The following is a 57,671-nucleotide window of genomic DNA, read 5'->3' on the forward strand; positions in this document are numbered from 1 at the left end:
GTGGAGGTTACTGCGTTTATTTAAAAAATACGATATACCGGTCACCATTTTTGCGGTTGCCATGGCCCTTGAGCGTCACCCCGATGTAGCTAAAGCCTTTGTTGAAGCCGGTCACGAAATTGCAAGCCATGGCCTGCGCTGGATTAACTATCAAAATATAGATAAGCAAACTGAACGCGAGCACATGCAAAAAGCCATTGAGATTATTCAAACGCTTACGGGTAAAAAGCCCAAAGGCTGGTATACCGGCCGAACTAGCCCAAATACCGCAGCCCTTGTGGCGGAAAATGGCACGTTTTTATATGACGCCGACGATTACAGCGACGATTTGCCCTTTTACAGTATTAAAGAAGGTAAACCACAGTTAATAATGCCCTACACGCTTGATGTAAACGACATGCGCTTTGCTGCCGTACAGGGTTTTAATGCCGGCGATCAGTTTTTTAATTACTTAAAAGATGCATTCGATACGCTATACGAGGAAGGCGACCCAGAAGGTGAAAACGCCCCAAAAATGATGTCAATTGGCTTGCATTGCCGCTTAATTGGCAGACCAGGAAGAGTAAAGGCATTGGCACGGTTTTTAGAATATGCCCACTCTCATGAGCAGGTATGGTTTGCCACGAGAGAGCAAATAGCCGAGCACTGGCTTAAAACCCACCCGTATAAAAAAGCATAGTTATACTCCATTCAAAATAAATTCTAATTGCTTATTATACCATCGTAAAACATAAAAAAGCCCAGCAATGCTGGGCTTAAATTACTTTAGGAGTAGTGAAATTTATTCAAAAGAAACGGTGATGATATTCGAACACACATTTTCTGTTACACATAATTGGTAATCGTACGATGGTAATGTAGCTCCACGCACGTAATCACGGTAGCGTCCGTTATCTGCAGTGGTATCAACTAACTCACCATTACGGTAAACGCTTAATGACTCTGCACCAACTTCTTCCCAGCTAAGTTCTACACGCATCGTACCTAGGCGTGTTTTGTTAGCGCGTTTTAAGTTCAGTTCAAGGGTCACGTCACTTACAACAACGGCTTGGGTAAATGTATCTGTATTACCTTCACTGTCAGTAACAGTTAGTTCTACATCGTAACTACCCGATTGCGCATATGCATGCACAGGGCTTGAATCTGTTGATGTAGCGCCATCGCCAAAGCTCCAGCTCCACTGTGTAATGTCGTTATTGGCATCATTGCTTGTATCTACAAACGAGGCTGTTAAACCTTGCGTATCAACAGTAAAGCCTGCACGTGGCGGTTGTGCACTTACTTCGCCTATAGCGCTAAGCGTAAGTGACCAGCCATTAATATTACCTGTGTCTGCACCCGCTGTATCCACAGCATTTAACGTCCAGTCGCCTGTTGCTACTTCACTGTTAAATACGCTTGATGTAAATGTTTTAACAATATCATCTTCGCTGCCACCTTCATTACTCTGTAAAGTTACCTCAGAGCCTTGTGGTGAAATTAGCGTAAGGACTATATCGCCAGACCAAGTATGCGTAATATTTACATCAACAGAAGTACCAAAAACAGTTAAATCATCTGAAATTGTAATTACCGAATTAGCACCTTGTGGATCATTATCAGGAATCGCCACATTTTCTTCGCTAGTATAGGTGTAGTCATTTAAACCAGCAGGTTGAAGCATTAAGCTTACTGTTTTTTCTTTAACAATATCATCTGATGTTGCTGTAACAGTAAACTCATAATTACCCCATGGCGTATTTCCATTGGTCTCAACACTAAGCTGTACTGTTTCGCCAGGGCTTGCAGTTAGCTCTGATAAATATGCACCAGTTAGGCTAGATTCTAGTTCAAGCGTTACTTCACCATCCCACTGAGCAATAGAACCAATTTCAAACGTATAAGTTGCAGACTCACCAACTGTTATTTGTTGTGACGCTGGCGTCACAGACATTTTAAAGCTTGGCGTTGGATCGGCATCTAATAACGCCTGATTTGCGTTTAGGCGCGTGCCCGCAAGCGTTTTACCTTGAAGTGCAGCATTAGCGTCACCGCTACTCATTAGTAACGCTTTAAGCTCTGATGTTGTTAAATCAGGGTTTACTGACAACACAAGAGCAGCAACACCGGCAACATGGGGTGTTGCCATTGAAGTACCTGAGTAATTTGCATAGCCATTACCCGGAACTGTTGACAAAATACCAGAGCCTGGTGCTCCCATGTCAACACTTGTCGCGCCCCATTGTGAAAAGTCTGATAAGTTATCATTGCTATCAGTACTGGCAATTGCTAATACACTCTCGTGTTCATAACTTGATGGATAGTGAGGGTTTGCATCATTATCAACTTCGTCATTACCAGCAGCAGCAACAAATAATATGTCAGCTTGCTCACTAACAGTCATAGCATCCGCTAACGCTTGGCTATAACCGCCACCGCCCCAGCTATTGTTTAAAACACGTAAGTTTACACCTGAGTTTTTAAGATTAACCATATAGTCGATACATTTTATTGCATCTGATGTTGAACCATTACCAGCGGCATCTAAAAACTTACAACCAACAATAGAAACTTCATGGTTTACACCCACAACACCTGTAGAATTATTACCGCTTGCACCAATAGTGCCTGATACGTGGGTACCGTGACCTTGGTCATCCATTGGGTCGCCAGCATCCGTAATTGCATTAATACCGTGAATGTCGTCTATGTAACCATTGCCGTCATTATCAATACCATCGCCTGCAATTTCACCAGTGTTAATCCACGCATTGTCAGCTAAATCAGGGTGACTGTAGTCAACACCAGTATCAATAACACCAACTACAACATCGCGACTACCAATTGAGATTTCCCATGCTTCTGGGGCATCAATATCAGCGTCTGCCGTACCACCGGTCTGACCTTCATTATTTAGGCCCCAAAGCTCATCAAAACGAGGGTCGTTAGGTGCGCTCGCAATACTTACTCGGTAATCTGGCTCAACATATTCAATAGCTTGATGAGACTTTAAACGCTCAATAGCTTCTTTAGTGCTCATGCCAGACACTTTAAATTTAGCAAGGCGACCTGAGAATAATGATGTGAAGTTATCATCAACTTCATCATTATTTAAATCTGTAATTTTTGCTTTAACCAAGCTTCGTGCTTGTTTACGCATTTGAGGTGTTGCATTTTTTTTATATTTAACAATAACAGAGTCACTGCTTGCAGCTGCTTGTGGAAGAGCTCCTGCATCAGGTAATTTAGCCGAAGCCAAACAAGGTAGTAAAGCAAGCGTAATAATAGATAATTTTGTTTTCATTGTTCTATCCATAGTTGGGTTAGCTTAGAAGCACTAAGCGGGTTTGTTCACTATTTCAAGTACAAGGGATCACGTGGCAAGTTATAAGCAAACTAGTAAATACGATATTTGACAAGTTAAAAAGTTAAAAAGAATTAAAAATCATAAATTTTGACCAGTTTGGCTATAAAAAAAACACTAAACACAGTCATTTTAATGAACTGCCCCATTACAACCTTACCCATTATAGGGTCAAACTTTTTTACTGCTTTTGCTTGCTATTACATTAAAACCCACCAGTTACACACATAAACCAATGATAATAAAAGGTTAATTATTTGGTAAAAAATGATGATTTAAGAAAATGAAATAGGGGAATACAGTTAATGGGTGATTATGAATTTGAGCTTAAACTTTGTTAGTTCAATATTTATGACAAATTAAAACTTAATTATTTATAGTCACATATTACGCTTCACCTACTTCTAAAGTTACGCAAGCGGATCACAAAAAATATATCGGCACGGCATGCTGAAACAACAAATACCTTATTAAAACCTATAACATTTAGGGTATTTGATTTTAATATTTCAAGGAGAAAATAATGAAGTTGAATAAATCACTTTTAAGTTGTGCTGTTGCAATAGCAATGGGTACCAGCTTTGCCTCATATGCAGATACCGACAACAAATCAGCATCAAACTCAGAACTTAGTACAAAAATATCTATACTTAGCACCGCTAATTCAATGACATTGGCGCAATCGCAAAATAATAACACCGCGATTTTAATGCAAGAGGGAGATAGTAATACTATTGAGGTTTCGACTACTGGAAACGAGAACACAACAGAAGTTACTCAATTACAATCAGGTAATTATGTTGGCGTAACAACAATTGGTAACAACAACGAGCAAGTATATGCCCAAGATGGCGTTGCCAACGGTGTAATTACCGAAGTTACTGGTAATAATAATTACCTAAATGTTTTGCAAAGTGGCCAAGGCTTTTTTGTAAACAACGAAGCTGTCAACATGATTGTTGGTGACGACAATATCGTTGATGTAGAGCAAGGCACTGGTGGTCATTGGTTTTACAACTTAGATATGAAAGGTAATGGCAACGAAATCAGTTCATTACAAACAGGTGAGTGGCATGAAGCTGAATTAACCTCTGTAATGGGCGATCAGAATAGTCTGAGTCTTGAGCAAAACGGTTACTGGAATACCTTCAAAGTGAGTTCTTTACAAGGCAACGATAACGAGCTTGATATTGAACAAGACGGCGATCGTAATACTGTTACCTTCACTGATATTTTAGGCGATGCAAATGAGCTTTCAATTGAACAAGAAGGCAATACTAACGCAGTAACATTTGTAGCTGTATTAGGCGATGAAAACGAAATTGATTTAGACCAAGAAGGTTCTTTAAATACTATCGAATCAAACTTATTCGAAGGTCAAAACAACGAAGTTACAGTAACTCAGGTTGATTTAAGCAACTCAACAACCGTTGATATTATTGGTGACGATAATGAATTAACGGCTACACAAGTTGGCTTATTAAATGATGCTTACATGGGCGTTTTAGGTACCGATAACGAATTTATGATTAACCAAGTAGGTGAATCAAATTCAGCACACGTTGTTAACTTTAATGGGTCTGAAAATGACGTTAACGTTATTCAATCTGGCCAAGAAAACACTGCTGTTGTTGAGTCTTCATACCCTGATATATCTCTAACATCAAACGACAACGATATCGATATTATGCAAAATGGTTCTCAAAACGAAGCCATGGTTACACTTGCTGGTATTCTAGATAGCAACATGAACCAAATTGACCTAGCTCAAACAGGTGAAATGAACGTAGTTGATATGATGGTTGAAGGTAATGGCCACAGCATTGATATTTCACAAACTGGCGAAGGTAACTGGGTAGTTGGAATGGATCAACCTGCATTTTTAGTAGGTGGTGAAAACGTTTCGTTTAGCGTAACTCAAATGGGTAACGATAACATTGTTGAAGGCGCCGTAATTGGTTTCAACAGCACTGTTTCAGTGACCCAAATTGGTGACGGTAACGTGACTTCTATTACTCAAATGTAATTATTGAGGTTGGGGAGAGCAACTCTCCCCATTTAGTTATGCATAATAATAAAAACCATTACCAAGTATTATTACTTACGTTTTCTCTGTTATTAATGCCCGCATCTTATGCCGCTGAAGAGTTGGAGATTGACGGCCTACTACTTGATAGGAGTATTAGCCGCTTTGGTCATCAGTTCTATTTTGAGTTTTCTAATTACTGGCGAGATCTCCCTTCAACTGCAGGTTTTAACATTGAAATTAAAGAAACGGTCATTCCAAAAGCAGGCACAAAGCTGTCGTTAATAATGAATAACCAACTTGTTTACGCAACTTATTTAGGTAGACGACTAGAGCCTTTAAATGAGCGTGTGGAGCAGGCTGTTTATACAGTGATAGATGCAATGGCTCGCGAAAACATGGCAGTGTCAACACCCGATATGGCTAAAGATGGATGGTAAAATGAAAAATATAGCCCTTATAATAATAACAACATTAAGCTTTTCAGCAGCAGCAACTGAAATAATTTACACCCCAATTAACCCAAGCTTTGGTGGTAACCCACTCAATGCAAATATGCTACTGAGTAAAGCCCAAGCTCAAAACAAGCATAAAGCACCGGTAGTAGAAAAAGGTTACGCTGAACAATTTCAAGAAACTCTAGAGCGCACCTATTTAAATCGTATGGTAAGAGAAATTACCGATATGGCATTTGGTGAGGACATAGAAGATAGCCTTTTCAATCAAGACTCCATATTTATGAGTGGCGATTATCAAATTGAAGTAATAACCAGCACAACCGATTCTATTACAGTAAGAATAACAAATATAATTGATGACACCGTGGTGATCATTGAAGTACCGAGGTTTGGATAATGTATAAACTACTAATAACAATAATATTAATAGGATTGAGCGGTTGTGCGAGCCTAGGGAATTTAATCCCACCATCGCAACAAAAAGCAGTTAGTTTAGAACCAACCGAATTATTCGCAGATCTGAAAAACTTACCTAAACCGGTCGGGAGTATTCCTGTATCAGTGTACTCATTTAGAGATCAAACAGGTCAATATAAGCCACAAACTAACGTTAGCTCATTTTCGACTGCCGTTACTCAAGGTGCTAACTCAATACTCATACAAGCATTACATGAATCTGATTGGTTTACGCCGGTAGAGCGTGAAGGTTTACAAAACATTTTAACTGAGCGAAAAATTATTCGTGCAGGCCAAGCCGATAATCCTAACCAAGCTGATTTACCTCCACTAACAACCGCTAAAATCATTTTAGAGGGCGGTATCATAAGCTACGACACTAATGTAAAAACAGGTGGTTTGGGTATGGAATACTTTGGTATAGGCGCATCAGAGCTTTACCGTGAAGATGCTATTTCAATATACTTACGCGCTGTTGATGTTCGTACTGGACAAGTACTACTGAGTGTAGCCACCAGCAAAAAAGTACTTAGCCAAGAAATGCGTGCAGGCTTTTTTAGATACGTAAGCTACAAACGACTAGCAGAAGCAGAAGCAGGCTTTAGCGATAATGAACCTATGAGTATTTGTGTTACCCAAGCAATAGAAAAAGCACTCACAGATCTCATAACAAAAGGTATTGATAAAGGCTTATGGGCTAAAAAATCGGCGTAAACTGATTTCCTGAATTAACTAAAGGCTACATATTGTAGCCTTTATAGGTTGTGTGGTTAGTGAGTTGAAAGTACTTCGCTAACCCAACTCTTATAAAAAATCTAGAGGATAAGGTTTTTACTTAAATAACTTAAATAACGTCTTGGTGGCTTTACTCTTATTTAGCCATTGGCAGCAAAACAGATATATAGCGCTGTGCCCAATTAGCAAGCTCCACCCTGTTGCGTGAGTTAGTTTTTTTAAACGCACTGTATAAATGTGTTTTTACAGTGTGGTCGCTAATGTTAAGTTTATCAGCGATTGTATTGTTACTCGCACCCTGTGCAATTAAATGAATAACAGACTTTTCTCGTTTTGTTAAATGATCGTAATCGTCTTGCTTTAATTCAATGTCGTCGTGTAAGCTATTAAACGACGATGCCACGGCTAAAATATCGTTAAAAGCTTTTGAAATCACTTTACGCGTAAACCAAAGCTCGCCAGTATTAACACGAAGTAACCCTTTAAAAATATCTTCTGGTGGATCAGATTTATAAAAAACACCATTAAAATGGTTAAGCAATAAGTTTTGCTCGCACACATCTTCTTTATCAACATTAAAAATGACAACGCTATAGTGTTTAGCTAAACAAATAAGGTCAGTCGGAATAAGGTCTTGCCATTTGCTTTTAGCACCATCGATTAAAAACAAATCATAATTTGTGCGCTGCTCAGCTTTAGGAATAACTTCGTCCATTTTAATATCACCAAACAAAGCTTGTAATGTTCTTAAAATAGCGGTGTAGTTGTGTGAATGAAAAGATGATTGAAACGTTGTTTTTACAAATACTGAATTTTTATGGGGCATAAATTTCGTCCTTGAAACATTTACACTACATTACCTAAATCAAATACAACTTACAATGAGATTTTGGTATTAAAATAAAGCTACCGCTTCTCACCCTAAAACAGATAAAAACCTTTTAAATCAATACATAACCTACATTACCTTTGTTTTTACAATTACTTTTGTAAGATAAATAACAGATCGGATTAGTAGTTTAGTAATTTATAAAATCGAGTCGTTACGCCATTAGTCCAACCAAAACCCTGCTGTACTTGATATTCACCACCACTGGCTAAAACCGCTGGTGTGCACACATTGTATTTTTCGAGTAAGCACTTATTTACTGCAAAATTTTGCTCAACCATATTTACCCAATTTTGCATTATATGTGTACTCAATTGAGTAATACCGTAGTTATTAAGCCCTTTTACCGCAAGCCATTGGAGTGGAGCCCAACCATTTGGACTATCCCACTGCTGAGGCGTTTGAGTAATAGTTGTAACAATACCACCCTTTTTTAAAAATTCATTGGCTAATATTGTAGCTACCTTGATTGCTTGCTCATTACTGGCTAAATTAACAAATAAAGCAGTAGTTGCCGCTGCACTAAGTATTGGAGATTGAGCCGTTGTACGGCAGTTATAATCAACAAAAAAACCGGTTGGTTCATTCCAAAGGTAAGCATTAATAAGCGCCTTGCGATTGCTGGCAAGTAATTGGTAATGCTCTGCTTGTTCACTATTGCCGAGCAATTGAAAGAATTTGCTTAATTGATTCTCTAAGTTATACATAAGGCAGTTTAAATCTATAGGAACAATATCAGTTGTTTGAATAGAGCTTAGTAAATTAGACTCACCAAGCCAACGAGAACTAAAGTCCCAACCCGACTCACATGCAGCGCGAATATTACGATAAAAATCAGATTTTTTCTCCTTCGCCAACCCTTCCGCTAGCGCTAAATCTTCACGCAATGACTCTGCTCTTGGCTCACTTACATCGTCCCAATAACGATTTAAAACACCACCACAAGGCATTCTTACTACCCGCTTTGAGCCCAATAAATCACTCGAAAGCAACTGCGCGTCTTGCATCCAAAATATATATTCTTTTTCAAGTGCTGCAACACACATAGCAAGCCATTGCGTATTGAGTGATTTGCTATGCGTATGTTCCCATAATAACTCGACCATGAGTGCTAAAACCGGTGGCTGCGAGCGTGATAAATAATAGCGACGGTTACCATTTGGAATACAACCATAATCGTTAATTAAATCGACAAAGTTAAGTAGCATATCTTCAACTACATCACCTTTATCTGCATCGATTAAGCCCAATGCTGTAAAATAACTATCCCAATAGTAAATCTCTTGAAAGCGCCCGCCAGGCACAATATAGCTGTGCTTTAGTGCTAGTAATGAATCTTGCTTCGGGGTATCCGCCTCTCTTCTAAGGCCACTCCATAACGAGTCTATATAATGTTTAACCGATGACGTATCAGCCTCAGTGCCCATTGCTAGCACTGGGGAAGTAATAAAGTGTGCGTTTACAAACTCACTAAGCTGCGTATTAGTTAAAGGCGCTAATTGTTCATAGCTTTTACATGCACTTTGCCAATTAACACGCGCAATTGCATCTGCGAATGTTTTACAGTCGCTAAATACATGCTGCATTTGAACATCTTTAAATAATTGGCTGTCAAAAAAACTCATAACTTTCCTTACTGTTAAGCTGTCGTTGCGTGTTGTGAGATAGCGTCGGTTCGTTTTTTGAAAAAAATCACGCTAATAAAAATCAAACTAATGGGAACCAAAGAAAGGTAAAACGCATGCTGGCCACTAAAGTGCTCAAATACATAACCAGTTATTATTGAGCCTGTTGTTCCACCAAGTGCTGAAAAAACTACAATTAAGCCAGTCATAGCGGCATGACGATGTTTTTCAAGAGCGCTGAGCATAACTGAGTTAAGTACCGGATAAATAGGCGCCATGAAAAAACCAATTAACGGTAAAATAAATGCAGCAAGTGGTGCATCAAATAAGCTAATTACTGTATTTTCAGTAACATTCTCAGTAAGCGGTAGGGTAATAAGTATGAGGCCGGCCATCGCAATTAAACAACTGCTCAATACAACAAACCAGTGAATGTGTTTAAGTACTTGCCCTGCTACTAAGCGCCCAAATGCAAGTGCCGCAGCAAAAATACTGGCCAGCTGAATACTAATAGCTATAGGAAGTTTTAAAACTTCATTATTGAATGTGGGTAGCCAAGTACCTACGCCCTGCTCAATTAATACGTATAAAAAAGCACTAATTATAAATATGAGTACCAACGGTTGATATGTTAGCTTAAGCATGGCGATAAAATCGAACCAACAGGAGCGTTTAGTTTTACTTATAATGGCGGGCTTTATAGGCGCAGCAATTACGCTCGCTATAACGATTAGGGCCAGAGCTGCTAGCAAGTAATAAACGTTGAGCCACGCGGTTGAATCGTTTGGATCTATAAAAGCAGTAAAAATCCAATAGCCACTTAACACACCAACCATGAAAATGCCCTCAATGGTGTTTAACAATGAAGAGTGGCTATTTGCATCATCTGTCACTTGGCCGATAATAGAGTAAACCGACACTTTAACCACAGCAAAGCCACAACCAATGGCGGCAAATAAAATTTTAAACGCATAAAAGTCACTAATTAAAGCCGTACTTACACAAGCAAGGGCAACAACAGTAAGTGCCCCAAGCATAGCCAGTTTATAGCCTAGGCGAGGAATAAACGAAGCCACTACAAATGACATTATCGCAATGGATAAATCTTTAAACCCCTCAAGCACTGAAGCTTCTGTTTTACTTACCCCAAGGGTATTTATTGCCTGCAAAATAACGGTGCCCACGCTATTTAACAAAATAGCGAAAATAAAGTAACTTGCTGCAATTGCCAGTGTGACTTTTGTTTTACTCATAATTGCCCTCGCTTTACAGCGTTATTTAAACGCTATAACGACCTTTATTGTATGCCCATAACGAGTGCATACACAGTGTGTGTTTATATCAGTGAGGTTTGAGTTTAGTTTAGAATAGCCCTCAATGCAATCGTTTGCATTTTAAATTTAACATTAACTCAACATGATTTATAAACTATCTTTTACTTGATTGGCGGGTAATCAGTTCAATATCAATTACTTGTGATTCAACTTTTTCACCAGCTAGTTGCTGCATCAACTTTTGAACTAATAGCGTGGCTGCGTACTGTGTGTTTTGTCGGATAGTTGATAATGAAGGGTGGCTAATGTCGGCCATAGCAATATCATCAAAACCTACTAGAGCGACATCATTAGGAATGCTTACATAACGCTCTTTTAAGGCTTTCATGGCACCTAAGGCAACCATATCACTACATGCAACTATAGCATCAAAATAAAGGCCTTTTTCACGCAGTAATTGGTTAATTGATTGATACGCTGAGCTACTTGTAATATCAATAGATACAACATGTTGCTCTAATTTATGGGATGCTAATGCGGCAGAGTACCCTCTATGACGCTCACTAATTTCACCATGTTCTGGGTCGCCTAAAAATACAATGTTTTTAGCTCCGTGCTCTATTAAATGCGTTGTTGCTTGCAAGCCTCCCAAGTAATTGTCACTTCCTACAATGGGGTAGTTGCTAGGTGTTTTAGGGTCTCCCCATACCACCAGCGGAATACCTGCGTTAGCTGCATTTTCTATATTGGTTTGGTTTTTACCTTGACCTACAACAATAATACCGTCTGCACGGCGGCTATTAATAAAATAATTAGCCCAATCGTCTTGCGCCATGATTGAATTAGATAGTAAAAGCTCTAACCCTTGCTGATTAAGTGCAAGATTAATTTCGCTCACTACTTTAAGTAAAAACGGATCGCTAATCGACTGCTCTGTTTGTTCGTCAAGGTTAATTATAACCGCAACTACATTGGTTTTTTGTGTCCGCAACCGACTTGCAGCCGTATTAAGACTAAAATTATGCTCTTTAGCTAAGCGCTGAAGTTTATCGCGGGTTTCTTGCTTAATTAGCGGATTATCATTAAGCGCACGCGAAACTGTAGAGGTAGACACGCCTGCTAGTTTCGCTAAATCAGTTAATTTAATTTTTTTGTTATTCATGATCTTCCTAAATAGTCGCTTACCACTGATCAATACAATTATCTAACTCGCTGACAATATAGCATTATTATTTTTTGCTGGCGCGAACAACGACCCAAAAAGTGTTTAACATATAAATAAGCTCAATAAATAAACTATATAAATTCATAAATAATTTACAAATAAATATTGCAAACGTTTGCATTTATCTCTAAGGTTTCAATATACACAGCCTATTTACAATGATTTTTAGTAAAAAGACTGCAGTAATACACTGTTTAATACACTAAAAACGGGATCACACACATGAAAATCAGTAAAGCAAAAAGTACACTAGCGTGTGCCATTACTTTAGCGCTTAGCACTCAATGCGCATTTGCTGCAGAGCAAGCACAAGAAAAACAAAAAGTTGAGCGTATTGTAGTATCAGGAACACCCACAGGTGTTGGAATAAGAAAAATAGATGCTAGCTATGCGGTAACTAATATCGATAGTGAACAAATTATTAAATTGTCTCCAAAAAGCACCGCTGACTTATTTAAAGCAATACCTGGAGTTTGGGTAGAAAGCTCAGGTGGTGAGTCAGGTGCGAATGTATTTGTTCGTGGTTTTCCTGGCGGTGGGGATGCCCCATTTTTAACGCTAAGTATTGAAGGTTCACCAATTTACCCAGCATCAACCTTATCGTTTTTAGAGAACTCATCAATGTTTCGTGTTGATGAAACCATTGAGACAGTAGAAGCCCTGCGTGGTGGACCTAATCCTGTTTTATCTAACGGACAACCAGGATTAACAACCAATTTTAGATTAAAACGTGGTGGCGAAGAAACAGAAGGCTTATTTAAATACACAACTTCTGATTACGACTTACAGCGAGTTGATGCTGTGATGAGTGGTGAAATTACTGACGATTTATACTTTATGGTTGGCGGTTACGTAAAAAGCTCACCGGGTATTCGTGATGCGGGCTTTACTTCTGAAAAGGGGAGCCAATTTACAATCAACATTACTAAAGATTTAGATAACGGTGAGCTTAACTTTTATACCCGCCAAACAGACGATCACGGTGCATGGTACTTACCAACACCCCTTAATGTTGATGGTATTGACGCAGAATATACGCAACTTGGTACGCTAAATCGTCAAGCAACAATATTTACAGGCCCCGATGCACAAGCACTTGATATTGACCTAGGTGATGGCAGAGGGTGGGACGGCCATGTTTCGGGCGGTAGTATTAAGCTAGAGCTAAAAGGTGGTTGGCATTTTTCAGATCGCTTTAACATTACCAAAGGCGATGCAAATACCTACGGTTTAGTACCTAGTGGCTCAGCAACAACGGTTGGAGCAGTTGCTGATAACGGCCAAACTGCATTTGGAGCAGTTACAAACACTGAATACGCAAGCGATACCCCAGTCCAACAACTTGGTCGATGGGTAGTACTTAAAGAAATCAGCTCATTTACTAATGATTTAGCTTTTTCGAAAAAATTTGGCGACCTATCAACAACCTTTGGATATTACACTGCAAGTACTTCAGCAAAAGATTGGTGGAGCTTAGGTAACACTGCATACCATGTACTTGAATCAGGTGGCGAAGCATTGGCTGGGATTGAATGTAATCAAAACACCGATGGTTGTGATTTTAACTACGACATAAGCTCAACAGGTGATGCGCGCACTAACGCGTTTTATGTCACCGGTGAATACAAATTTGCTGATGCGTTTACACTTGATGTTGGCGTACGTCAAGAAAACCACGAAGTAGAATACAGTGTAGATGAGGGCCTTGACGGTATTATTACTAAAACCGTTAGCTATGATGAAAGTAAAACATCGTGGACTACAGGGTTAAACTATTCAATTAATGATGATATGGGTGTGTTTGCCCGTGTTAACCGTGGTTATAAAATGCCTTACTTTGATGACTTTAGAGATAACTTTGATGCTTACGAAGGCGGCGAAAAGCTTATTAAAGAAATAACTCAAGGCGAGCTTGGCTATAAGTTAATTACTGAATCAACCGACTTTTATGCAACCGTATTTGTAAATGAAGTTAAAGGCGACACATTTGTAAGACGACCTGGCGTACCAGCAGAAATTTTAACAAACGAAGCATACGGTATAGAGCTTGATTACAACTTTAATCATGATTCTGGTTTTTCTGTTAATTTAAATACGACATTACAAGATGCTGAAATTACAGAGAGCCCAACAAACGATGGTAACCAGTCGCAGCGCCAACCAAAATGGCAAGTACGTATAACGCCAAGTTACGATTTTGAGCTACAAGGTATGTATGCAACTTTATACGGTACGCTTTCAGCGGTTGATGATCGCTTTGGCAATAACGAAAACACTGTAACACTCGACGGCTACGAAAAAGTTGATTTAGGTTTAATATTAGAACCAATGGAGGGCATCAAGCTTCAAGTAGCAATAGATAACTTAACGGATGAGCAAGGCATTACAGAAGGTGATCCACGTAATGCTGATGCACCAAATGGTCGTTACATTATGCCTCGTACAACGCGCTTTAGTGTAAGTTACGCGTTTTAAATAAAATACAATATAAAGGGAGCATTCGCTCCCTTTCACTTTAATTAACCTAAACAAATGAATTTAAAGGCTACTCAATATTCGCTTTTAATTTATTTAACGCATCAACCGAAAAACCTCGATCATAAAAATATAAAATTTCGCCGCTGCTATTTATAAGTACCACACGAGAGTTATTTGGGCTTTGATTACCTGTAAACTTTTGAACTGTCTCGCCATCTTTATAAATAGTGATTACCCCACCCCATAATTCTTTAGGGATGCCTTTGCGCATACCGCTGTCTATAAATGTGCTAAACATACGTGGTGCCATGCCGGCAATGGTTGGTAGTTCGTATGTAGGGAGCGTTACACCCGCCATATCTAAACCAATTAACCAACGGTCTATATCAAACTGACTATCTTGCTTGTACCCAATGAGCAGCAGTGTTTTATCTGCTTTAAAATCGCTGGGTATAGCCACCATGCTTTGCTCTAAACTTTCGCCGCTAATGCTTGGGAACTGTTTACCTGTTAATTGCTGGTTTGGATACTGTGTTGTACATGCACTAAGTAGTAAAAATGCAAAAGCACTTAATGTTAATTTGATCATAATAAACCTAATATTTATAAATTTCATAATGATACGTTTAGTATGGCAGCTGAGATCTAAAAATGCTGATTAGTTATATAATTTTTAAATTTAGACGCCGTCATGGGCTTACCATACTTCCAACCCTGTCCATAATGCACACCCGCCATTTTTAAAATAGCTTCTTGCTCAGTGGTTTCAATCCCTTCTGCCACACAGGTATAATTAAACTTATGCACAAGTTCCATAATATTTGGGATCATAGAGGCTTTTAAGCCCTCAGTTGCTATATCTTGAACAAACGTACGATCAATTTTAAGTTGATGAAAGCTCAAATTTTGTAAGTTTCTTAAATTCGAATAACCCGTACCAAAGTCATCTAATGATAAGTTAAATCCCGATTCAACTAAGGTTCTAAAATGAGCATGCGCAATGCTTGTATCAAGGTACTCGTCTTCAGTTATCTCTAAACAAATAATAAAGCGTGAGTTGGTAAGCTCTGTAATTTGCGGCAGTAACGACACATTACCCAGCTCTACATCACACGGAAATATATTAAGCGACACTTTAAAGCCTTCTGGCAATAACTCTATAGAGGTTAACTCTTTTATTGTGGTAGCAATCATTGCCTCAGTAAAAGTCCAAGTTAAATTATTTTTTCTAATAACCGGAATAAACTCATCTGGAAATAAAGCACCGTACTTATCTTCAAAACGTGCAAGTACCTCGCAACCAATCAGCTTGCCACTTTGCAAACAAATAATGGGCTGGTAAGTCCAATAAAATGATCCCTTTTTAAGCCCTTTACGAATACGTTGATTGGTAGAGCGGCGTGCAGCAATCCTCGCATCAACTATTAACGCACTCGATATGCCCGCTAAACAGGTTAAAATTAACGAAATTATTAATAATAAGTGATTATTAGAAAAAAACAGACTCCAAGGCAAGTGCACTACTACACAATATTGACTACTTGTAGAACTGCAAACTGAGTTAGTTTCGTAAGGAAAGAAAACGCTGTTTTTTACCTGCTGGTACAACCCCTCTTTACCTGCTAAATGATGCAAAGCATTTGGTGTTTTATAAATAACTTCCCAATCTGGCGCAGTAATTCCGATGTTGGTAAAGGGCGTGCTCTGCATAATTAAATTATAGTCCCCTTGTCTGACTATAATTACCTCCATAGGGCGCTCACTAAATAATAATAGATAAAGCTCTGGCTCAAAACGAACCCTCACCTGTTCACCATCTCGAATAAAGTCAGGCTGTTTGTCGTTAATTGGTTTACTTAATAAGCCTGCACCAGTAGTGCAAACTAGCTGGTTACCTTTAAAAAAGCCTATATCAATTACATATTTTGCATCAAATAAAGCGCGGCGCATCTCAAGAAGGGTTGTGTTGTCACACTGCTTAAACGCAAGCTTATTTAATGGGGTAAGAATTCGACGCCTCTCTGCAATTGCACCTTCTACATGACCGAGAATATATTCAGCGTCTGACTTTGTTTGTGCTGTTAACTGCTGCGCTGCAAAATTGAGCAAAATAAAACAGCCAATTACAAAAACTAACCCTCCGGTTAAAACGGCTATAATAGATTTTTGTTGGTACTTTTTCATAGCATCTCGAAGTTGTTAATTTATATCACTACTTTATTAGATGATTGCATAAGTCGCATTAAATTCAAACAGATCGATTCAAAAATTATTGAACGAATTTTGAATAAACTTAGTGATTTTAGCGCTTAGCGTTAAATGCTGATTACTTTCAAAGTGAATCCCATCACCGGCTGTTACATTAATAAATGTAGTAAAATCAATAAAAGTACATTTATGAGTAGCCGCAATGCTTTTGAATGCACTAGAGAGCTCTGTTGCTTTTATATCTGCACCTTCGTAAATACGCGAATACTGCTCGGTGATTCTTATTTTAGGTGGGCTAGCAATAATAATTTTAGGAGATTTTAAAGTACTACCTTGCTGATAATAAATATGTATTGAGTTAATTAAATCATTTAAGCCACCTGCTATTAAACTAGGTGTTAAATTAAAACGTTTTTTAAGATCGTTTGTACCAAGGGCAATAATAATAAAGGCGAGCTCATGCTTATCCAAATAAGGCTTTAGATAACTAACACCATTAAGCACGCCATCAAACGGTGGATTATGCACTAACGTGCGGTTAGGCTGCCCTGCCTCTATTACGTTAAAGCCACACCCTAAGTTTTTATTTAATAACGATGTCCAACGGGTATTTTCATAAAAGCGTTTTCCCGTTACAGGGTTTAAACCCCACGTATTAGAATCACCAAAGCAGAGAATATTTTTTGTCATGTTAATTATTAAAATGGATTGAGTGTATAACCCTGCTGTTGCAGCTGGGCATGTGCTGTCATCGCCGAAAGTGACATTTGCACACCTTCAATTAGTTGTTCTGGTGCTACTTTATAATGCGTAGCCGATTGCCCACATACATAAACCACGGTGTTATTGACCAACAATTGCTTTATTAAACTTTGATTTTTGTTATCTGCTTTAAAACGTTCTTTATATTCACTATTAGCCAATACATCAACGCTAGCACTACCATGTACCACTAACGCTAATTGAATGTTATCTGGCTTTACACCGTGTGCTACATGCATATTAATAAAACGTGCAAGTGAGTTTATTGAATTGTTCTGCTCACCTTTTTTAGCGCCATCACCAACATCAAAGGCTATTTTGAATACCGTAGAGTCATTTATCTGAACATGCTCCGGGACACTATAAAAGTAACCAAAGTCTTTAATAAGGTTTTCATCCGCTTGCGAAAATGGGCTTATAAGTAAAAGCAATAATAGGTATTTCATAAACAATCCTGTGTTTTAAATAAGTTAACCTATTTATAAAACTAACAGAAGCAAAGAAAAAAGGGCAGCTTATCATGCTGCCGATTGAGTGTTTTTATGATGGTGGTTAATAAACTGCATACCTAAATAGCTAAATGTTCGTTTAAACATTTCTACAAAAATATCAGGCGCTTCAAGCGATGATGCGTTTGATAACAACGAAAAATCTTTATTACGTAAAGCCCGTAACTTCGGCTTCAAGGTTTCGTCATCCATGTAATCTGTGATCCTATCTATAAAAGACTTCATTTGTACCGTAGTGTTATACCAATAAACAGGAGACGCGAGCACCCAATGGTCGTACTTTAAAACTGCTTCAAATAGCGCGTAAAAGTCATCATTTTTATAGTTTTTGTCATAACAATACGGCGCAATTTTATAATCATCCAGACAAATTACGCGCACATCATTTTGCTCGGCAAAGCTATTAACATGGGCTGTGGTATTGCCGTTTTTTCGTGCGCTTGAATAAATAATAACAGTATTACGCTCAAGTTTTTGTTGCATTTAGTTAGCTCCTTTTTTAATGTGGTAGAAGCTTAAAACCTCAAGTTATATTGAGGTCAACTGAAGGATTAAAATTATGCCACTAGGACAAAAAAAATTAACCGAAGCTAACCTAACCGTTGGCTATGTAGCAAAAAGAAGTGGTGTAAAAGTATCTACTCTTCACTTTTACGAAACTAAGTTTTTAATTAAGAGCTGGCGAAATAATGGTAATCAGCGACGTTATAAACCTGATGTATTACGCCGTGTAGCTGTAATAAAAGCAGCTCAAGCGATGGGAATTACGCTCGATGAGATTAAAAACACCTTAGCGACCCTACCCGACAACCGCACACCAACAAAACAAGACTGGTCAGCACTTTCAAAACATTGGCAAGCGCAACTTGATGAGCGAATTGCGCATATGCAACGCCTGCGCGACAAAGTAGACGGTTGTATAGGATGTGGTTGCTTATCACTTAAAAGTTGCCCAATTTACAATAAAGATGATCATTTAGGCGAAAATAAAAGCGGCGCTGTGCTTTTAAATACATAGTCTTTGCCTGTATAAAAAGTTCTCCACTTTTGTATAACAAAATAAATACCCCTCTTAGGCGTTGGGCCAACAACGCCTTAAATATAAAGGCTAACTACGCCTCATTATTGAGTTATTAAAGAAGGTTTTTTTAGTCCGTTTATTGGTAATACGTTACTTTGCTAACAAAATAGCCTCAGGTACTACAAAAACTCTCTATTCATTAATATAGAGTCATGCATATTGAGCCATGAACTCGCGTTTAACTTCTTCGCTAGATGATTTAATTAGACAGTTTAAAATAGCTTTAGCTTAAGTACCCTCTTTATTAAGTATTTAAGCTAAGCCATACTTAAGTGACTACTTGTAGATATAGGTAAATACGTTAAAAGTATATTCAATACGAGTGGCTATATTGCTAACTGGTTAATTTTTAAGTATTCTTGTACGCCTAAAAAGGAAGCAATTATTCAAGGAACGAGCTGTTGGAACCAACTAGTCACATCCCAGAAAACAATAAAAAACCACCTATAGTTACTCAAAAATTTTCGCAAGCCCTTAAAACAGCTGATCATAAAGAACTGAAAAGCACTGGCTTTTGGTTAAATCAATTTTTTATGGTTATTTCTACTGTCTTTGGTGTTTATTTGGCGGCTCAAAGCGGCTTAGAGCAAGCGCTTAAGTTTGATTCATTTAGCAAAATGGAAGATAACTACTATTTACGTACATCGCTCTATGACGAAGTTAATGATAACGCAAACACGGTAGCTGAGTATGCAGAACGCTTAGCGAAGAACCCACCAAAATCAGAAATGGAATTTTTTAAACCCACACTTGAGCAGTACATATGGAAAACCATGCAGTTTTCTCCTACTACGCTTGAAACACCAAGTGAATTTTTAACTAGAATACGTCGATTTTATTCTCGAGCTGATTTTGTCATAAATGCCGCAATAAATCGAAAAATATCAGCTAAACAGGCTTCTATCGAATTAGCAAAAATAACAAACTTAATTAAAACTCAAATACTCCCGGCTTTAAAAAATAGCGCTAAACAATTAAAAATGGAATTACAGCAGAATGATATTTCTGTTGGTTCGTTAAAGGAACTTAAAAATGCCAACTAAAAGCTGTCCACATTGTAAAGATCACCCATTAGAAGTAACCAATTATCAGGGTGAAGAAATAGATATTTGCCGTGAATGTGGTGGTTTATGGTTCGAAAAAAATGAAGTAAATCGCATGATTTCCGAGATAAATAACGGCCCAGAAGGTGATAAATTTGAAACTCACTTTGGTGAGCAATTAGGCGTTTCTGAGCTTGACTGCCCGGATTGTAAAAAAAGTTTAGAACGTTTTCACTTACTGGAAGCTTTTCATACCGAAATTGATGTTTGTAGACACTGCGATGGTACTTGGATTGATAAAGACGAACTTGAAAGTGTTGAAAAAAGCCCTGAAATAAAAGCGAGTTTAGGCGAGCTAAATCAAAAAGTGAGTTGGAAAACCTACTTGTTCCAATTTTTAACGCAAATGCCTGTTGAATATAATATTAAACCACAAAAGACTCCTTGGGTAACTCGCGGCCTTATTGTTTTAAATACATTGATTTTTGTACTTTATTTTTTAAATCCAAGCTCATTTAGCTATGTTATTGATAACTTTGCTATGACACCTGCAGATTTAAGCAAAGGTAATGAGCTATGGACTGTATTAACTTGCGTATTTTTACATGGCTCTATAATGCATTTAGTTGGCAATATGTACTTTTTATACATCGTTGGCGATAACTTAGAAGACGTGTTAGGTCATAAACGCTTTTTGTTGTGGTATTTAGTCTGTGGACTTCTAGCATCGTTTGCAAGCTACATTGTAAGCCCAATGTCTACAATTCCAGGTGTGGGCGCAAGTGGCGCTATAGCCGGTTTATTTGGCATGTATTTAATGTGGTTCAGACACGCAAGTCTTACTTTTATGTTTATAATTTATCAGAAGAAACTTTCTGCAGTATGGTTTTTTGCTATTTGGTTAGGATTTAACATTTTTGGTGCAGTAACAGGCCCTGATGGCATTGATTATGGCGCACATATTGGTGGCTTTATAGCTGGACTAATTATTGGTTATATTTTGAAAAGTAAAATATTAGAGCAAAACCCTATAATTCGTTTACTAAACCAAAAAGAAGCACAGTTAAAACGTTAATCATTATATTAAAGCCACTAATAGATGAACATTAGTGGCTTTATCAAACTTCTCACTAATTTCTATAACTTACAACGTGTATAAACTGTATAAAATTGATCAGTGTTTTTTATCGGTATATCGTACGTTGTAGCCTCTTCACTAAGTTCGCATTCAAAGTTATTTAATATATCAGACAGCAGTGCTTGCTCTTCAGTGAACTGTATTGTGGTATACAACAAGATTGAATCTTCATCTTTTTTGTTTTTAATATAAATACTCTGTAGCAAAGAGCTATTAAAAAACATGTTTGAAGGCTTTGAACTACGTATTGTTTTATTATCGAAATAAAAGTAACCATTGTTATCACTTATGGCTTCATCAATATAAGTATCACCGTAAATCAGCTCTATTTTCACTGTAACGCCTTGTTGAGGCTCACCCTTGCTTTAATAACCGGCCTTTAATAGACAACGACAACGTAACGTCTTGCTTGTTAAAAAGGCTAAACATATCTGCAAATCCCTGCATTGGTATTAATAAAATAAGTGTTAAAGTTACACCAACTAACCTTGTAGTGATCATAAAAATCCCTTTCGTATTTATATTTGTACACATTTAGCTGCTTTGTGAGTCGTATTCGTTAATCGTTAATCGTTAATCGTTTGAGTGTTTAACGTTTATTCAAACGTAGTAAAAGATAAATATGGCATATGCTCCAGATTACTTTACAGAATTAAAAGCACTTTAATTCTACTATGCGATTAACTCATCGTTGATATATGAAGTATAGGACGCGGCTGCTTAGCATGCAGGTTAACGATGCATAAGCAGGCGACTATTTAAGAGGAGAATATTACGCAGTAATATTTTTAATTATCAATCGTAAAACGGATATGAATTAGTAAAAAGCATAACGGTCGGTAATAACTAGCCGTATAATTTACTAAATAGTATTTTAATTTAATCTAAACCATTTAGACCATCTTTCGCTGCGCGGTATAAAGCTTTTAAAGTGTCATCAAAAACACTTCTTATAAAGTTGTAAGTGAGCTCAACAGCACCCGTAATAACTTTACCTACAAACGCTAACATGTGCCCAAGTAATCCTAATGTTTGAGCCGCAAACGAAGCCGAAGCCTTTGCGATTTGACTAACTGTGCGAGAAAGCATGTCGTAGAATGTTAAGCTTGTTCCAATTGCAGCTTGAGCTGCAACTGCGCTGTAGTACCCTGCATCTTTTAATAACGTAATTAGAGCTGCATTTAGCTTATCAGCCCACTGAGATCCAAATGAAGCTTGATTTCTATCTTCAAACTTTAAGCGTACTGGAGTACTTAAAAAGTGGTTTGCTTTTACTGTTAAGTTATTCCAATCATTACTATTTGCTGTATTAATATAACCTGGTGTGCCGTTAAGCTTGTGAGCAGCGCCTTTTAAACCTTGCCCGTTATCAAGCCGAATTTCTTGCCCATTATAAGGTGCATGCGAAAACGGCCATAAAGGCACTTTAGCTACAGGATCTGCGCCGTGGGTACAACGATATATTTTATCGAGTCTTGATGTCGTCGACCTTGAGAAAGGTTCTAAACCAACCCGAGGAGAGCCAAACGTATAAAGCTTTACGGGTAGAGAATATTCAGCTTTGATCCAATCTGCCGACAATGCGGCTAAAGCTCCACCTAAACTATGGCCAACCACATGTACACAGCCTGTCATTTTATCTCGGACATTTGCTGATACAAATTCTTGTATTGCAGGCTTCATAGAATAAAACGTTTTATTAAAACCCGCATGCACCATACTGCCGTTTGAACCACCACTTAAACCAAAGTTAGCATCCGTTAAACCATCACGTAAAGACGCTGTACCTCTTATAGTTATTACAGAATCACCTTGAAAATCCCCCTGCCCATGCCCCAATAACCCAAACCCAGTGCTCAAGCCAAACAAGTGAGAAAAAAACCCACCTGATATGCCTTGTACGGCGTCTTGATTTACACCAAAGTTAAAGTTACCACGTAAGGATGGATGTAAAGAGTTGTTTAGCAGCTTTGTGCTTTTAATACTTTTTGCTTTATAAGCAAGAGTGGCTATTTGTACAGCTTGTGTAGGTGTTAAAGTATTCATAAAATTCCCTTTAAATGAGTATGCTAAAAGTTAAATTTTACATGCGCCATAAATTGTAAAAACATGCTCTGGCGCCTCTTTAATAGGTATATCGTACGTTTGGGGTTCTTTAGAAATATCGCAAACTAAACCTTTAAGTAGCTCACTTAATGTATCGCTATCTTCATGTAGCGAAATAGTGACATACCAAAGAACAACGCCTTCAGGTGTCCCATTTTCTAAATAAACATGCTGAACCAATGATTCGTTATCAAACATGTTTGAAGGTTTAGATGTTTTAATTATTTTTTCAGGAAAAGAAAAATGCCCATTATCGTCTGTTGTTGCTTCATCAGTATATTCATCGCCGTAAGTTAGCGTTCGCGTCACAACGGTATTAGCAACTGGCTGACCGTTATTTAATAGCTCACCATTTAATGATGCTGACAAAATAAAATTATGCTTTTTCGAAAAGCCAAACATATCTGCAAAAGCCTGTGTAGTAGTAAAAAAAACTAAGGTAATCGTCACTATTACCAATAAAAAAACCTTTAAACGCGATAAAAACAAAGCAAATACTCTCCCAAGCCTTAGCTATACATTACTTCAAGTATATGGCTATTTAATTACACTAATCATGCTCATACTAAAAAAGTAAGTAAACATACTAAATACTGCATGTTTTTTAATCAAAAAACAATCGGTAATTTAATTATAAAATAGCGTATATATTAATTTACCAATACTACTAAACGCGATACCGCCGACAAGCAAAAAAACATATATAAAACTAATAGCACCAGCTGAAGGATCGCTCTTTTTATCAATTTCTATACATGCCGTGCACACAACAAAAAATATAAAAAAGTTAGCAATAACGCCTAAAATAAAAGCATTACCGAACAACGGTGATACACCTGCCAAAACTGCGCCCAATATTAAGAGCGAGCCTGAAAATGAATGTTTATTAAACCGGCTCTCAATTATTTTTATAGCTAATGTGGCTAGCATTAAGAGTAAAAAGTATAACGTTGGCCAAAACTGATAATATAAATAGCCCCAGTTTAAAAGCTCACCTGAAGTTGATGAATAGGCTTGCTGGCCTACGTCGGCTGCTGAAGCATTCGCGGCATTTTCGCTAAAAAAATATCCTAACCCACCAATAATTAATTTTATAATCCCAAAAAATAAAAAACTGGCAATAGTAAACCCGATAGCGTCATCTCTTGTTAATCGCTTTTTAGCTTTGCTTTTTACAATAATGGCAAGCATTAAACCTAGTAGGCATACACTTCCTAAATAAAGTAACGCCTGCCAAAAGTTATCAGAGTAAAAAACAGCTAAACCTGGCGCGATAAATAGATACATAGCATCTTCATTATCTAGTGAACGGCTTGAAGTACTCCGATCTGACTCTTTAAAAAGAGCTAAATATACAAATAGAGGCTGCAAAAACAGCATTAAAATACTGGTGGTAATAAGGCTCATACATCATCCTTAATGAGAAAAAACTAATGCAGCACACGTGCTGCATTAAAATTAAAAATTGAGTGTGTAATCATGAAGGGTGTTATAGATTTATTTTTTGAAAATACGTTTTAAGTTTTAAAAGCCCCGACTCAAGTTCAAATTTTTGTATTTTAGGATTTTTAAATTTGAACCCATTAGAAATATGGGTATTAATCATCGTCGCCATGCCCTCAAACCCAGTTGGTGCAGTGGCAACTAAATCGCTCAACAAGGGCTTTATAAGCACTTGATGCTCTTCTATTAAAGTTGGGTTTTCGTATATATCGTAAACAAGGTTAGTTAATGTTTGTTGGTTTTGTTGTTCCATATCATTTCTATAGCGCCTTAGCTTAGGCGTTTATAGCTCCTTTAAAAGTGCAATAACTTTAATGGTTTGTACTAATTATAAATAGTTTAAGTAAATGCTCATTTCTTAATTATCTAAAGAAATTCCCGAATCCTTAAGTTGCTTTTCAAACATTTCTTTTCTGATTTTTTCATAGTTACTTTCATCTAAAAAGCGTTTATGTTCAGCAGCCTTTTCTAAGTCGCCTAGCTCAGTGTAAATTAAATAAAGATCTTTATGAGTTCTTTGCACTCTCATTTTTTCTTTAGCTTTATTACTATTATCAGCTAGGTAACGATTATAAAGGTCTATAGACTGTTTTAGGTCTTTAGTAACAAAACGTCCAGTACTATATACATACGCTAAAGCTAAAATACCATCAGGATCGCCTTCTGCAGCATGCTTTTTTGCCTCAGCAATATAGCGACTTCCATCACCTGTATGAAGGCCTACCAATTCTAGAGCTTGCCAATTTCCCATTTTATAAGCTTTATCACACCAAGCATCAAGCTCTTGAGGTGCATGCATTAAGCTTTTTTGACATTGGCGCATGACTTTATCTTGCGATAAGTTAGGATCATTAATATCAAGGTTAGGAAAAAGAGTTCCTGCCATCGCACCAAAACATATTACGGTAGTAAAAAGAAAAGTAGCTATTGTTTTCACCGTTATAGCCCTTTCATATGAGCTGAATTTTCAGGTAAGTGAACCTGATAAGTTGTCACTGCTGATTTAAACGGGAAGCCCTCTCGGTAAAAGTACTTTTGCTTAAGCGCTTCTTTTTCATCAGAGTAACCCTTGCAATCAGTTTGTGAGTAACAAACTGACCCACCAATAAAATCGATAAATTTAATTTTTAAAATACCTTGCGCTTTTATCAGTGTGTCTAGGCCTTCTTGATAATTAGTAGAACTCACAGCATGCCACCTATGCATAAAAGCAATAATTTTATTCTGCTTAGACGTATTTAAAATATTACTAATATTTTGTGTCCAAACCATATTTCTTATCGTATGGCTATTAAAACAATTTCCTGCGACTGAATTATTGTAACTACATGAAGCGTCAATCAAATCCATTTCATCTAAAGTTAAATCCAAAGCAATAATTTTTAATCCTAACTCTCTAGCCGCTTTAACTAGTTCACCATAACTATTTGGTACGCCGTAGCCCCAACTCCAGTTATCATTAAAATATTGCTGAATAACATTAAAGCCTTTACCAGTGCGTTGATAAAAATCTATTTTCTCCTGCATGGATCTTGGTAGCATTTCGATTGCAAAGTGAGTAAACCCAAAAGCTTTCAATTGTCTAAGTGCTTTAATAGCCTCAAATTTATAAATAGCTGGGTTATGGCTAGATTCACCAAGCATCACTAANCCAGCCATTGTTTTATAATTTACATCCGTGTTTATTTTATTCATTACCTATCCTTGTTTTTCATTTAAATTTTCAAAACACCATCTATAAAATGCAATAGCGTTATTATTCTTAGAGCTGTAAGGAGCAACTGCATATTCATAACTCATTGCAAATAAAAGCTCTTGTGCAGTGAAATTACAAACTTCACTTTTTAAATAACATTCCTTAATTCCACGCCATAAATGCATTGCGCGACTTACGTAGTCATCACCCCATTTTTCTTTAAATTGCTTGCTGGGGTTGTTTTTTAGCGTAAAAGAAGCAACGTTTTGGAGTGTTAAGTGGGTCGTGTTTATACACATCATAATAAATAATTAGAACGCCTAGATAAGAGATATATTATTAAATTAATCGATTACGTCAATCTCTGTACCAAATGGCACCTTTAAGGCATTCTCAACCATGCGCTCTACTTTTTCGTCATTTAATTCCGATAACGAATCAAATAACATTTGACTAAACAGCAACGGTTTTTTAGCCTCATCCCTACTAAAATCTGCAAAAGGTGAATTGTCATAATTCTCTGACACTTTAAACCCTTTCAATTTACTTACTTGAAATTCAAGGCTTTTCAAATCACCTAGCTTTTTAACGTAATCAGTTATCTCTTCATCATCTTCCGGAAAGTGGTATAAAAAGATACCGCTTTCTGGTAGGTGATACTTTTTAACACATTCATCGCAGTACCAAGTTAAATCATAGCTATCATCGAGAAAATCGATTGCATATGGAATTGGCTTTATCTTCCTTTTGCTTGCCATGCTTTTTGCTAAATGACTACACACCTTTTGTGCTGTAATAAATTTATTTATCTCTTCTTTTGTAGGCATTATTTCTCCGTTTTCATCTAAGCAAAATATTAAAGCATCTTTTAAAATCGATTGAATGTTTTACTCTTCTATCAATACTACGATAGATTTATTCTGCTCTGCGGCATCTCTAAACGTGACAAAGTAGCGGTCGCGAACTATTTCATAAGCTTGCGGGTCGAGCTCACCAGCCCTATGCTCAACATCATCTACGAGGCCTTTACTTTCACTATTATCTATATCAACCTCAAAATACTTTTTTAGCAAAGGAAATAGGTCTTGCACCATCTCACTTGAAAAAAAGCCAAAAGAACCACTTATGTTAGCATCCGGCCCGATTAATTGATGAGGGAAATAGTTAAATGTACAAACTGGCAACAACCCTTGGCCACCTACTACGGCATCAAGTAACTCAATGGCCGGAATAAAACCACGCATATTGAGCTCTATAGATTGCCATCTAGTAGCTTCATCTTGGGTTATATCTAACAACTCTTGGTATTTTTGCTCATCACTTAAATTCAGTGTTGTGGGATAAACATCTTCATCAACAATAAAAAGATTAATTACACTACTCATCATTACCTCTTAAAATTAGTGGTGACAGATTTAATCATTAATTAAATATAATGGTAAATAAAGTGAATCAGTTTTACACTGCCAGCCATGCATATCTTTACCCAATTTAGCCATACTAAGCGCATTTAATGACATGACCGCATTTCCATCTTCTTTGAAGTCACCGTATTTACACTCATCAACGTGCCACGCAATGACTTTGTCAATGCTTGATTGCCATAATAAATCATCGCCAATGGTAAGACCTTTAATGGCCTCAATAAGAGGAACAATGTATTGTTGTACATCTTTATCTTTAGTTGATTTAGCCTCAGTAAGCGCATTTTCAATTTCTTCTTCCGGCAGTACTTGACCTGTGCCTATTTTAATTAATAGATGATCATATAAAAAAATAGCTTTCTTAGTCACGCTGCTGGTTGTAAAGCCATCTGCATGTTCACGTAATTTGCTTATTATTGATTCATCACCAAACAACAAAGCAACATTTAACTCACCTTGAATTGTCCACTCATTGTTGTGTCCTTTTAATTCAGGATCAAAGCCTGTTAAATACGCGAATGGCGCTGCTTTTTTTAAATAACACTTAGCTTCTTCATAATCTTCTAAAACGTAGTGTGCATATGCCAACTCTTGGTACTCTTCAGAAAGTATTTGTGCTGCTTCTTCTTTATCTTCTTGAGAAGCTAACGGATCGTTAATATCAGCAAGCCTGACCTCTATTACCATAGGTGAATCTTCAAAAAGTTCTTCAAATTCGAAATCATAATTATTAAGTTTTAACATTCTTTTTTTCCTTAGGAAGAGACTGTGATACACCGCCAACAATTCTACCGTCGACCTCTTCAGCTTCAATAACTAGTTTGGTAACTTTTGGTTTCTTTAGTTTTATAGCTTTCAAAAGATCTTTACCTAATTTATTCTTACCTTCGTATTTTTTAGATTTACTCATCGATTTCAAGCTATTTTTAACCCATTTATTCGTCATCTGGTCGCCTTTTTTTGCACCAGTTAACAATTTAGCACCAGGGCCTTTAGCTTCAACAACAAAGTACTCAATGACTTTGTTGTTTTCGTCTCGTTTAGCCCAGACCTGATCGACTCCTGGACCTGGTCCAAAGCCCATTTCCATTTTTGCTGGAGGTGGAGGGTCTGAAAACTCTTTTTCCATATACATGGAAGCACCGAGTTCACCTTTAGCCTCTGTAATCTTGGCTTTAAAAGCACCTTGCCTTCTCTTAGAATCACCTTTATCTATCGATTCAGCCAGTCGATCTTCGTAACGCTTTTTATAATCAGCAACTGCTTCTACATGCTTTTCAAGTGTTGTTTTTTCAGGCACCTTTTTTTCAGGTGGTCCAATTTTCCCTTTCATTAGTTTTTTTGTAAATAACAGAACTTTTCGATCTTCAATGTCAGAGTTATCAGGAACGTTCTCAATACCTCCAGCTTTCAACACATCAAATACATGCGTTAAACAACTTTGATTAACAGGATCATATAATGGTGTGTCCAAATTCTCTGGATTCCAATCAGCTCTATCGAGCGCCATGTCGCCTTCTCTAAGTAGCTGCCTTTGTAAGTCACTTGCTGCTAAAGCATTTGGTAATCTAATAGTCGTTTTTTCAATCGATTGCCCTGCAAAGTCTTCCTCATCGAAACCGATGATAAGTGTATTAGTTCTTGTGCCATCCTCTTCAATGCCACCATGCTGATGAGTTTTAGTGGTATCGAATTTTGTTTTAACTTGAATCGCAAAATGCATGTTTTTACCATGCCCAATTTTTATAATTGTGGCAGTCCCTTCCTTACAACTCAACCCAAACGGGTCCACCCAGTTAACAGGATTTGGCGCATATTGATAGTGGTTTATACCACCCACTAAACCAATCGGATCCTGATTTATAAAGCGCTGTTGTTTGGGGCTGTAGTAGCGATAACGGTTGTAATGCAAGCCGCTTTCCTCGTCTAAATATTGCCCCTGAAAGCGGATTGGCTGAGTGAAGGTGTTTTCTTTATCAAAGTTAGACTCGGCTTTTAGCTCTTCATAACCATACACATCGGCTTGGTTTTCCCACACGACTTCTGCTTTGTTGTTGGTAACAAAACGTGGGGTATTAAGTTGGTCTAGGTGGTAGTAATACACCTCACCTTTTTTAATCAGTGCTACTGGATGAAATTGATTTGGCAGGTTGATATACCAAGTATATGCACCGTGCTGGCATTCGCCGATTAACTGGTCGTTATCCCAAATGTAGTCAATTTTGCCCTGCTCGGTGTGCTTGGCAATTCGGCGACCTAATGGGTCGTAATCGTATTGAGTAAGCGTACCGTTGTTATTAAAGCAACTTAGCTGATTAAACGCGTTGTATTCACGGCGGGTTTTTATGCCTTTGCCGGTTTCGCGTATTTGATTACCAAACTCGTCGTAGTAAAAGTCGCTGTCGCCAAATTGTGTTAGGCGGTCGGCCTCGGTGGCACTGTTTATTATGGTGTTGTTAGTGCCTTCATTGTTTATTACTGAGTCAGCGTTGCTAATATTTTCACTACTACTTTCACTACTATTTGGCGCTAACTCGCTGTATTCGCTATGCGTGGCGTGTGTTAAATCAAAAGTAGAGCTGGCTGTATGCTCATCATCGGCAGCCTTATGTTTTGCAACTTGGTTGCCGTTAGCTGTATCGCTAGCTTCTGTACCGCTAGTGTCTGCATCGCTTGTGTTTGATTGAACAGCCTGGCTTTGCGGGTTACCAAAGCTATCCCACTTATAATGCGTAGTTGTATCAGCACGTGAGCTTGCTAAAGTTTGTTGTATTAACTGTCCGAGGCTGTTGTATTCAAAATTGATGTTTTGGCTGCTTACGCCTTCGTTTTTACGGGCAATTAGCTGGTTTACGCTGTCGTAGTTGTACGTACAAGTATCAAATAATGCTTGCGCTGGATGTGTAAGCTGCTGCTGCGTTAAACGGTTAAATACATCAAACTGTTGAGTAAGGGTAATACTGTTTCCAAACTGCTGGGTTTTAATATTACCTTGGCTGTCGTAGCTTAATGTTACAAGCGGCTTTGCGAGCTCAACCTCTTTGCTGTTGGTTTGCAATAAGTTAATACCGCTTAGCTGGCCAAACTGGTTGTAGCTGTATTTAAGGGTGGTTGAATCTGGCAGTGTCAGGGTTTGCCTTCTACCGTATTCGTCGTAGCTGTATTTTAAGGTATGCGCTTGTTGCTGATTATGTACTTGCTCAGCACACAATAATCGCCCGCCTTTATCAAACTGCTGCTTAAGTGTTGATTGCGCATTATGTGCACGCGCTATTTTACCTTGCTTTGTGTAGCGGTAATAATTGGCGTTATTAACAATACTTGAGTCGCTTGCAAGGCTTGCATGCTGTGCAGTTACACGGCCAAGACTATCGCGCTCTATTTTTACGTGGCGTTTGTTGCTTTGTGTTACTGAGGCTAAGCGGTTACAGGCATCGTATTTATATTGCTGTAGCGTGCCATCAAACCCGGTTATTTGTGTTGGGTTTTCGTTAGCGTCGTAACTTATACGGTATACGTGGCCATCGCTTCGCTCAATGGCTGTTAAGTTTCGCTCTTTGTCGTATGTTAAATGCAGTGCGCTGCCATCGGGCTGAATAACACAATGCGGTTGGCTTAGCCCTTCAAAGTGTTGCTCTGTGGTATCGCCTTTGCTGTTTTGCGAGCTAATTAATCGCCCTGCTTCGTCGTAGCTAAAGTATTGATACTGTTTATTTTCAGGCTCTTTTTCATCAAAGGCAATTGTTTGTGTAAGCTGGCCGTGCTCATTGTATTTATATTGAGTGAGTAAGCCTGCGTTATTAAGTGTGGCATTTACGCGGCCTAGGCTGTCGTAGCTGTAACGTATTAGCTCATCGTTGTGGTGTTTGGCTAACAGCTCGCCTTGCTCGTTCCAAATAAACTTAGTGATTTGGCCGTTTTTATTTATATGCTGGGTTAACTGGCCGAGCTTATCGTAGCTGTATAACGTAGTGCGGCCATCGCCAAAGGTTTCGCTTTGTAATAAGCCAGCCACACTGTATTTACGCGTAATGGTTTGGCCATCAGGTAAGGTAGTTAATACACGTTGCCCAAGTTGGTTGTAGGCAAAATGGGTTTGGCTACCATCTGGCTGCGTTAGTGTTTCTAATTGGCCATAAGGTGTGTAGCTATAGCGCGTTGTGCTGTTATCGGGCTTTATTTCACTGAGCTTTTGGCCTTGCGTATTGTATGTATATTGCCACACATTGCCATTAGGGTCGGTGTGTTTTACCAGTTTACCTTGTGCGTTATGTACAAAGTGCTCTTTGTGGCCGCGAGAGTCTATACAGGTTGTTTCACCAGCCCCTGAGTTATATTCAAACTGGTAAGTATAGGTGTTGTTATCGCCCCACTGCTTTATACATTTAGCACTCGGTGAATAGCTATCCCACTCAAAATGATGGCTAAAGCCACTGGCTCGGGTACGCTTTGTTAATAAATTAGCGGCGTTGTAGGCGTAGCGCTCAGTTTCGTTTTGCTGATTAGTTGACTGAACAAGGTTTTTGTTTTCATCATACTCGTAGCTTGCAAGCAATGGCGAAAGTATTTGCTGTTTGTTATTTTTGTCAGTGTGGTACGCTGCTATTTTGCTTAATAAACCTTGCGCGTTGTAGCTAATAATACAGCCACGTACTTTGTTTACTTCTATACGGTGTAGGCGCTCTTTTGCATCGTAATAAAACGCGATGCTTTGGCCTTTTTCGTTAATTATTTTTTCAAGCAACCATGCGCTTTCGCCAGGTTTAAAGGTAAGGTGTTGATCGTCTGGCGTTACAAGTACTTGCTTACCATTTGTTTGGTAATGTAGCGCAAGGTTACTACTTAACTGATAGCTCGATTGGCCAGGTTTTACCTTTTCAAATTTATGTTTAGCACCATGCTCGTCTTGGTACTCTAACCAGTAAGTCCCTTTTTGCTTAGGGCCCACTTTTGGCGGCGGCAAGTAATGCTCACTAAGGCTTGCCATAAAATCGTGGCGCCATCCATTACCCATTGTTGTGCACACATCAGCATGAGATGAGCGATACAAACGTCGCCACGCTAATTGGCGACTGCCTGCTAGGGTAAAGTCGATAAGCGGGAGGATTTCTTCGCCCGACAGCATCGAAACCGGATCTGAGCGGCACTCTTGATTTGTAATTGATTCTTCACTTGCTGTGCTATTACTTGCACCACCAGTATTTTTAGCGGGCGCTTGAGAGGCATTTTTACCTGAGGCTGTAGCGTTATTTTTATTGTTTGATTTTTTATTTCCAGCCCCACTGTTAGTGTTATCATTAACTTGAATTGAAGACTTAACTTTTTCACGGAAACATTTGATAGAACCAGCAGCAATCGCGACTATAAGTGAATTAGCAGTTTTACGTTGTCCGTCAGCTTTTGTTGCATCAGCACCTATACTTATAAGTAATTTAATAGCATCAAGACGTTTAGAGGGATCGTTTGTAAGCGTTTCACTTATCTGATCGACTAAATTACTTGCACTTACTGTATTATTAGTTACAACAGCTTCATAACCTGAAGGCGCCTTTGCAGCACCAGCAGTCAGGCAAATTGAGTAACTTGTTCCTTGTAAAACAACTGGATTACTTTGCATTAGTTGTGTACTTCCTCACTTATCCATAAGTATGATGCAGCCCCTTGGTGCTTTGCTTGTTCTTGCGAAATTATCAATGCATTTTTGCAATGACTTTCGATAGTGGGGCTGGTTGTTAATTGATACAATACCACTAACCCTTCAAGTGCACCTATTTGACCTAGTTTGTAGCAAGGTAGCTCATATTGTGTATGATCATTAATTAAATTACTGAGCAATTGTAACTCGTTTAACCATACTTCACTTTCTGGGTTAACACCGTTTCCTGGGGCGAAGATAATATCAATGAGCTGCTGGCTTTGATCAGCTAACCGAGTAAACATACCATTTAATTGATTATGTTTAATAAAGTCTACCGAGGGCACTATTTCATTGCTTATTTGCGACCAACCTGTTGTTTGCTGTTCAAGGGTTGTAACTGCTCCACCAATACCCTGGTAACTATATTGCCCTTGCTTATTCGCTTTATAGATTGTATCTATCGCAATTACATTCACTTTTACCCATTCATTTTTTTTAGCCAAACCAACAGCAAAGTGCACACTAGACGCACCATAAAACAAAAAGTGTTGAGCATGCTCTGGATATAATTGCTGTAAACTGCTTTGGAGCACCTGTTTAAGCTCACTCTGATACGACAACGCAGGTAAAAGCCAAATTAAGGGGGCATTTAAATTTTTTACTTGGCCCATCAACTCTTTTGATTTAACGATACAATCGTAAATACACACTTCCCAAGATTGCCAATTAACTTCACTCAAGCTACTTGTTTCGTCACCATATAATAAATCGTCAACACTTTGAGCTGTTGGAAACGAAAAGTAATCAAGCATTAAACTAAAAGCGTTCATACCGGTGCTCCAACGTTTACTCTTTTAGCTTTAACATATTGATTATATGTGTATAAGTTAAAAACTGCTTGGCTGTATGAATCCATAGCAGACATTTGTATCGCATTTAAATGTTCATTCAATGCTTTACCAGCGAGTAACCTTTTTGAAGATAATTCATTTTCGTAAGCTGGCCAGTTAAGCTGCAATTGTTGCTGAAAAGCTGTGAATGCTTGTAGATCACCGCTACAAGCTTGCATTTGTATTTCAAATTTTACAAGTAAGTCTAACTTTTCACCTAAAGTACGTTTCATTAGCACAACTATTTGCTCTGGCTTTTCTACTGTATGCAAAGCTGTATTAGCAAGCAGTATAAATTTTACAAAACCACTTTGCAGTAGCACTTGTAAAGTGCCATCTACACATAACATATTGCTTGCATGATTACTGACGGCGTTAACTTGTTCAGAACTAAGAGATAATAAAAAAAGTGACATTAACGGTGAGTTAACAAGCTCACATTGGTTAAGGTTATCAAAAATATCGATTAGTTTTTTTGTATCAGATTTACTGGTTACAACTAAAATATTCTTTATAGAATCGAGTGCCTGTTTTGATACTTTAGCTTTGGGGGTGTGCGCTAAAAGTAAAATAGTTATATCAATTAGAGGTATTAAATTAAGGCTATGTTGCTGAAGTAAAACCTTACATATGGTAGATTTTGCTAATACGCTTAATTTTGGTTCATCAAGTAAGCCATTGATAAAATTAATATTTACGTTTTTCGGTAGGTTTGCCATTATTTCAACACAACCTTGCGCAATAACATTTTCACTGTAGCCGTCTTGAACAAAGTCAATAAGCTGCTCTAAAGTCGGTATTATAAATTCATGGCTTAAATTATTACGTTTAGCCTTTAACCAAGATGATTCTAACAGCCTTTTTTTTAACGATTTAACATACCCTACAGAAGTAAACGGACAAAGTTGAGCATTACTAATAATGAGTAATTGATCTTGGTGATTACTTATATAGTTAAACAGCAAATTAGCCACCGATCAAAACGGTAGGATTTCCAACAACAATTTTTCCGCCATGAGAGCTATCATCTCCCATTCTTGCTGCTGGTTTACCATTAATTTTAACTGAGCCAGAGCCTGTTTTAATACTGTCAGGTGGCCCTATACATACCATCATATCGCCTTTACGCGCTGCTGGCATACTTCCTATCAATACATTGGTCGAGCCTAAAACAATAGGGCCGCCAACATGAGGCACAGTACCTGTTGTTTTAGGACACACATGCATGTGACCAATTGTAGCTGCGGGCTTACCCATTTAGACTCCTTGTCTAGTTATATTTGATTAATGCTATTCGTATAATGGGATGATTAATAATTTACTTTGTTTTACTAAAAGCGATAACTCTTCAATTAATTCACTCTTAGTATAATCTGAAAGCGCCACCATACTTTGCATTGCATATTGATATAATACTGAAGTAACATTTTCACTGTTTAATGATGTATGCAAGTATATAAAAAACTGTTGAGCGTAATAGCCATCCATCGCCTTTAAATGATTTAATGCAGGATTTAGCAATGGATCATTTGGCTTGTTAATTGGTAAACATATTAAATGAGGCAAGCCATAACGACAGTATACAACGTGCCCGTTGTTATTTATGCCATTCCTAAGACCACTTTGAAAACTACTTATTATTTCCATAATTACACTAATTTAATTTAATTACACCAGCAGATAAAGTAATAGCACTGCCATCAACTTTTATATTACTACCTTTAATGTCTATATTAGTGCCTTCGATAGTTATATTGCCACTGCTACTCATTTTAATTTGTGCTGAGCCTGTTTTAATAACAATTTCGTCGCCTGCTTCTATATTTAAAGTTTTGCCTACTTTTAACGTATCGCCTTCACCAATATCAGCAAGACGGTTTTTAGCTACTTTTAGACTATCATTATTAGCAATTTCTGCTTTACGGTCATTACCTATTTCAATATTATGATCGTGATCGGTTTTGTCATTTTGATCATTTTTGACATAAAGCTGTTTATCTTTTTCGGCCTGTATATATACAAGCTCACTGCCTTTTTTGTCTTCAAACCGAAGCTCGTTAAAGTTATCTGCGCCACCTTCTTTAGTTGAACGCGTTTTAATACCGCTTTGCGTTTTCTCTGCAGGCAATGCATATGGAGGCATTAAATCAGCGTTATAAATTGCACCACTAATAATAGGCTGATCTGGATCACCATTTATAAAATCAACTAATACTTCTTGACCTACTCGGGGAAAGAAAAATGCGCCCCATTTTTTCCCGGCCCAGTTTTGTGATACTCGAATCCAACATGAACTCTTTGAATCTTTTTTACCTTCTCTGTCCCAATCAAATTGAACTTTTACACGGCCAAATTGATCTATCATTATTTCGTCGGCGCTATCACCGGTTACTATTGCAGTTTGCACACCATTTATTACAGGCTTTTTCTTATTAATTTGTGCTCTGTAAGGTATTTCTTTTGGTACACATTCAAAGTGATTTGAGTAAACTTCTTCTGCGGAGCCTTGTTGGGCGCCAGACTGATTTGGTACTGTTATTGATGTCATCATTGACGTAATAACAAATGTTTTACCTTCAAGCCTTGGGTCTTCATGCTTTTTAAAAGCAAATAGTTTACCAACGGTAAATGAACGACAATCGCTTTTACCACTAGATAACTTCATATCTCTTTGAAGCGATTCCAATTGCACCGACGCCATACTTGCTGCACGAGGGTGGCATTCAGATTCACCAGTGTATTCAAATATTTCAGATACTGATTGAGTTGGCAATTCAGGGTTTGCTTGTTCGCCGTCAGGATATCTTGATGGCTGTTTAAAGTCATAACCTACACGTTTAAAGCTGCCTGGCGCTATGCTTAAACCACCTTGCCAGCGCGACACATGCGATTCACTAAGGTGACCTGTTGAATAAACTACTTTCGCCTCGCCACACACTTCGTAAGCTGTAATATCGTCAGCTAAAACTAATGTATGGTTACTTTTTGTGTGATCAAAAAAGTAAAAAATACCTTCGTGCTGAAGTAAGCGTTGAATAAAATCAAAATCAGATTCTTGATATTGAACACAATATTCATATTTAGGGTAGGTTTTGCTCGTTTTATCTGAAAAGGCAACGTTATGTTGGCCAAATAAGTCAGCAAAAATATCTTTAATTGTTTTCTTTTGAAAAATGCGGCTATTTTTACGATTTCGCATAGACGCTGCGAAAGGAACAATAGTCGCTTGATAATCTATATAATTTTTTTGCTCGTCAACATCAGCTGTACGACTACCATTTGAAACCAAATGACTAACAATACCGTGATAATAACGCTCACCACTGCCTTCTGCATTTCTTACTTTAATAGATACAGGTTTACCAACTAAATCTTCATGCGCTATTTGCTTTCCAATAGTGTACATATTGGCAGACATTACAAATAGATCTGACATTGCCTCTTGGGCAACAAAACGAGTTAAATAGAGGGCATCTTTACCAGCAGGGGTGCTAATTTGAATTACGTTTTTGTCTTGTGTTGCTTTTTGCATTCCTTGCTTTTCCTGTCCTAAAGATCAAAAAAAGCTCTGAGCAATGCCCAGAGCTACTATTAGGCAACAAATATTACATTTGTTGACCTTTAACACCGCTGTAACCGTATACAAGTGGAGCAGTAATGTTATTTTTGTCGTCTGTAGGAGTAACAGTCATCATCATTTCTGTGTAGCTGATAGTGATTGTTTCGATTGGACGATCGTTCTGTACTGATACAGAGTAGCTAGAAATCATTGCATCTGTTAGTTCGATTTTCATGATTTCTTCAACTTTATCACCTTGTTTAGTGATATGGAAAATAGCAGGTAAACCCTTACCAATTGTAGCTTCTTTGAAAAGATCCGGAGATGCTTTATCTTGAAGTTTAGTAATTGTTACGTCGCCTAAACGAGTTGAGCTAGATTCACGGTCCATTGCTGTACCAGTCGCTGAGCTAATTTCACGGCTAATATTCCAATCAAGAGATAATACTGTGATTAAATCTTTGAATGACTCAGCTGTAGTTTCGCCTTTGATTGAACCGTATTTTAAATATGTATTTGCTTGCATTTGATAATGCTCCTTTTAATTAAACAATGTTATCCATTAATACTGGATTATTTACTTTGGTTTCCCAAAATTCCTTTGAAATCATTATCTTTAAAACAGCAATGAAAAGGTCTTCAGAACTCCTTTCCCTAGATGAAGACAATGTCTCAAAAATTCCATGTAGTTACCTAAGACGACAAAATTATAATGCCCTAAAACTAAAGAAACAACCTATAACTTGGTTATATTTTAATAAACTTTAATTTAGCTCAACTTCAAATTCATTATCTTTAACTAATAACGATATACTATTAACTTTATTACCTTCTACAACACTCGATAACAATACTTCTGATAATAAAGGCAATACTTTATTTTGCAATATAGTATGTATATTACGTGCACCAGAACCTGCATTGTGACAGTTAGCAATAATATACTCAATCACGTCATCTTTATAAGTAAGCTCTGCATCATAATGCTTTTTAACACGCTTAATTATTTTATTTATTTGAAGAGCAGCAATTTGTGTCAGAATATCATCACTTAATGGGATGTAAGGTATTACGTTTATTCGCCCTAAAAATGCAGGTTTAAATGATCCTAACAAGTCATCTTGTAATGCTTTTAATAAACCTTTAATACTTGGCTTACTTTCTTCATCTTCAAATAGGCTCATAGTGGTATCGGTACCCACGTTCGAGGTCATAATAATTATTGTGTTTTTAAAATCGATGTCTCGGCCTTCACCATCTTTTATTGTACCTTTATCAAACACTTGGTAAAAAATATCTTGAACGCCAGGATGTGCTTTTTCCATTTCATCTAGAAGTACAACACTATAAGGTTTCCTTCTTACGGCTTCGGTTAAAATCCCGCCTTCACCATAACCTACGTAACCTGGAGGCGAGCCAAGTAATAAAGAAACTTTATGCTCTTCTTTAAACTCCGACATGTTAATAATTGTTACGTTATCTTCGCTTCCATAAACTTCTTGAGCTAGTGAAAGTGCTGTTTCAGTTTTACCGACACCACTAGGTCCGGCAAGCATAAATATACCGTTTGGACGGCTTTCATCAGCTAATTGAGCACGAGACGTTTGTACAACCTTAGCAATTAAGTCCAGTGCATGATCTTGCCCTACTACACGCTGCTTCATTTGATTTGCTAGATTTAAAATGCCATGAATTTCATCTTCATGCATTTTACCTACAGGTATACCTGTCCAATCCGAAATTACTTGTGCAATTAACTCTTCATCAACCTGCCAATGCACCATATTGTGCTCAAAAGAAGCTAGCTTCTGTTTACTCTCCTTTAATTTTTCTAGCATTTCAGTTGATGAGTCGTCACTTTGAGAATTAATAGACTCAAGCGCTTTATTTAATTCGGTAACAATTTCTTTTTCTACGATAAACTGCTCATTTAGCGGCTGTAGTTGCTTCTCAATATCCACTAACTCTACTTTTAAAAAGTCTAGCTGTTCTGAGTGATCTAATCCTGTTTTCTGTTCACGCTTTAACATCAACACTTGAGTTTCTATCTCGCTCAAACGGTTAACTAGTTGTTCAATCGTACTTGGCGTAGATGCTTGACTCATTGCAACACGTGCACAGGCTGTATCAAGCAAAGCGACTGCTTTATCTGGTAACTGCCTTGCTGTTATATAGCGATGCGATAAGTGAACGGCACTCTCTAGTGCTTGCTCAGAAATAAATACTTTATGGTGACGCTCCATTACTGGAACTAGCCCACGCAACATTGCTACCGCTTTTTCTGGTGTTGGCTCTTCAACCTTAACAACTTGGAAGCGACGCGTTAACGCGGCATCCTTTTCAAAAAACTTTTTATATTCAGCCCATGTTGTAGCTGCAATTGTTCGTAATTCGCCACGCGCTAAAGCTGGCTTTAATAAGTTAGCCGCGTCGTTTTGACCAGCCGCACCACCACTACCAATCATGGTATGCGCTTCATCAATAAACAAAATCACTGGGTCAACTGCGTTTTTAACTTCATTAATTAAAGATTTTAAGCGGTTTTCAAACTCGCCTTTCATACCTGCACCAGCTTGTAATAAAGCTAAGTCGAGGCTATGAATTTTTACATTCTGAAGCACAGCTGGCACATCTTTTTGAGCGATTCTAAGTGCCAAACCTTCTACAACAGCTGTTTTACCAACACCCGCTTCACCTGTAAGTATTGGATTATTTTGACGGCGTCTTGTTAAAATATCGACCATCTGGCGAATTTCAAAGTCTCGCCCAAGGATAGGGTCTATTTTGCCAGCGAGTGCTTGCGCTGTTAAATCGACAGTAAATTGATCTAGACTCGGCGTTTTAGAATTTAAACTTGTTTGCGTTGTTGCACCTTGGACCGATTGATTTCGCTCTTCTGACTGGGCGACAATTTCAGGCCAAGCATGTAATAACTGCCCTGGTTCTATTTTATTAAAAAGCTTACTACAACGAGTTACTAAACTAGAGAGCGTATCATCTTTAGTTAGTGTATAAATAACGTACGCACTACGGATTTGATTGTCAGTAAATTCAATACTTGTGCTCAACCATGATTGCTTTAATAAGCTAGTCACGTGAACTGATAAACTAGGTGAAGATTCACTGCCGGTTTTTAAAGACTCTAGTGAGTGATTCAGATCTTGTTGAACTTTGTCGATATCTATATCGAATGATCCAAATATAAGCCTAACGTCATCAAGTTTTTGTTCAATCATAGCAAGCAACCAATGCTCTAATTCAACTGTAAAATGACTTCTGCTATTACAAATTGCAACAGCCGCTTCTAGACTTTTTCTACAATCAGGACTCAATTTTTCAACTAATTTATTCAGTGTCATCGAAGACATACGCTGTTCCTTTTAATTTTAATTATCCTTTAAACGATAACTTAGTAGGGTTAGTGTTTAATGTATTTTTACGGGCGCCTAAAAAGCTATTTGCGCCAAGTTGGCAATCATTCTTAGATAGTGTTGCAGCTTCTAGCTCGTCAAAGTTAGATTCAATCACTAAACGAAATTGAACTGCATTTCCTACATAATCTTTAATTATTTTATTTGTTAATTCGAACAATGTTCCTTTTGGTAACAATGCTCTGGCTTTGCTCGGATCATTTGAAGAAATGTGAACCTCTATATTTGACGAAATATCCCAGACTTTATTTCCAATAACAGTATCAACACCTAGGCATGCATGTTGCCCTTCATAAAGAGTCTGACTTGCCAAGCGTGTTTGTTCTTGTGGATTGAGATCGTGCCATTGACCAATCATTTGCTTAATCGTTACGTCACAGCCTAAATAAGAAGATAAAATACTTTTTAAATCAGAGGCATTTCTTATTTTACGACTATACAAGCCCGAAAAGTGAAGTTGGTGTTCGTTATAGCCACCGCTTAAAAGCCCTAGTATTTGTGTATAGGGGTCTTTGTTTTTATCTTTATTTACATGATTAAGAGATGGCTTATACTTTTTCCACGCTCTGTAATACAACGAAATTAGACGATGATTAAACATGTCATAAAAGTCACGCATCGTTGTGTCTTTGTAGCGAAGTCGCTGCATTACTAGTTCGCTATAAAACTGAGGTAAAGCGCCTGAGCATCCCGTTAATCCCATAAATGAGACCTGCATGTTTACTTTATGTAATCCATCTTCAAAACTTGTCTCTTCTAACTTGGTAATTGCATTACCTGGGTAGCCAAATTTTTGTGTTGCAGTAAACCTAATAAGCTCCTGCTTTGGATTGCTATCGTAACCAACATGTCTATGTTCTAAGCCATGCTTTTTAAGCTGGTTTTCTATTATAAAAACAGCCTTGTAAAAATCTATTTGTGATGCTTGAGAAATAATATGCTTAATCATAAAAGAGGACTATCGCCTACTCTAGCTGGCCATTGATAATATAATTCCTCTTGTTCTTTCAGTCTCAAGCTCACACGAGTAAAGCTATTAATTGCAGAAAACTGTGCGAAGAAATGATCAAGTATAGTCGCGAAGAAAAACATACCACTGCCAGAAAAATCATCATTAGCAAACGTTATTTCAATATCGCTTCCTGTTGCAAAACTTACTCTGCCACTTTGTACCACTCTTGCTGTTGATGGTTTAATTAAAACCCTATATATGTTATCAATCATGCCCTTAGTTTGTGGTGATGCTCTAAAATCATATAGTCGAAGTACTTCCTTCAACTTTTTACACGCGTCATCACCACTAAAAGCATCTAGTGTTAAATGATTCACTAATTGCCACCGGGTTGCATCAGCTAATATAGGTCTAACGGCATGAGTAAATGGAATTAAACACCGTATTTTTTTAATTACATCACCACGTTCAGGCATCAGTAAGCCCAACTCGTCATCACCAAAAGGCATACTGGCTGGTAAGTTTCTGTTGCTACAATTTGCACGTACGGTTAAAACTGTATTGCCTTCTCCGTAAGCCATTGCGCTATTCTCAAACGTAGCATCAACAAGTGACAAAAATGTTTCTGTGCCCGACTCAACATAGCCGCCTGCCCATGACGCCGTTTCTCTGCGAATATGCCAAAATAAATCATCGTGTCCGTGATATTTAGGGTGTGTTTGCCCGTAAAAAGGCGATACGACCTGCTTGTTACCTTTATGGTCAAAAGCGATAACTTCTGAAAGACCGATAACCTCTGAAATTTCTGAGTCCATGTAGCGCGGTGTTAATTTATACTCGTATTCACTTATTTCTGGACGTATTGGCTCTAACTCTTGCTCGAACATGTTAATAATTGGCGTACAGCCGAGTAAAAACATGCTCTTATCAACCTGCTTTTCAAGCTCTGCAGATTCAGTATCTAGATAAAAATATAAGGTACATTGATTCGATTTTTTTGGTAGTGAGGATTTAATTCCGTCTAATTCAAAAAACCTGAATTTTTCTGGGAAAGTAAAATTTTCAACCAATAAGCGATAACCCGCAGACGAACGCTTAGAGTAAGGGACAACAGCTTCATTCACATCAAAACCAACGGCTTTAAGTTGATTTTTGGATAAGTATTTAATCCCTTCTTCACCGTTATCAATAGCAATTCCGATACAATGCTTAAATAAAAGCTCGTAAACTTTTAAAGTATGATGCCATTGACCATTAATAAAAATGCGTAATTTTTCCAGCCCTGTTTCAGCAAGAGATACACCTTTGTACTCCCCTGTTAGCTCAAGTTTAAATATTGATTTAGCTTTTTCATGCCACCTTGGTTTTGGCGCCACAAATGGGCTGTTATCAAATTGAGCACTTGTGATTTCTACAGGCCATAAATATGTTTCATAACACGTCTGAAATTTACACTGCTTCATTGACTCAACGTTAGTTTCTACTTCACTGGCTCTGGGAATAACTATCCCCGTAGTAGATAGGTTTTCAGCTTCTAGCTTAACAATCGACATTGAAGGAATTGGAGCTTGATAATCAGGCAGCATTTGTCCTAGTAAAGCATCTGTTAGCTCTGGAAAACTGTCATCTAATTTTTGCCTGATGTTTGCTGTCAAAAAAGCGAATGATTCAATTAATCTTGATACATGAGGGTCTTCAATATGATCTTCACTAAGCTTTAAGCGCCCAGCTACCTTTGGATATTTATCGGCAAAATCTTTACCTAGATGACGCACAAATGCTAATTCACGATTATAATATTTTAATAATTCATCGTTCATAAAGATGCCTCAATAATTTTCATACCCAAATTAACGGGTTCAACTTCAGAGTCAAAACTAATAAATTCAGGCTCAGGGTCTGCGTATAAAAGTGCGTTTATTCTAAGGTTTAGTACGCGATTAATGGGGACTTCGTCGTCAGTAAATACTTCGACCTCAAGAAACCTAGGTTCAAACTTTAAAATTGTATTTCTAACTGTTTCACACAACAAAGTCCGCCCTTCATGAGAGCTCACTGACATACTAGAAAAATCTGGCAAACCATACGACAAGCAAGACGTTGCTAACTCGTCGTATTGTGATGGCCATGTATGCCATTGAATCCGAGCATTAAGCAGTGCTTCAATATCTCTTCGTACATTTTTCCTCAGTTCACTAATTGTTATTCCCTCTGTACGAGAAGGTGCATCTTGAAAGTCAGGCTCATCATCAATGAGCCTGTCTAAAATAGATGCTTGAAGCTGTTGTTTATGCTCAATCATAATTAATCAAATCAGACTATGCTGTTTCTAAAACGTTTATTTTTAAGTTCGGGATTGTAATTGCTTCGTCATCAACGAATAACATTTTCATTCCTTTACCAATAATAAATTCATCTTGTAATTCTTCCCAGTCAGATACTTGACCTAGCTTTTCTAGTTCACTATTTGAATTAGCGTATACAAGTGGTAAGTGCGCAGTACCAGAGGGACCACCATCTTTAATTGTAATTTCAACTCTTAGCCAAATACTTTCAAGTAGTGATTCATTAGGCTCAACTTTTAATGTTTCAATTTCATTAAAGTTAGCTAAATAAAATTCACCATTAGTCCCTAATACTTCTAAGTAAGGACCTAAACTGTCATCAAGGTCTCTAATTACTGAAGTACCACTTTGTGACGCTTGAACTCTCAATTCTTCCATTTCTTTTGCTAATTTTGCAGCTTCATCAACTTCATTTTCAAGTAGAGCAACGTGCATTCTCAAGAATATAGTATCTAACGCATCTGCATCATGAAACAACTTAGGAATGCCTTTACCTTGGTAAAAATCAACTCTTGATTGTTGCGCACGAATTAAATGGCGAAGATTTACAGCTCCCACAGCAAATTCAGGGTTCTTTTGAACCATGAAATCTAATTGTTTATCGGCTTTTTCAAGTTCGCCATTAATGCAAAGTAGTTCTGCATAAACACTTCTAATATCAAAATTTAGAGGTTCATCTTGAAGCTCCGTAGCGCAACAAGACAGTGCATCAGTGAGTTTCCCCTCACGAATTAAGTTATGTATTTTTTTCATTACTATTCCTTTATTTTATGATGAGGACTGAGCTCAGTAATTAATTTTATACTAGAGACCATCTGATCTAATTGAAAGTGTGGCTGTAACTGTAAAACAGAAAAATAATGACCTGGGTTGGCCTTGTTCTCACTCACTTTTATTCTTGCGTTACTTAATGGGTATTTACTTCGAATATGCTCTGAAGCTGAATCTGATGCTGTTGTGTAATTATTTATCCAAGCTTGTAAATCTCTCTCGCAAGCTTGTGCTGAAATGTAAGAACCAACACGATCACGCGCTAATAATTTCAAATAATGGGCAAAACGCGATACGCATAAAATATATTGCAGCATTGATGATAAGCGAGCATTAATATTCGCAGCACTAGAGTCATAGTTTTTTGTTTTTTGCACTGATGCATTGCTATAAAAAACAACATGTTCAGTGTTAGTCACTGATGAAGCTGGAATAAAACCAAGTTCAGAAAACTGTTTTTCAAACTTACTTGTAACTAGTAAATTTAAAGGAGGCTTAGCCTCTTTTTGATATATATCATTTGCAAAACTATCGCGAGCAAGCCCTGTTACTAACCCTTTGGATATTTTTCCTGGTTCAATTCCTCGAATATGACCAAACCATCCACTTTCACAGTAAGCTCTTATTATTGTTGATACAAACTGATATGAGGCATTTCCCCAAAGCATATCGGTCTCAGGGTCGATAATTTGTTCTTTAAAATAAAAATCTTGATGGCGCTTACCATCATTACTATATGGTGGTCTAACTAATATGTGCGGCAACGTAAAGCCAACAAACCGAGCCTCTTCCATCTTTCGAAAGCTTTGCCATTTTACATATTCTGGTTGTTCAAAGTGATTAAAAAGATCTGAGTAATACCCTAAATCAGAAAAGTAATCAGCTCCAAACAAGTTAGGTGAAGCAGAACAAATAAATGGGGCAAATGCGGCGGCAGCTGTTCTGGATATTTCTTTAATCGTATCTATATCGTTATAGACAGTTCCTGCAGAACATGCATTTGTTATTTCGTAGTCACCTATTACAACTCCAAATGGCTCTCCACCGGCGCTGTCAAATTCGCTTTGATAAAGTACTTGAAAAAACAAGCTCTGGTCAAAGTCAATCGCTTTGTTAACATCTTTAGACAATGTTGCCCAATCACAATTAAGCACCTTAACTTTAACTTTATTTTCTTTATCGTATTGTTCGCTTTGCAGTAACAACCACCATAAATTACGCCAAGTGGCTTCTAATTTTTGAAAGCGGTTATCATGAATAATGATATTCAATTGATTTGATATGAGTTGGTCTAGTTCTACGATTACACGTTGTAGATACGGACCTAGGGATTCTTTATTCCAAGATATAGGAGAATCAGAAGAGCCTTCAAGCCATAATAATAATGCTTTATCAAGGTTTTTTTCATTTAAAAACCTGTCGAGCAAAGCTTCATTATCACTTATTCGAGACTGCGACTTTTGTTGAAAAGCGAAGTCTTGATTTATAAATGAAAACTCTTCGTGATTCATTCTACTGCATTATCCTTAACGCTTAAGATTGGTTAATTAACCAATCTCTGGAATTTTAGCTACAAGACGTAAAGAAGAAGTTAACTCTTCCATTTGCAGCCATGGTTTCAACCAAGCTACAGCATTGTAAGCACCAGGTTGCCCTGGGATCTCTTTAACAGATACTTTTGCATCAGCCAAAGGGTAACGTGCTCTGATGTCCTGGCCACCGCCTTCTGTCGCATTTACATACGATAGAATCCAACGGTTTAACCAAGATTCAACATCTTCTGCTTCCATGAAGCTACCGATTTTGTCACGAGCCATAACTTTAAGGTAATGAGCAAAACGAGATGTTGCCATTAAGTAAGGTAGGCGTGCAGAAATTGCGGCGTTAGCTGTTGCATCCGGCGTAGAATAAATTTGTGGTTTTTGACAGCTTTGACCACCAAAGAACACTGCATAATCAGTATTTTTATAGTGACACAGAGGTAAGAAACCTAGTTTGCTTAACTCAGCTTCACGACGATCCGTAATACCAATTTCAGTAGGACATTTTAGATCTGGGTCGCCATCATCGCTAGTGAAAATATGTGTAGGAAGACCTTCAACTTTACCACCGCCTTCAGCACCACGAATTGCTGTACAGAAACCGTATTGAGCAAAAGCTTTTGTCATATTTGTAGCCATTGCGTATGCAGCGTTACTCCAACAATAATCATTATTATCAGTACTTACTGAACGACCATCTTTAGGCTCAACTTCAAATTCTTCGTAGTTAAACTCTTCGACAGGCTTAGAAGCTGCGCCGTATGGAAGGCGTGATAAGAAACGAGGCATTGTTAATGATACGAAACGAGAATCATCGCTGTCTCTAAACGAGCGCCATTTAGTGTATTCTAATGATTCAAATACTTTTTCTAAATCACGAGGTTTAGTTAGCTCTTCCCAGTTATCGAAACCAAATAACGAAGGTGAAGATGCTGCAATAAATGGACAAAAGCCAGCAGCAGCAACATTAGACATTAAGCTTAATGCTTCAACATCTTCTGGGTGGTTAGTGAATTCGAAATCACCAACTATAGTTCCATAAGGTTCGCCACCAGGTGTACCAAATTCAGATTCGTATATTTTCTTAAACGTTTGGCTTTGATCAAATTCAACGGCTTTACTTAAATCTTTATGAAGCTCTTTTTTCTTCATGTTTAAAACACGGATTTTAAGTGTGCCACTTGTTTCTGAGTTCATCACTAGGTGATGTAAACCACGCCATGAGCCTTCAAGCTTCTGAAATTGCTCACTGTGCATAACAACGCTTAATTGCTTTGATATTTTTTGATCGATTAATTGAATTGCTTCATTAAACGTCACAGTCATATTTTTGTTCCACTGAACTGTACCTTTTAAGGCTTCTTCAGTCAGTGTTTTAAGTAATTCTTCAGCTCGGCTTGCATCAGTCTGTTTTGTTGCACCAATGGCTTGCTCTAGTAAAGATGAACTTACTTCAGTAGTTGACTCTAACTCTGTACTTAATTGTTCTGTACTCATTTTTCAGTCTCCTCTAATTTAAGTTCCTTAGCAATAGAGTCTAAACTTGCAGTATTACTTAGCACTTCTTCTAAAACGTTTTCAAGTTCTTCTGAACGGTCAATTTTTGTCATTAAATCGCGAAGCTTGTTGCGCGTTTCCATTAGCTTACGTAATGGCTCAACCTGGTTTACAACTGCTGCCGGCTCAAAGTCATCTATTGATTTAAAGTTAAGTTTAACGTCAAACTGAGAACCATCATCATTTAATGTATTGTCGACTAATAAATTAAGAGAAGGGCTCATGCGCTTTAAAACATCATTAAAGTTTTCACGATCTATCTGAATGAATCGTCTGTCTTTAAGTGGTTTTAAGGCATCAGCATTATCTCCTGAAAAGTCCCCCATCACACCAACAACAAATGGTAATTCTTTTTTAACCGCTGCACCTTCAGTTTCCACATCATAAGTGATATGTACTCTAGGCTTACGAACTCGTTTTAATTTATCATGGATACTCATTGAGAACTCCTTTTACTTATGTTTCAGTTTCGCTGATTTTAATGCCAGACAACTTAAAGTACCCAGTCCTAGCATCACTATCTGTAATTAATTCATTTAATAACTCAGGTAGCGACAATTCGCTCCATCGAATTACTTGTTCAATCGTGTATGACATTGGTGAATGAGGTTCTGTTTTTCTAAAAAAAGTAGCGATTTCTTTTAATTTTTTAATCGCACTTTCTCTAGAGTTAATCTCATTACTACTCGATTTTTCGATTAACACTTCAACCGAATTATCATCTCCGCCTGTATCAGTATCTTCTTCTACCGCATTTTTTTCTGCTAAAGCAATTTCAGCAGCTTCCAATTTATCAGCTGCTATATGTTTAACTGCTGCAAGTGCAACTTCGAGCGCTTTTTTTATATTAGAAGTAGGCTGAGGTTGATCTGTAACTTTATCCATAACATCACTAAGTATCGAAAACTCCTCGATTGAGTCTTCAATATCTTGTTTTAGAGAAAGAAAAAATTCAGTACTCGTTTCTGCTGCGCTTTTTTCTATTAATTCAAAATCAACAGAGCCTTGCGCTATTTTTTTCTCTCTTTTTTCCTCGTTTAAACGAGAAATGTCATAGCCTTGCTGGTATTCCCAAAAAGAAAAAGCATCTAAACTAACACTGTCAGTTAGGTAAATACTTTTGATCGGTATTATTAAAGTCCCTTCCCCAGCGGTTCCATTTAAACCAACTAGCGCTGAAACTTTATCTGAAATATCATCATCAGTATCTAAAGTTGGATATAAAGACTCAAAATGGTTTTCTAATAAGCTATAAGCAACTTTAAAACCAAATGCTAAACCCTTAAATCCATGAATACGACACAAGGCTTCTATAAGCCATGCTAAATATTCGATATCTTTGCTTTCAGTTTTTATAGCTTCGCTGCATTGTTCTAAAAGCGGTAACCAATCGCGTGAAAGCGATGAGATACCTTGCTCGTCAACCAAAGCATTACGTTCAGCAGCTCGTAACTGATTGCGTAAATCTTTTAAGGCATAATAAGTAGACGTAGGAGAGACATCTGAGCGAGGATCAATACCTGCAATCTCTGTGTCTGAAATAGGGGAGATATATTCTTCTAATAAAAACATTCCGTCGTCCTAATAATTATCCATAAAACTCTAATAAAGCAGAGCGGATTTCATATTACATTCTTTATATTAAATTACAAGCCCAGTTACAATTGTGTTTATACATTAGTTATTACAAATGTATAAACACAATTAGGGCATGAATACTTTAAACATAAAACTTTTAAATAGTGCTAATAAAACAAAAAACTAACTAGACCCTATTTTGTAAATAAGGGAATGGTTGCCTCATCTTGTATATTAAGTATTTCGCCATGGAGATTGTTTTTTGTTTCGTCATACTTAACTAAAATACATGTTACATTATCTCTAGCGCCTCTAACTAACGATGAATGCATTAAAGCCATACCTGAGTCTATAATACTACTTGGCTCTAATGATAAGCGTATATCGTCATCTGACAATTCACCTGTAAGGCCATCCGAACATAAAAGAAATATATCACCTGTTTTAAGTTCGTTTTTAATTACGTCTACTTTAACTTCATCCATTACGCCGACTGCGCGAGTAATTACATTTGAAAGAGGGTGATCTTTTGCCTCTTCGATTGAGATTATTCCCTCATCAATTAAATCATTTACTTGACTATGATCGCGTGAAACTTGTTCAAACTTCCCATTACGTAATAAATAAGCCCGACTATCACCAACCCAAATCACATAGTACACTCCGCCCTTTATAAAAAGAGCCGTCACGGTACTACCAGCGGTTTTGTTATCTAAATATTGCGAACTATAGTTATTTAGTTGTTTATTAGCGTTCTCTATAGCGCTAACGATGTGAGATACATCAAGATCAACTAAATCAAGTTCCTGAACTTTAGCCCTGATAACATCAACAACTAATTGACTAGCGACTTCTCCGGCCTCATGCCCACCCATACCATCAGCAACAACCCATACGTTGTGACTATTAATTTCAACGTGAGCATCTTCATTTAATTGCCTAACAACACCTCGATGGGTAATAGCATAGCTTGTACTAAATTTATTACTTATCACTGTTTTTTACCTGTGTATAATTCCATTCCCAGTGTTTCCATCGTCCATCTAACATAGCAGCGACCTGATTAACCGGTGGCAAGGCGGAAGTTATAACCACCATCGGCTTTATATTACATGACCCATGTGTCCACCAAACGCTATAATCGCCATGCTTTTTGTAGAGTATGGCATGCATCGCATCTTGCAAAATGGTGTTGGTAAGCTCTGTGCCAGAAAACTCAAATGCTTCACCTTGTTTATTTTTGTCTAGAGAGTCAAAAAAATTAACTTGTTTCTTTTCAGAAGGAGCCATTTTGATAGTTTTTGCGAGCTCTTTTCTCCAAGAAAAAAGATCGACAGATCCATCTAGTACTTTTAAAACAGCGTCTTCATACTCTAAAGAAAATACACCAGAGTTTAGAACTTCAATCGGTGCATGGTCTGTATTACTCAATACAGTAAAAGGATAGTGCCTGCCAACGGCATCCATGCTTGGAATAAGTGTTCCCATCACTCCAGTATCACCAACTATATTTGAGCTCAAAGCAAAGTGCCATACAGGGCCAGTTAGATAATTATCCTNTTGTAGCCATTGCTCCCAGTGTTCAGAAAACTCTTTAGAAACATTATCTTGTACAAAATCCCCTAAGCATGGGACTTTGCCAAGGTAACCAATATTTATAATCGCGTCGGACATGAAAACTTCTCTACACTTGTATTCCAAAATGGGTGTCTAATTGACTTAGGCAATAACTCTACTTTTGCATTATTTCCCATAAGTGCAAAATGTAGTTGTAAGTCTTCTCGCGTTTTACTTCGTGTCGCACTCAGCTCATCTAGCATACGATAAAGTGACCACTCTCCAAGGTAAGTTGTATTCATAGAACGGCCACCGTTAGGAGGGGTAAATACAACACGAGTTTTGCTCTGCCCCGTTGCTCCAGGCCAAATAAAGTTAGTCACTTTCAGTGGACCATGACGATAAGTCATAGACTGCCCATCAATTTCTATCATTAAACTAGATACTGTACGGTCAAGTTCAAGTGGTCGTAACCCAAATTCAATTCTTGGTGTATCACTACCACGGTCAAAAAATGCAGTTTGGATCTGATAAGCATGCTCAAACATTTTTAGTGTTTCATTGCTGATACCAATGTCTTTTTCAAATTTCCATGGGCTTGAACTTATATCTACACTAGGTGCAACATAACTGTTGAAAAAGCTGTCTATCGTTCCATTTGGTCCAAAGAAGCGAGTAAAGTCTTTCATGTTAACTTCTTTATCCGCTTGTGGAGAAAATGGGTACCTTCCTACAATCGCTGCATTGTATTCTCGTAGAACTTTACTTTTCCAAATTTCATTTAAGTGTCTGTTTGCACTATTTTTTGTGATATTACTCGTATCTCGGCTTATATCTAATAACCAGCTATTAAACGGGTAAGGTAAGTCACGGCTCTGAAACTCTAATTGACGGATAAAACTTGGCTTACTCTTTCCACTAATTTGATCTTTTATTGAGTATTTAAGTTGATCGCCTCTATCTAGTTTTGTTAAATAAATATTCAGTTCTCTCAAGTTTTTCTGAATATTATCTAACTGCTGTGCATCAATATTAATAACATCTTCAAATGCTTCTTCTACTTGATGACCAGGTAATTTAATATCAAACTTAGGGGCTTCATTAGGTAAAAAACGTTTAATTCTATTAGCCTTCGTTTGCATTGCTATTTCTGCAGCGTTAGCAGCAACTTTACCGGCTGCTTTTTGGTTTTCAGATACAGGTAGCTTTGTTAACTGAACATTTTTTTGCACGGCACTTATAATGTTTTTGATTGGAGCTTCTGAACCCGCTAATACATCAGTAATATTTACACCTTCCGATGGAGAGCTATATTGGTTAAGACTTAAATCATCCAAAAACGATTGCCAATAATATATATAATCTTGAAAATAACGTTGCTCTAATTTCTTCTCAATTTCATCTTTTGAAATATCATAAGTTCCCGAAGCTTCCTCACCATATACCCAACTACTGGCCATTAAATTACCAAGCATTTTGCTTTTTTCTACATTGAAAATGCCGTGGAAGCCATTAAATGTATATAAGCCAGGAATACTTCTTGTTAACTCCCCATTATTTCTAAAAGTAAATTTTTGCGCACTTTCAAAACTAATAATGTCAGTTAATCTAAATGGTGGAATACTACTATTTAAAAAGTCAGCTTGAAGACGTTGATATGCTCTTTCAGCAATAGGAAGTTTAGTTAATTCAGTACGCGCATTACGTACTGCCTGATTATCAATCTCGCTCTGATTTATACCGTTCCCTAATAATGCAGTAATGTGACCCATTAATTCATTTCTGGTTTGAATGCTCTTATCACCAGGTAAACTTCTTTCTAAGTAAGCACTAAACCAAACAGTAATATCTTCGCTATCAAAATACTCAGGCTGAAATAACATTAAATAACACTTTAACGTTTCATATAAATAACTTAAATGCTCAGGATGAGCCTCCATCTCTTTAATCAGCGTGTTACTTATAAATGGTTCTAAATATGTTTGCAACGAACGGTCATATGCATTAACAGATGATTCTCTAATTTCATTTAGTTTGTTAAAACCAAATGAAGGAGAGTCTTGCACATTAAATAAATCTGAATTGCTCGCTGGTAAGTCTCTTAATGCATTTAGCCTATCGTTTAACACTAATAAGTTATTTCTATCAAATGAAGCTGAATCTAGCTCTTGGTATGTTGTGACTGCTTCCTCTGTTGCAGAAATTAAATTGCTATTCCAAGCAAAACTAAAATACCATGAAATTGAAAAGCCAAACAAAGCAACACAAGCAAGTGAGATACTCGCGATACGTAACCATTTATTTTGTTTATCATGGTGTTTGTTAGTACTTGCTAAGTTTTGCTCCGGAAAAATAACGCTTTCCAAAACATTTTTTATAAAAAAACTTTTTGATTGGTTTATATAATCTGTTTTTCCGGCATTAACATCATTCAAGAAACTTGATGGTGTACCTTCTTGGGTCGCACTTGTTAAATATACGCCCCTGAACATTGGTAACTCTTCATATGCATTAGGAGTAAAAATTTCTTTTAAAAACCCATCAGCTACGCCTTGCAACACTCTAAGCTGCCTAGGGAACTCAAAAATCTTAGCTCGTATAGCTTGATTACGCTCGTTAATAAGTCGACGATTAAGCATTTCGGTTAATTTAGAAATTAAAGAATGAAACTCTTTATTAAAAGCTTCAACCTGCGTATCTTTTGCCAAATCCAGCTCAAAAGTTACGCCCCAAACCTGCTCACATTCTTCTTCTGTTAATTCGCCAAAAAACTCTCTAAACCCTTCTATTAAATCAACTTTTGAAAAAATAACATATACAGGGAATGTCATTCCTAGTTGATTTTGAAGTTCTTGAAGCCTCTGTTTAATTGCACGTGCATGCAAGTTTCGCTCAGTTTTGGTTTGACTCATCAACTCTGAGATACCCATACTGATCATCACACCATTAATTGGTCTCAAAGGACGGTACTTTCTCAGTAAGCCTAAAAAGCCTTCCCACGCTCTAGAGTCATGTTTTGCATGGCTATTTTGAGTCGTGTACCTTCCTGCGGTATCAATTAATACAGCTTTATTAGTAAACCACCAATCACAGTTTCGAGTCCCACCAATACCATGAACTAAATCTACACCAAGCTTATCCTTCAAAGGATAATCTAGACCAGAGTTATGTATTACGGTGGTCTTGCCAGCTCCAGGTGGCCCAATCATTATATACCACGGTAACTGGTAAATATTTTTACCTTTAAACAGTTTTACGTCTTTTAACAAGTCTATAGCTTCATTCATTCTTGTTTTTAAAGTCGTAATTTCTTCATTTACTTCATTACTGTTTGAGTCATCACTATCAATTAACTCATCAGCCATTTTTTCGTCTCTTTTACTTTGCTGAACTAGACTATATATTTTTGAAACTGAGAATATTAGTAGTACAAATAAAATAGTAAGCAGCCGGGAAGCTATACTCGCTAGAGGCACATAATCTGCAACTGCAATTAAAGGGCCGCCAAACCAAATTAATAATGATAAAGCAATAAATCCAATGATCAGCATTGCAGTGCGTGATGTAAGCGCGTAAGTCATTTTTTTAAATTTTTGTGAGAAACTCATTTCAGCCTCATTAAAATAATAGATCGATTTCAATTCGTCGGTTTAATGACCGAGAAGCTGAATCTGAATTACTGGCAATTGGCTCTGCAGCGCCTTTTCCTTCAGGCCATAAACGGCCGCTAAGGTTCGTGCTTTTTGCCATAGAATTAGCTACCTGAGTAGCTCTAGCAAGAGAAAGGTGCCAATTGGATGGATATCTATCTGTACTAATTGGAGTATCGTCTGTATGACCAGTAATTAATATACGTCCTTTTGTACCTTCTAAACTAAGCGCTAGCTTTTCTAATATAGGTTGAAATGATGGTAATAATTTTGAGTCACCTTGGTTAAACAAGCTTTCACTGTTTATAGTAATTCTGATTCGATCATGAGTTTTGTTTATTTCAACAATCCCCATTTTTATTTCAGTTTGTAATAACTGCTCTAAAACTAATAATTGCTGATCTTTTTTATCAACAGTCTGATCATTTGCTAAAGGGTGAATTATTGACAATTTTTCATTCACTGAAAAAACTTCATCATTTAATTTCATGTTAATAAATAAGTAAACAGCTAATAGCACTAGCCCTAAAACTGAAAAAATAACCCAAAGTGGTATTTGATTTCTAAGCTCAACACCTGCGGCTACTCTTTGTTTCCAATTTGGTGAAAGCTTGTTATTTACAGGTCCATTGAGTTGATTCAATAAATGGTAAATCTGCGAACGATACTCTTCTACTTTGTTATCGCCGATTGTATCTAGCCTATACTTACCTTTAAAACCTAGATTTAAACAATGATATTGTAACTCTAAAAATTGTTCATTTTTTTCTGGTTGGGAAAGTGAGTCATCTAAAAGAGTATAAAAATATTCACCACCAAACGTTTCTTTATGAAAGGTAGACAACAAGCTTTCATCAGCCCATTCCATTGAACTCCATTTTGAATTTAATACAGACTCGTCGAGTATTGCGCACAAGCAGTAACGTGCATTATTAATCACATCTTTAGATAAATGTTGATTACGCACTTCCATTTCAAAACGTTTTATTGCTTCTACGCAGCGATGTTTTAAAGCAGCTAAATTAGTCATTTCTACAGATTGACTAATAGAGATAACAATAGAGAAGCAATCTGTCGCAGCTTCTAAAAGTGGGTTTTTAAATATAGATATTTTTGTATTACTTGGCAGTTTAGTCGATGCTGACTCAACCGACATAACCGTTTTATCTGCATCACTATTAATATTTGTATTATTTGATGTCTCACGCCCTCGTCTACCAGGGCGTGGTTTGATAATGGTTTCGTCCATTGAAACTCTTCCTTTTAAAAGTTAAGTTCTGATAGCCCAAAGGCTCAATTGAAGTTCTGGGTAGCTACCTGACAAGTGAATAGCAATACCTCCGCTCGAACGAAGTTTTTCCCAATGTTCCCCATGTTTGTTTAATTCAAAATAATGAAAACCTGCATGGTAAGGAATTTGTCTCGGGGCTGTTGGCAAGCTACTAATTGTTATGCCGGGAATTTGATTGTTTACCAAATCGCGTATTGTTTCTACACTGCCAATTTTGATCTGTGAAGGTAGTATCTTACGAAGTTCTTCATGCGGAACACTTGCTTTGATAGCTAAAATGAACTGAGCTGAGTTAAGCACTGATTTATCTTTTAGCGCTCCAAATGAAATACCAAACTTACTTTGCTCAAGCTTAATTTCAGTTGCAGTTTGCTCAATTACATGACTTAAGGATTGATATAAAAAGCTAACGACTTCACTAAAGACTTGCCCTAAATTTTTATGATCATATTTAGGAAGTTTAGGAACTCGCTTATTAACTGTACTGAAGGTAGATAACTCACCAGCAAGCTCAATAAGTCTAATATAAAGCACATTAGGATGTAGATTGTTAACTGATAATAAATTATCAAAAACAGCGTCATACTTATTTAGCGTCTGAAGCATAATAAAGTCAGCAACAGAAGTACTACCAGCATAACCTTGGCATAACCGCACAGCGATACTTTCTGAGCGCTGCTTTATCATAGAGCCTATTTCACGAACTAACCCAAGAAGGGGCTTGCATTGCCCTACTTTCAAAGAAGCTGGGATATATTTGCTATCTAATTTGATTTGGCCTTCGCTACTTACTTCTAAAATTCTTGCTAAAGGAAGTAGTATGTAACCAGAATGATCGTCTGAAGATAAGACTAATTTGCTATATATTTTTGCTACTTGAATAATTTCTTGTGATTGCGCACCAATAAAGTCATCGCTTACCGACAAGTCAT

52 protein-coding genes (1 of these 52 running past the window's edge) are annotated in these 57,671 nt (G+C 37.4%); 9 read left to right on the top strand and 43 right to left on the bottom strand.

Annotated elements, in window-relative coordinates; genetic code table 11:
• On the top strand, positions 1-679 hold a 679-nt coding region (locus L654_RS0103830), incomplete at its 5' end, for a polysaccharide deacetylase family protein (protein WP_024607310.1).
• A 102-nt stretch (positions 680-781) separates the two neighbouring features.
• On the opposite strand, the gene L654_RS0103835 is transcribed toward L654_RS0103830, so the two are convergent.
• A complete protein-coding gene (locus tag L654_RS0103835; RefSeq protein ID WP_024607311.1) occupies positions 782-3,283 on the bottom strand; it encodes a S8 family serine peptidase in 2,502 nt (833 codons plus the stop codon).
• Between the two features lie 583 nt (positions 3,284-3,866).
• On the opposite strand from L654_RS0103835, the gene L654_RS0103840 reads away from it, so the two are divergent.
• The 4 genes from L654_RS0103840 (at position 3,867) to L654_RS0103855 (ending at position 6,997) form a co-directional block, all read left to right on the top strand.
• Positions 3,867-5,369 carry a curlin gene (locus L654_RS0103840; protein WP_024607312.1) on the top strand — a complete coding sequence of 501 codons (1,503 nt, stop codon included), beginning with the start codon at positions 3,867-3,869 and terminating at the stop codon, positions 5,367-5,369.
• Between the two features lie 95 nt (positions 5,370-5,464).
• A complete protein-coding gene (locus L654_RS0103845) occupies positions 5,465-5,809 on the top strand; it encodes a curli production assembly/transport protein CsgE (protein ID WP_085999476.1) in 345 nt (114 codons plus the stop codon).
• Positions 5,799-6,224 (top strand): curli assembly protein CsgF, encoded by a 426-nt coding sequence (locus L654_RS0103850; RefSeq protein ID WP_007584408.1) that lies wholly within the window; start codon positions 5,799-5,801, stop codon positions 6,222-6,224. Before L654_RS0103845 ends, L654_RS0103850 begins: the two co-directional genes overlap by 11 nt.
• Entirely contained in the window at positions 6,224-6,997 is a 774-nt protein-coding gene (locus L654_RS0103855; RefSeq protein ID WP_007584410.1) for a CsgG/HfaB family protein, read from the top strand. Before L654_RS0103850 ends, L654_RS0103855 begins: the two co-directional genes overlap by 1 nt.
• A 157-nt stretch (positions 6,998-7,154) precedes the next feature.
• On the opposite strand, the gene L654_RS0103860 is transcribed toward L654_RS0103855, so the two are convergent.
• The 4 genes from L654_RS0103860 to L654_RS0103875 form a co-directional block, all read right to left on the bottom strand.
• The gene (locus tag L654_RS0103860; RefSeq protein ID WP_007584415.1) at positions 7,155-7,844 is read right to left on the bottom strand and encodes a response regulator transcription factor; all 690 of its coding nucleotides are present in this window, start codon (positions 7,842-7,844) and stop codon (positions 7,155-7,157) included.
• A 185-nt stretch (positions 7,845-8,029) separates the two neighbouring features.
• Entirely contained in the window at positions 8,030-9,532 is a 1,503-nt protein-coding gene (locus L654_RS0103865) for a trehalase family glycosidase (RefSeq protein ID WP_024591992.1), read from the bottom strand.
• A 14-nt stretch (positions 9,533-9,546) separates the two neighbouring features.
• Entirely contained in the window at positions 9,547-10,785 is a 1,239-nt protein-coding gene (locus tag L654_RS0103870) for an MFS transporter (protein WP_024591993.1), read from the bottom strand.
• A gap of 175 nt (positions 10,786-10,960) precedes the next feature.
• Complete coding sequence (locus L654_RS0103875) at positions 10,961-11,968, bottom strand: substrate-binding domain-containing protein (RefSeq protein ID WP_007378432.1); 1,008 nt, start codon at positions 11,966-11,968, stop codon at positions 10,961-10,963.
• A gap of 285 nt (positions 11,969-12,253) precedes the next feature.
• On the opposite strand from L654_RS0103875, the gene L654_RS0103885 reads away from it, so the two are divergent.
• Positions 12,254-14,506: a TonB-dependent receptor gene (locus L654_RS0103885; protein ID WP_024591994.1), complete on the top strand. Its 2,253-nt coding sequence runs from the start codon at positions 12,254-12,256 to the stop codon at positions 14,504-14,506.
• A 70-nt stretch (positions 14,507-14,576) separates the two neighbouring features.
• Here L654_RS0103885 and L654_RS0103890 read toward each other — a convergent pair whose 3' ends face one another.
• The 5 genes from L654_RS0103890 to L654_RS0103910 form a co-directional block, all read right to left on the bottom strand.
• Positions 14,577-15,098 carry a hypothetical protein gene (locus L654_RS0103890; RefSeq protein ID WP_024607314.1) on the bottom strand — a complete coding sequence of 174 codons (522 nt, stop codon included), beginning with the start codon at positions 15,096-15,098 and terminating at the stop codon, positions 14,577-14,579.
• Positions 15,099-15,154: 56 nt separating this feature from the next.
• Positions 15,155-16,693 (bottom strand): EAL domain-containing protein, encoded by a 1,539-nt coding sequence (locus L654_RS0103895; protein ID WP_024607315.1) that lies wholly within the window; start codon positions 16,691-16,693, stop codon positions 15,155-15,157.
• 78 nt (positions 16,694-16,771) lie between these two features.
• Complete coding sequence (locus L654_RS0103900; protein ID WP_024607316.1) at positions 16,772-17,407, bottom strand: SGNH/GDSL hydrolase family protein; 636 nt, start codon at positions 17,405-17,407, stop codon at positions 16,772-16,774.
• An 8-nt stretch (positions 17,408-17,415) separates the two neighbouring features.
• Positions 17,416-17,925 carry a DsrE family protein gene (locus L654_RS0103905; protein WP_024607317.1) on the bottom strand — a complete coding sequence of 170 codons (510 nt, stop codon included), beginning with the start codon at positions 17,923-17,925 and terminating at the stop codon, positions 17,416-17,418.
• 72 nt (positions 17,926-17,997) lie between these two features.
• On the bottom strand, positions 17,998-18,471 hold the full coding sequence (locus L654_RS0103910) for a flavodoxin family protein (protein WP_024607318.1): 474 nt from the start codon (positions 18,469-18,471) through the stop codon (positions 17,998-18,000).
• A 76-nt stretch (positions 18,472-18,547) separates the two neighbouring features.
• Here L654_RS0103910 and soxR point away from each other — a divergent pair, with 76 nt between their 5' ends.
• From soxR to L654_RS0103925, 3 genes are all read left to right on the top strand, one after another.
• Positions 18,548-19,006: a redox-sensitive transcriptional activator SoxR gene (gene soxR, locus L654_RS0103915; RefSeq protein WP_024607319.1), complete on the top strand. Its 459-nt coding sequence runs from the start codon at positions 18,548-18,550 to the stop codon at positions 19,004-19,006.
• A gap of 464 nt (positions 19,007-19,470) precedes the next feature.
• Entirely contained in the window at positions 19,471-20,112 is a 642-nt protein-coding gene (locus L654_RS0103920) for a hypothetical protein (RefSeq protein WP_024607320.1), read from the top strand.
• Positions 20,102-21,187, top strand: coding sequence for a rhomboid family intramembrane serine protease (locus tag L654_RS0103925; protein ID WP_024607321.1), 1,086 nt, complete (start codon positions 20,102-20,104; stop codon positions 21,185-21,187). Before L654_RS0103920 ends, L654_RS0103925 begins: the two co-directional genes overlap by 11 nt.
• A 62-nt stretch (positions 21,188-21,249) precedes the next feature.
• On the opposite strand, the gene L654_RS01000000125445 is transcribed toward L654_RS0103925, so the two are convergent.
• The 33 genes from L654_RS01000000125445 to tssK form a co-directional block, all read right to left on the bottom strand.
• A complete protein-coding gene (locus tag L654_RS01000000125445) occupies positions 21,250-21,585 on the bottom strand; it encodes a DUF6795 domain-containing protein (RefSeq protein WP_225305702.1) in 336 nt (111 codons plus the stop codon).
• Positions 21,586-21,604: 19 nt separating this feature from the next.
• Entirely contained in the window at positions 21,605-21,751 is a 147-nt protein-coding gene (locus L654_RS1000000128110) for a hypothetical protein (RefSeq protein ID WP_225305703.1), read from the bottom strand.
• A 378-nt stretch (positions 21,752-22,129) separates the two neighbouring features.
• Entirely contained in the window at positions 22,130-23,296 is a 1,167-nt protein-coding gene (locus L654_RS0103935; RefSeq protein WP_024607322.1) for a lipase family protein, read from the bottom strand.
• A gap of 30 nt (positions 23,297-23,326) precedes the next feature.
• Positions 23,327-23,758: an Ig-like domain-containing protein gene (locus tag L654_RS0103940; RefSeq protein ID WP_225305704.1), complete on the bottom strand. Its 432-nt coding sequence runs from the start codon at positions 23,756-23,758 to the stop codon at positions 23,327-23,329.
• Positions 23,759-23,983: 225 nt separating this feature from the next.
• A complete protein-coding gene (locus tag L654_RS0103945; protein ID WP_024607324.1) occupies positions 23,984-24,763 on the bottom strand; it encodes a hypothetical protein in 780 nt (259 codons plus the stop codon).
• Positions 24,764-24,845: 82 nt separating this feature from the next.
• The gene (locus tag L654_RS0103950; RefSeq protein ID WP_024607325.1) at positions 24,846-25,112 is read right to left on the bottom strand and encodes a hypothetical protein; all 267 of its coding nucleotides are present in this window, start codon (positions 25,110-25,112) and stop codon (positions 24,846-24,848) included.
• Positions 25,113-25,217: 105 nt separating this feature from the next.
• On the bottom strand, positions 25,218-25,796 hold the full coding sequence (locus tag L654_RS0103955) for a sel1 repeat family protein (RefSeq protein WP_024607326.1): 579 nt from the start codon (positions 25,794-25,796) through the stop codon (positions 25,218-25,220).
• Positions 25,797-25,798: 2 nt separating this feature from the next.
• Entirely contained in the window at positions 25,799-26,554 is a 756-nt protein-coding gene (locus L654_RS0103960) for a ChaN family lipoprotein (protein ID WP_024607327.1), read from the bottom strand.
• Positions 26,555-26,557: 3 nt separating this feature from the next.
• Positions 26,558-26,740 (bottom strand): hypothetical protein, encoded by a 183-nt coding sequence (locus L654_RS1000000128115; protein ID WP_225305705.1) that lies wholly within the window; start codon positions 26,738-26,740, stop codon positions 26,558-26,560.
• A 159-nt stretch (positions 26,741-26,899) separates the two neighbouring features.
• Positions 26,900-27,382, bottom strand: a complete 483-nt coding sequence (locus tag L654_RS0103970; RefSeq protein ID WP_024607329.1) for a hypothetical protein — start codon at positions 27,380-27,382, stop codon at positions 26,900-26,902.
• A gap of 60 nt (positions 27,383-27,442) precedes the next feature.
• Positions 27,443-27,943 carry a hypothetical protein gene (locus L654_RS0103975; RefSeq protein WP_225305706.1) on the bottom strand — a complete coding sequence of 167 codons (501 nt, stop codon included), beginning with the start codon at positions 27,941-27,943 and terminating at the stop codon, positions 27,443-27,445.
• Positions 27,944-27,970: 27 nt separating this feature from the next.
• On the bottom strand, positions 27,971-28,723 hold the full coding sequence (locus L654_RS0103980) for a hypothetical protein (RefSeq protein ID WP_024607331.1): 753 nt from the start codon (positions 28,721-28,723) through the stop codon (positions 27,971-27,973).
• Entirely contained in the window at positions 28,710-33,596 is a 4,887-nt protein-coding gene (locus L654_RS0103985; protein ID WP_024607332.1) for an RHS repeat-associated core domain-containing protein, read from the bottom strand. The genes L654_RS0103980 and L654_RS0103985 overlap by 14 nt, the downstream gene beginning before the upstream one ends.
• Positions 33,596-34,447 carry a hypothetical protein gene (locus L654_RS0103990; protein ID WP_024607333.1) on the bottom strand — a complete coding sequence of 284 codons (852 nt, stop codon included), beginning with the start codon at positions 34,445-34,447 and terminating at the stop codon, positions 33,596-33,598. The genes L654_RS0103985 and L654_RS0103990 overlap by 1 nt, the downstream gene beginning before the upstream one ends.
• Positions 34,444-35,472, bottom strand: a complete 1,029-nt coding sequence (locus L654_RS0103995) for a hypothetical protein (RefSeq protein WP_024607334.1) — start codon at positions 35,470-35,472, stop codon at positions 34,444-34,446. Before L654_RS0103995 ends, L654_RS0103990 begins: the two co-directional genes overlap by 4 nt.
• Before the next feature lies 1 nt (position 35,473).
• Positions 35,474-35,764: a PAAR domain-containing protein gene (locus L654_RS0104000; protein WP_024607335.1), complete on the bottom strand. Its 291-nt coding sequence runs from the start codon at positions 35,762-35,764 to the stop codon at positions 35,474-35,476.
• 33 nt (positions 35,765-35,797) lie between these two features.
• Positions 35,798-36,154, bottom strand: coding sequence for a hypothetical protein (locus tag L654_RS0104005; protein ID WP_024607336.1), 357 nt, complete (start codon positions 36,152-36,154; stop codon positions 35,798-35,800).
• A gap of 7 nt (positions 36,155-36,161) precedes the next feature.
• Entirely contained in the window at positions 36,162-38,039 is a 1,878-nt protein-coding gene (tssI, locus tag L654_RS0104010; RefSeq protein ID WP_024607337.1) for a type VI secretion system tip protein TssI/VgrG, read from the bottom strand.
• 73 nt (positions 38,040-38,112) lie between these two features.
• Positions 38,113-38,592: a type VI secretion system tube protein Hcp gene (locus L654_RS0104015; RefSeq protein WP_024607338.1), complete on the bottom strand. Its 480-nt coding sequence runs from the start codon at positions 38,590-38,592 to the stop codon at positions 38,113-38,115.
• 238 nt (positions 38,593-38,830) lie between these two features.
• Positions 38,831-41,434 carry a type VI secretion system ATPase TssH gene (tssH, locus tag L654_RS0104020; protein WP_024607339.1) on the bottom strand — a complete coding sequence of 868 codons (2,604 nt, stop codon included), beginning with the start codon at positions 41,432-41,434 and terminating at the stop codon, positions 38,831-38,833.
• 22 nt (positions 41,435-41,456) lie between these two features.
• Positions 41,457-42,446, bottom strand: coding sequence for a type VI secretion system baseplate subunit TssG (tssG, locus tag L654_RS0104025; RefSeq protein WP_024607340.1), 990 nt, complete (start codon positions 42,444-42,446; stop codon positions 41,457-41,459).
• On the bottom strand, positions 42,443-44,269 hold the full coding sequence (tssF, locus tag L654_RS0104030) for a type VI secretion system baseplate subunit TssF (RefSeq protein WP_024607341.1): 1,827 nt from the start codon (positions 44,267-44,269) through the stop codon (positions 42,443-42,445). Before tssF ends, tssG begins: the two co-directional genes overlap by 4 nt.
• Positions 44,266-44,751, bottom strand: coding sequence for a type VI secretion system baseplate subunit TssE (tssE, locus tag L654_RS0104035; protein ID WP_024607342.1), 486 nt, complete (start codon positions 44,749-44,751; stop codon positions 44,266-44,268). Before tssE ends, tssF begins: the two co-directional genes overlap by 4 nt.
• Positions 44,752-44,767: 16 nt before the next feature.
• Positions 44,768-45,547, bottom strand: a complete 780-nt coding sequence (locus L654_RS0104040; RefSeq protein WP_024607343.1) for a type VI secretion system accessory protein TagJ — start codon at positions 45,545-45,547, stop codon at positions 44,768-44,770.
• 2 nt (positions 45,548-45,549) lie between these two features.
• On the bottom strand, positions 45,550-47,076 hold the full coding sequence (gene tssC / locus L654_RS0104045) for a type VI secretion system contractile sheath large subunit (protein WP_024607344.1): 1,527 nt from the start codon (positions 47,074-47,076) through the stop codon (positions 45,550-45,552).
• Between the two features lie 36 nt (positions 47,077-47,112).
• Positions 47,113-48,603, bottom strand: a complete 1,491-nt coding sequence (tssC, locus tag L654_RS0104050; RefSeq protein WP_024607345.1) for a type VI secretion system contractile sheath large subunit — start codon at positions 48,601-48,603, stop codon at positions 47,113-47,115.
• Positions 48,600-49,103, bottom strand: coding sequence for a type VI secretion system contractile sheath small subunit (gene tssB / locus L654_RS0104055; protein WP_024607346.1), 504 nt, complete (start codon positions 49,101-49,103; stop codon positions 48,600-48,602). Before tssB ends, tssC (L654_RS0104050) begins: the two co-directional genes overlap by 4 nt.
• Positions 49,104-49,119: 16 nt before the next feature.
• Positions 49,120-50,235, bottom strand: coding sequence for a type VI secretion system protein TssA (gene tssA, locus L654_RS0104060; protein WP_024607347.1), 1,116 nt, complete (start codon positions 50,233-50,235; stop codon positions 49,120-49,122).
• Positions 50,236-50,435: 200 nt separating this feature from the next.
• Positions 50,436-51,236: a protein phosphatase 2C domain-containing protein gene (locus L654_RS0104065; RefSeq protein ID WP_225305707.1), complete on the bottom strand. Its 801-nt coding sequence runs from the start codon at positions 51,234-51,236 to the stop codon at positions 50,436-50,438.
• Positions 51,226-51,915, bottom strand: a complete 690-nt coding sequence (gene tagF / locus L654_RS0104070; RefSeq protein WP_024607349.1) for a type VI secretion system-associated protein TagF — start codon at positions 51,913-51,915, stop codon at positions 51,226-51,228. Before tagF ends, L654_RS0104065 begins: the two co-directional genes overlap by 11 nt.
• The gene (tssM, locus tag L654_RS0104075) at positions 51,897-55,406 is read right to left on the bottom strand and encodes a type VI secretion system membrane subunit TssM (protein ID WP_024607350.1); all 3,510 of its coding nucleotides are present in this window, start codon (positions 55,404-55,406) and stop codon (positions 51,897-51,899) included. The genes tagF and tssM overlap by 19 nt, the downstream gene beginning before the upstream one ends.
• A 10-nt stretch (positions 55,407-55,416) precedes the next feature.
• Complete coding sequence (gene tssL, locus L654_RS0104080) at positions 55,417-56,697, bottom strand: type VI secretion system protein TssL, long form (protein ID WP_024607351.1); 1,281 nt, start codon at positions 56,695-56,697, stop codon at positions 55,417-55,419.
• A gap of 21 nt (positions 56,698-56,718) precedes the next feature.
• Positions 56,719-57,671 carry the 3' portion of a type VI secretion system baseplate subunit TssK gene (gene tssK, locus L654_RS0104085; RefSeq protein WP_024607352.1) on the bottom strand. 376 nt of this gene lie beyond the right edge of the window, so only the last 953 of its 1,329 coding nucleotides appear in the window; its start codon lies beyond the right edge, outside the window; its stop codon occupies positions 56,719-56,721.

This window comes from Pseudoalteromonas sp. TAB23 (assembly GCF_000498075.1).
GTDB classification, from domain to species: domain Bacteria; phylum Pseudomonadota; class Gammaproteobacteria; order Enterobacterales; family Alteromonadaceae; genus Pseudoalteromonas; species Pseudoalteromonas arctica.

Bases quoted from the DNA above. Each gene is read 5' to 3' on its own strand.
- L654_RS0103835 (WP_024607311.1), bottom strand. From the start codon at position 3,283: ATGAAAACAAAATTATCTATTATTACGCTTGCTTTACTACCTTGTTTG.
- L654_RS0103840 (WP_024607312.1), top strand. From the start codon at position 3,867: ATGAAGTTGAATAAATCACTTTTAAGTTGTGCTGTTGCAATAGCAATG.
- L654_RS0103845 (WP_085999476.1), top strand. From the start codon at position 5,465: ATGCCCGCATCTTATGCCGCTGAAGAGTTGGAGATTGACGGCCTACTA.
- L654_RS0103850 (WP_007584408.1), top strand. From the start codon at position 5,799: ATGGATGGTAAAATGAAAAATATAGCCCTTATAATAATAACAACATTA.
- L654_RS0103855 (WP_007584410.1), top strand. From the start codon at position 6,224: ATGTATAAACTACTAATAACAATAATATTAATAGGATTGAGCGGTTGT.
- L654_RS0103860 (WP_007584415.1), bottom strand. From the start codon at position 7,844: ATGCCCCATAAAAATTCAGTATTTGTAAAAACAACGTTTCAATCATCT.
- L654_RS0103865 (WP_024591992.1), bottom strand. From the start codon at position 9,532: ATGAGTTTTTTTGACAGCCAATTATTTAAAGATGTTCAAATGCAGCAT.
- L654_RS0103870 (WP_024591993.1), bottom strand. From the start codon at position 10,785: ATGAGTAAAACAAAAGTCACACTGGCAATTGCAGCAAGTTACTTTATT.
- L654_RS0103875 (WP_007378432.1), bottom strand. From the start codon at position 11,968: ATGAATAACAAAAAAATTAAATTAACTGATTTAGCGAAACTAGCAGGC.
- L654_RS0103885 (WP_024591994.1), top strand. From the start codon at position 12,254: ATGAAAATCAGTAAAGCAAAAAGTACACTAGCGTGTGCCATTACTTTA.
- L654_RS0103890 (WP_024607314.1), bottom strand. From the start codon at position 15,098: ATGATCAAATTAACATTAAGTGCTTTTGCATTTTTACTACTTAGTGCA.
- L654_RS0103895 (WP_024607315.1), bottom strand. From the start codon at position 16,693: ATGAAAAAGTACCAACAAAAATCTATTATAGCCGTTTTAACCGGAGGG.
- L654_RS0103900 (WP_024607316.1), bottom strand. From the start codon at position 17,407: ATGACAAAAAATATTCTCTGCTTTGGTGATTCTAATACGTGGGGTTTA.
- L654_RS0103905 (WP_024607317.1), bottom strand. From the start codon at position 17,925: ATGAAATACCTATTATTGCTTTTACTTATAAGCCCATTTTCGCAAGCG.
- L654_RS0103910 (WP_024607318.1), bottom strand. From the start codon at position 18,471: ATGCAACAAAAACTTGAGCGTAATACTGTTATTATTTATTCAAGCGCA.
- soxR (WP_024607319.1), top strand. From the start codon at position 18,548: ATGCCACTAGGACAAAAAAAATTAACCGAAGCTAACCTAACCGTTGGC.
- L654_RS0103925 (WP_024607321.1), top strand. From the start codon at position 20,102: ATGCCAACTAAAAGCTGTCCACATTGTAAAGATCACCCATTAGAAGTA.
- L654_RS1000000128110 (WP_225305703.1), bottom strand. From the start codon at position 21,751: ATGATCACTACAAGGTTAGTTGGTGTAACTTTAACACTTATTTTATTA.
- L654_RS0103935 (WP_024607322.1), bottom strand. From the start codon at position 23,296: ATGAATACTTTAACACCTACACAAGCTGTACAAATAGCCACTCTTGCT.
- L654_RS0103940 (WP_225305704.1), bottom strand. From the start codon at position 23,758: ATGTTTGGCTTTTCGAAAAAGCATAATTTTATTTTGTCAGCATCATTA.
- L654_RS0103945 (WP_024607324.1), bottom strand. From the start codon at position 24,763: ATGAGCCTTATTACCACCAGTATTTTAATGCTGTTTTTGCAGCCTCTA.
- L654_RS0103950 (WP_024607325.1), bottom strand. From the start codon at position 25,112: ATGGAACAACAAAACCAACAAACATTAACTAACCTTGTTTACGATATA.
- L654_RS1000000128115 (WP_225305705.1), bottom strand. From the start codon at position 26,740: ATGCATTTATGGCGTGGAATTAAGGAATGTTATTTAAAAAGTGAAGTT.
- L654_RS0103970 (WP_024607329.1), bottom strand. From the start codon at position 27,382: ATGCCTACAAAAGAAGAGATAAATAAATTTATTACAGCACAAAAGGTG.
- L654_RS0103975 (WP_225305706.1), bottom strand. From the start codon at position 27,943: ATGATGAGTAGTGTAATTAATCTTTTTATTGTTGATGAAGATGTTTAT.
- L654_RS0103980 (WP_024607331.1), bottom strand. From the start codon at position 28,723: ATGTTAAAACTTAATAATTATGATTTCGAATTTGAAGAACTTTTTGAA.
- L654_RS0103985 (WP_024607332.1), bottom strand. From the start codon at position 33,596: ATGCAAAGTAATCCAGTTGTTTTACAAGGAACAAGTTACTCAATTTGC.
- L654_RS0103990 (WP_024607333.1), bottom strand. From the start codon at position 34,447: ATGAACGCTTTTAGTTTAATGCTTGATTACTTTTCGTTTCCAACAGCT.
- L654_RS0104000 (WP_024607335.1), bottom strand. From the start codon at position 35,764: ATGGGTAAGCCCGCAGCTACAATTGGTCACATGCATGTGTGTCCTAAA.
- L654_RS0104005 (WP_024607336.1), bottom strand. From the start codon at position 36,154: ATGGAAATAATAAGTAGTTTTCAAAGTGGTCTTAGGAATGGCATAAAT.
- tssI (WP_024607337.1), bottom strand. From the start codon at position 38,039: ATGCAAAAAGCAACACAAGACAAAAACGTAATTCAAATTAGCACCCCT.
- L654_RS0104015 (WP_024607338.1), bottom strand. From the start codon at position 38,592: ATGCAAGCAAATACATATTTAAAATACGGTTCAATCAAAGGCGAAACT.
- tssH (WP_024607339.1), bottom strand. From the start codon at position 41,434: ATGTCTTCGATGACACTGAATAAATTAGTTGAAAAATTGAGTCCTGAT.
- tssG (WP_024607340.1), bottom strand. From the start codon at position 42,446: ATGATTAAGCATATTATTTCTCAAGCATCACAAATAGATTTTTACAAG.
- tssF (WP_024607341.1), bottom strand. From the start codon at position 44,269: ATGAACGATGAATTATTAAAATATTATAATCGTGAATTAGCATTTGTG.
- tssE (WP_024607342.1), bottom strand. From the start codon at position 44,751: ATGATTGAGCATAAACAACAGCTTCAAGCATCTATTTTAGACAGGCTC.
- L654_RS0104040 (WP_024607343.1), bottom strand. From the start codon at position 45,547: ATGAAAAAAATACATAACTTAATTCGTGAGGGGAAACTCACTGATGCA.
- tssC (WP_024607344.1), bottom strand. From the start codon at position 47,076: ATGAATCACGAAGAGTTTTCATTTATAAATCAAGACTTCGCTTTTCAA.
- tssC (WP_024607345.1), bottom strand. From the start codon at position 48,603: ATGAGTACAGAACAATTAAGTACAGAGTTAGAGTCAACTACTGAAGTA.
- tssB (WP_024607346.1), bottom strand. From the start codon at position 49,103: ATGAGTATCCATGATAAATTAAAACGAGTTCGTAAGCCTAGAGTACAT.
- tssA (WP_024607347.1), bottom strand. From the start codon at position 50,235: ATGTTTTTATTAGAAGAATATATCTCCCCTATTTCAGACACAGAGATT.
- tssM (WP_024607350.1), bottom strand. From the start codon at position 55,406: ATGAGTTTCTCACAAAAATTTAAAAAAATGACTTACGCGCTTACATCA.
- tssL (WP_024607351.1), bottom strand. From the start codon at position 56,697: ATGGACGAAACCATTATCAAACCACGCCCTGGTAGACGAGGGCGTGAG.